Here is a 55,942-nt window from a genome sequence, read left to right on the forward strand (position 1 = left end):
GAAGCCATTTCTTGGACGATTTGTAGGAGCAATGCTCGTTCCACATGGCCGAGAAAATCCCGAGCTCTGTGAAAGTGGGCTCGCGTCCGATCAGATCAAGAATGCGCTGATACTCGTCCGGCTTAAGACCATGCGCTTCGATCAATTCCGGCGTGATGTCTCGCGTATTGGAAATAGTCATGGAAATGGGGAACCCCGTCGCAGGCTGCGGCACCCGAAAACCCTCTGCCGAAGGCTGGATACCTAAGGTTTCAAGGCGCCTCTTTAACCTAAGTTTCCATGAAGTGCGACAGGAAAATACCGCTTTCCCGGCCTCAATCATACATCAGTAACGATAAAAAGAGACCCAAACCCTCAGACGCTTCCTTCATATCCCGCCTGTTCGTTTTCGAGCAGGCGGCGGAGCGTCAGAAAACTGTTTTCGACGACACTGCGATCGGAAGGGGAAGAGAAGGCGACGCGCACCCTGTGATAAGTCTGGTCAACGCGCCCGGCCTTGAACTCATCCTCGTCATCGATCAGGATTCCGCTTTCGTAGGCCGCCGCCTTGAAGGTTCCCGAGAGCCACGGCTCGGGCAGCGCCATCCACAGAAACGGAATGGATGGTTTCGATACGAAATCGAACCCGTCGAAGATCCTGCGGGCCATTTCCGCGCGAATGACCGTTTCCTCGCGGCATTTGGCGTGAATGGCGTCCGCTTCGCCGGACAAGACAAGCTGCGCGCCGGTTTCGGCGAGCAGGAAGGCCGCCCCGCCGGTGACCATCTTGTGCGTTACCTTCACCCGCTGGGCGCAATGCGCGGGGCAGGCGACCCAGCCGCTGCGTATGCCTGCCGCAACAGCTTTCGACAGGCCGGAAACGACGAAGGTGCGTTCGGGCGCAAAACTTGCCAAGGGTGGAATTTGGCTGTCGCACATGACGCCATAAATGTCGTCTTCGATGAGCCAGACATTGTGACGCCGCGCTATGTCGGCAATGGCGCGACGCCGTTCTTCCGGCATGACGGACAATGTGGGATTATGCAGCGTTGGCATCAGGAAGGCGAGCGTCGGATGCTGCTGGCGGCAGGCGCGTTCGAACTCTTCCGGAATAAGACCATATTCATCGAGACCCGCCTGAATGGTGCGTCGCCCGAGAAGGCGCACGGAACGGCTGATCTGGGCATAGGTCAAATTTTCGAAAAGAATGCGGTCGCCGGGACTGGTGAAGGCGGTGATAATGGCGATGCTCGCCGCCTGCGCGCCATTGGTGACCACGATACTGTCGAGTTCCGGTCGCCAGTCGGCCCGCGAAAGCCACTTCTGCCCGGCTTCCAGCCAGTGCTGCGGGAAGTAGCGCGAATAGCTCGCAATATCCTGCGGAAAATCGCGATGAATGTCGGCATTTATTCTGGCGAGAATGACATGCTGGCCGACATCCGGCGCGGCCGTCGTGTCGAAACGTATTTTTCCCGTGGGTACGTCGGCGGACTGGGTGCCAGTGATGCCGGAGGCAGACAGCGCGTTGCCTGCCTGTTCCTCGCCCAGCACATAGGTTCCGCGACCAACTTCCCCCGTTACGAGTCCGCGCTCATGGGCGAGGGCATAGGCACGCCCGATTGTGCCGATTGTTACCTTCAGGTCAAAGGCGAGATTGCGTTGCGGCGGAAGCTTGGTGCCCGCAGGCAATCCGCCATTGCCGATGGCTTCTTCGATCGCATCGGCGAGTTGCAGGTAAAACGGGCCGGACTTGCCGGAAAGATCTGGAATCCAATTTGTCATGGTGACAACTTATAAATTGTACCCATTGCCAAGTCAATTATAGAGTCAATTCGTCGCTTTTTAGAGCGCATCCCGAAAAGTGTGAAACGGTTTCAGGCGCAAAAATGCCTGATCATCTGCTTTCCAGCTCCCAACTGGCAAAGAATGGACCGAGACAATATTTTACTTCAGATCGCAGACCGAGACAATAGATACAATTCTTCCTGTGCCCGTGGCTGACAGCGCTGCGGATATGCCGAAAGGATTGCATGCGCATCTGGCAACAGCTTCGCCGTCGCAAGGCGGATATATAAGACGGATATTGGACTGGCTATCCTATCGGATGATGCTGCGGCGCAGCCGCATTGCATTGGGCGAACTGACGGACGAGCAGTTGCGAGACATTGGACTTCAGCGCAGTGAAGCCCAGCGCGAGGCGCGGAAGGTGCGTTTTCACTTTCGTTGAAATCTGTCGCGGAAAGCCGGTTCCGGCATTTCCGCGACAGATCTTGCTCTTACTGGCAGCCGCTCTGGCCCGACGCCCAGCGGTTGACATCGGCGGCGATGCGTCCACCATGGCTTTCTCCCATCATGGGGCCGAAGGTTTCTACGCGAGCCGGATTTCCCTGCGCCTGCACGACAAGCAGCGGACGCGATGCCGGGTTGCGGGCCGGCACGACCAGAATGCGCGGGCGTCCGGTAAAGGAGTTCAGTTCCGGCGCAAGCGAATAACCGCGGAAATCCTTGTCCTTGGATTTGAACCAGCAGCTATTGGCTGCCAGCGCGATGCGCTCCATGGTCGGCAGCGCCGCCTTGCTGGCGTCGACGGCGACAGGCCCCGTGGGCTTGCTGGAGGTGCAGGCTGCAAGCAATGCAATGGCCGGAAGGGCCAGAAGAGCGAAAGTCTTGGTCTTCAAGGAGGGGCTCCGATAGTGCGTGCCTTCAAAAAGGCACGCATGAGATGTGGGCGTGGGATAAATAAAGTCAGGCGAGTTGCGGCATGAAAGCTTTCAGTCCGTCGCTCATCTCGTTCCAGATGCGCTCAAAGACCGGATGCTGTTTTGCCTTGGCTGCATATGCATCCAATTTCGGGAATTCGTCCAGCAAATCCGCTTTGCCGGAAAGCTTCTTCAACGGTTCCATGAGGAAGCGCACCGGCAACAGCCAGCAGTCGGCAAGGGTCGGCTCGCCTCCGGCGGCGAAAGCCTTGTCCGAAAGGCGGCTTTCGACCACTTTCAGGCCGGTATGCATCTTGTCGAACAGGCGCTCGATGCTTGCATCGTCGCGTTCCGGTTTGCTTAGCAGGATGAAGAGCTTCATCGCTGGTCCAAGCACTTCGAGTTCCGTCACGCGTGCCAGTAGCCGGATGAGGGCGCGTTCGCGCGGGGTGCCGGGCAGCACGGATGTCTCGGGAAAATGGTCTTCCAGATACTCCGCGATGACCGCGGCTTCAAACAGCGTTTCCCCCGAACTGGTAATCAGCACCGGAATGCGGCGAAGCGGCGTTACATTGCCGAAATCGGCCGGAAATGGATAAGGCAGGTTCATTGGCTTGAAGGGCAGATCCTTCAGATAAAGCACGCCGCGCACGAAAGATGAGTAGGGGGAGAGAGGCCTGGAATAGAGCTGCATGAGTGAATTCCCCTGATTCTTATCGCTAAAATCTGTGAGGCATTTCCAGCAAAAATGTGGACGTTTTGTGCCGGGAAAAATGCTTGAAACAAATATGGTCGCTCCCGACGCTTGCATTCCTCCCGCAGCCAAGCTGCCACGAAAACAGATGCTTTGCCAGTGCAGTTTTGAGGCGCGGCAGACGCAATAAAAAAGGCGGCCCGATGGGAGCCGCCTTTTCCGTTCATATGTCTGCGAGCTTACGCCGCGACGCCGAGTGCGCCGGCAAAAAGCGCCCGGCCATCATCGCCGCCATGGGCCGCTTCGATCAGGTTTTCCGGGTGCGGCATCATGCCGAGCACATTGCCGCGCGCATTGACGATGCCCGCAATATCGTTGACCGATCCGTTCGGGTTAGTGCCTTCGGCATAGCGGAACACGACCTGGCCTTCGCCTTCGATGCGCTTCAGCGTTTCGGCATCGGCGAAATAATTGCCGTCATGATGCGCGACCGGGCAGCGGATGATCTGGCCCGGCTGGTAGCCGCGCGTGAACGACGTGTTGGCGTTGGTCACTTCGAGCTTCACTTCGCGACAGACGAATTTCAGCGAGGCGTTGCGCATCAGCGCGCCCGGCAGAAGCCCGGCTTCGACGAGGATCTGGAAGCCGTTGCAGACGCCCATGACCATGACGCCCTTGTTGGCCTTCTCGCGAACGGCCTGCATGACGGGCATCCGGGCTGCGATGGCGCCGCAACGCAGATAGTCGCCATAGGAGAAGCCGCCGGGAATGAGGATCAGGTCCACATCGTCGGGAATGCTGGTGTCAGTCTGCCAGACGGTCACCGGAGCCTGTCCGGTGATCTTGGTCAGCGCCGCGATCATGTCGCGATCGCGATTGAGACCGGGAAGGAGAATGACTGCGGATTTCATGGCGGCTGCTTCCTTGTTGGGCTCAGGCGATGGCGATGGAATAATCTTCAATCACGGTGTTGGCGAGCAGCTTCTCGCACATGGCTTTCAGCTCTGCTTCGGCCTTGGCCTTGTCCGAGCCTTCCAGTTCCAGATCGAACACCTTGCCCTGACGGGCCGAATTGACGCCGTCGAAACCGAGGCTGCCGAGCGCGCCGACGATGGCCTTGCCCTGCGGGTCGAGAACGCCGTTTTTCAGTGTAACGGTGACGCGTGCCTTGATCACTCTCTAGTTCCTGCAATTTTTAAGAACGAATGAAACAGCCCGGAAAACACATTCCCGGGCTGGGCGGATGATTACTTCACTAGCGTCGGGCCGGATGGGCGCGGCGTGTCGTTCTCGTTCATGATGCCGAGACGGCGCGCAACTTCCTGATAGGCCTCGACCAGACCGCCCATATCGCGGCGGAAACGGTCCTTGTCGAGCTTGTCATTGGTGGTGATATCCCAAAGACGAGCTGAATCCGGCGAAATTTCGTCGGCGACGACGATGCGCATCATGTCGCCTTCCCACAGGCGACCGCATTCCATCTTGAAGTCGACGAGCTGGATGCCGATGCCGAGGAAGAGGCCGGTGAGGAAGTCGTTGACGCGAATGGCGAGCGCCATGATGTCGTCGATTTCCTGCGGACTGGCCCAGCCGAAAGCCGTGATATGCTCTTCGGTGACCATCGGGTCGTCGAGCGCATCGGCCTTGTAGTAGAACTCGATGATCGAACGCGGCAGGATGGTGCCTTCTTCGAGGCCAAGGCGCTTGGCAAGCGAACCGGCTGCGACGTTGCGCACCACCACTTCAAGCGGAATGATTTCCACTTCCTTGATCAGCTGCTCACGCATGTTGAGGCGGCGGATGAAGTGCGTCGGAATGCCGATGCGGTTGAGCTGGGTGAAAATATGTTCGGAAATGCGGTTGTTCAGCACGCCTTTCCCGTCGATGACTTCGTGCTTCTTCGCATTGAAGGCAGTTGCGTCATCTTTGAAGAATTGGACTAGCGTACCGGGTTCAGGGCCTTCGTAAAGAATCTTGGCCTTGCCCTCGTAAATACGGCGGCGACGGTTCATGGCTTTTCTCGGATTTCCATATTTATGGTGATCGGCTCTCAGCCGCTATTCTCGCGGGCTACCTATAGCAATTGTGGGCTTTTAACAATCCTGCTTTGTGCCCGTTCCCCCGTTTTCGGCGTTTCTGACGCAAGTTTACGTATGAGTCGCAAGAAATTGGTCTTTAAGCCCTTGTATAATCTTGCGCCCCTTGCCAGCTTTAGGCAAGAGAACGGATGACGATCTCTTCTAACTTGTAAGTCTGGGAGCTTTATGAATGACCACTGGCATGGATGATCGCCGCGACGCTTTTGAAAAGAAATTCGCGCTTGATGCGGAACTGCGCTTCAAGGCGGAGGCACGCCGCAACAAGCTTCTGGGACTCTGGGCCGCAGACCAGCTTGGCAAGAAGGATGCGGAGGCGGAAGCCTATGCCAAGGAAGTCGTGGCCGCCGACTTCGAGGAAGCCGGTGACGAGGACGTTTTCCGCAAGATCCGCGCCGACTTCGACGCTGCCAATGTCAGCGTAGCCGATGAGGCGATCCGCGAGAAGATGTTCGCTTTCCTTGAGGAAGCCATTCGCCAGGTGAAGCAGGATTGATAAATAATTCAGGGCGGATGTGCCGGTGGCATTTCCGCCCTGAGCTCATGAAATGAAGGAAATTAGAATGTCGTTGTCGTCGCGCCTTCGCGCCGGGGAAACGGTGCTTTCCGCATGGTCCTCCCTTCCTGAACCCCTGACGGTCGAAATTCTCGCCCATAGCGCTTTCGACGCCGTAACGCTCGACATGCAGCATGGCGGCCACGACGAGGCGAGCGTGCTTCGCTCGCTGGGCCTTATCCTGAACGCCGGCAAGCCGCCCGTCGTGCGCGTTCCCGTCGGACGTTTCGACATGGCAAGCCGTGCGCTTGATTTCGGCGCGCAGGCGGTCATCGCCCCGATGATCAATTCCGTCGAGGATGCCCGCCGGTTTGCTGCCGCCATGAAATATCCGCCGGTAGGCGAGCGCTCATGGGGCGTATTCCGGGCCAATACGGATTACGGCACGCCGGGTTCCAATGATTATCTGACGACCGCAAATCACGACACACTTGCTTTCGCGATGATCGAAACGCGAGACGCCTATGATGCGCTCGATGCCATCCTCGACGTTCGCGGCATCGACGGCGTTTTCGTGGGACCGGCGGATTTCTCCATCGCCTGGAGCAATGGACGCGAGGCCAACCCGAATTCCGATGCGATCGTGGAGCCGATCGGCAATATTGCGCGCAAGGCAATTGCGGCTGGCAAGATTGCGGGCATCTATTCGCCGACCGCAGAATTTGCGCGCCGCTACATTCCGCTTGGCTTCCGCTTCCTGACGCTCAGCAATGATGGCGGTTATATCCGGCTGGCAGCCGAAACGCTGACGAAAGCGGTTCGCGATTAAACTCGTCGTAATAGACAAGAAAGAAAAGGCGGGCTGCTGACCCGCCTTTTTCATGCAATTTGCATGAATATCAATGATGCTTGGGCGCCTGTAGCTGCGTCATGAACTCGGCAAATACCATCGAGCCTTCCGGCCACGGGCCATGCCCGGATTCCGAATTGATATGCCCGGATTCACCAGCATCGATCAGCATCGCGCCCCAATCCTTCACCACGTCCTCTGCAGCCTCAAAACTGGAGAAAGGATCATTGCGGCTCACGACTGTAATCGTCGGAAATGGCAGGCGTTCACGCGGGTAAGGACCGAACGTCATCAGGTGTTTCGGCCTGATCCTGTCGTTGGCAACATCCGGCGGCGCGACAAAAAACGCGCCCGCCACCTTGTGCTGGATATGCGGCACGGCATGGACGGCGGTTGCAACGCCGAGCGAGTGCGCGACCAGAACGATCGGCTTCGTTGCCGCATTGGCGGCCTTGACGACTTCGCCAATCCAGTCTTCGCGAACGGGCTTGCTCCATTCGGCCTGCTGTACGCGCCGCGCCGTGGAAAGTTTGCTTTCCCAGCGGGTCTGCCAGTGATCGGGACCGGAATTGGTATAGCCGGGGATGATGAGGATATCTGCGTCTTTGACTTTCATGCCTCCCATTTAGAGGGGCTTTGTGGCTTCTTCAAGCGGTGCGTGGTCGCGTGCAATGCATAGAAGGCATGTGAATGATGAACAGCCTGTTCGCTGATCGCGATCTTGTGAAACACGCTCCAAATAGCGATGTTTAGGCAGATTTGAAACGCGACGGAGATAATGGCATGACAATCAGCAGACGTACGATGCTCCGCGCTGCCGGGACTGCTGTCATGGCCAACATTCTTCCTGTTCGTGCAGAAATGCCATCGAAGGAGGGCGACATGACACAGCATTTGAAAGCGGCGACAGCCGAAACCGGGCGTCCGGTCGCTCCGCTTCCTTTCGCAATGACCACGCCGATGCGCGTGGCGCGCGTCGGCCTCAAGGCGCGCGATGCCGAAACGCTGGCTGAATATTATCGCGATGTGGTGGGCTTGCGCGAGATGGCGCGCCGCGGCGCATCGATCGTTCTTGGCGCGGGCGACCGCGAACTGATGGAAATCGAGCAGTTTTCAGCAGCCCGTCCTGACGACCCGCGCAGCGCCGGCCTCTATCACACCGCGTTTTTGCTACCCACGCGAGGAGACCTTGCGCGCTGGTCGCGCCGCGCCATCGATAAGCAACTGCCGGTCAGCGGCGCGTCGGACCACAAGGTGAGCGAAGCCATCTATCTGACCGATCCCGAGGGCAATGGCATCGAAATCTATACCGACCGTCCGCATGACCAATGGCAGTGGAATGGTGATCGCGTGGCCATGAGCACCGATCCGCTTGATGTCGGCAATTTGCTCGATGTCATCAAGCAGGAAGGCGGAGAATGGACTTTTGCCCCGCAGAATACGGTCGTGGGCCATGTGCATCTGCGCGTAGGCAATGCGCAGGAGGCCGAAACCTTCTGGCACAATGAACTCGGCCTCGAAACCGTCCAGACCTACGGAGACCGGGCGGTTTTCATGTCTACCGGACGCTACCACCACCACATCGCGGCCAATGCCTGGCAGAGCGCCGGTGCTGGCAAGCGCGACGAGGATCGCACGGGTCTCGCGTGGGTCGAGCTTGAGGATACGCGCGGCGGCGACAACAGCACTTTTGTCGATCCGTGGGGCAATGTGGTCAACACGATCAAGACCAAGGCGTAGCCAGACGATCTTCAGAATGTAGAAAAGCCCCATGTTTTCATAAACATGGGGCTTTTTCTTGTCTCCGAGCTCCCACCCTCATCCTGAGGTGCGAAGCCAAGCCTCGAAGGACGAGGGCATGCGGAGTGTTTCCCTCAGCCCTTCGAGACGCCGTTTTCAACGGCTCCTCAGGGTGAGGGAGGGGTGGGCAGAGCCACCTCAACCGAAGACGCGCTTGAAAATGGTATCCACATGCTTGGTGTGGTAGCCGAGATCGAATTTTTCGCGGATCTGTTCTTCGGAAAGCGCTGCGCGCACTTCCGTGTCGGCCAGCAGTTCTTCGAGGAAGTCGGCGCCCTGTTCCCAGACCTTCATGGCGTTGCGCTGCACGAGACGATAGGCATCCTCGCGCGATACGCCTGCCTGCGTCAGTGCCAGAAGCACGCGCTGCGAATGCACCAGGCCACGGAACTTGTTCATGTTTTTCAGCATGTTGTCCGGGTAGATAACCAGCTTTTCGATGACGCCGGCCAGACGATTGAGCGCGAAGTCGAGCGTAATGGTGGTGTCCGGGCCAATGGCGCGTTCGACGCTCGAATGGGAGATATCGCGTTCGTGCCAGAGGGCCACGTTTTCCATGGCAGGCGTTACCGACATGCGCACCAGACGGGCAAGGCCGGTCAGGTTTTCGGTCAGCACCGGATTGCGCTTGTGCGGCATGGCCGACGAACCCTTCTGGCCCGGCGAGAAGAATTCTTCCGCTTCCAGAACTTCCGTGCGCTGCATGTGGCGGATTTCGATGGCGATGTTTTCCATCGAGGAGGCGATGACGCCAAGCGTTGCGAAGAACATGGCGTGACGGTCACGTGGGATCACCTGCGTCGAAACCGGCTCTGCCTCAAGGCCGAGCTTGGCGCAGACATATTCTTCCACACGCGGGTCGATATTGGCGAAAGTGCCGACAGCGCCGGAAATGGCGCCCGTTGCGATTTCCGCACGCGCCGCAACGAGGCGGGCGCGGCCACGCGCCATTTCGGCATAAAAACGCGCGAAAGTCAGGCCCATCGTCGTCGGTTCGGCATGGATGCCATGGCTGCGGCCAATGCGTACCGTGTCCTTGTGCTCGAAGGCGCGCTTCTTCAGGGCTTCCAGCACGCGGTCCATGTCGGCGAGCAGCAGGTCGGCAGCGCGCACCAGCTGGACATTGAGCGTGGTGTCGAGCACGTCCGATGAGGTCATGCCCTGATGCACGAAACGGCTATCCGGGCCGATGAATTCGGCCAGATGCGTCAGGAAGGCGATGACGTCATGCTTGGTGACAGCCTCGATCTCATCGATGCGGGCAACGTCGAACTTTGCCACGCTGCCCTTTTCCCAGATGGTCTTTGCCGCGTCCTTTGGAATGACGCCCAGTTGCGCCAGCGCCTCGCAGGCATAGGCTTCGATCTCGAACCAGATGCGAAATTTCGTTTCTGGCGACCAGATGGCGACCATTTCAGGCCGGGAATAGCGCGGGATCATGGGCGTATCCTGTAGACGTGGGAGTTTAACGATTGCGCGCAGCTTCGGCTGCGGCACGAATGGCATCGATATTGGCGCGGTAGCTCTCGACCGAATTGCCCTTGTAGACAGCCGAACCGGCCACAAGAATATTGGCGCCAGCGGCAACAACCGAGCCCGCGGTTTCCGGCGTGATGCCGCCATCGACTTCAATGTCGATAGGGCGATCGCCAACCATTTCGCGGACGCGCTTGATCTTGTCGAGCATCGGGGCGATGAATTTCTGCCCGCCAAAGCCCGGATTGACCGTCATGACGAGGACGAGATCGACATCTTCGATGACGTTGGCCAGTGCTTCGGCAGGCGTTGCGGGGTTCAAAGCCAGACCGGCCTTTTTGCCCAGCGCACGGATCGATTGCAGCGAGCGGTGCGTGTGCGGACCGGCTTCCACATGAATTGTGATGAGATCGCAACCGGCATCGGCAAACGGCGCCAGATAGGGATCGCAAGGCGCAATCATCAGATGCGCATCGAAGAATGCCTTGGTGCGCGGACGGATCGCCTTCACCACTTGCGGGCCGAAAGTGATGTTCGGCACGAAATGCCCGTCCATGACGTCGATATGCACCCAGTCGGCACCGGCTTCCAGCACGGCGTCGACTTCTTCACCCAGGCGGGCGAAATCGGCGGAAAGGATGGACGGGGCGATGGCGATGGGGCGCATATGTGATCTCCGTAACTTTGGCCAGCCCCTAGCACATGAGGGGCAAGAATCCTATCCCCAGCGCTTATGGAACCACATCCACTGGCCGGGATATTCGCGCACCCATGTTTCCACGGTATCGTTCAGAAGCTGCGCGGTTGCAGCGACATCGATCTCGCCCTTGTCATCACGCGGCAATTCCATGCGCTCGTAGAGTTCGAGGCGATAACGCCCGCCGGGAAGGCGGATGCAGCGCGCCGGATAGACGTCGCAATCATATTGCCGCGCAAGCTTGGCCAATAGCGGATTGGTCTTCACCGGACGATTGAAGAAAGTGGAAGGTACGCCGCGACGGAATTTCTGGTCCACCAGCATGCCGACATTGCCGCCTTCATCGAGGATATGCGCAAGCGACCATGCCGCACCGGCTTTCGACGGCACCAGATGGCCCATATTGGTGCGGCGCGCCTTCAGCACCTTGTCGGCGATATAGGGATTGTTCGGCGGACGAAAGAGGGCTGTGACATTGAGGCCAAAGGTGGCGGCACAGATCGGCAGAAGCTCGAAATTGCCGGTATGGGCGGTGAAGAAGATATGCGGCTTCTTCTCGTCGCGCAGGCGCTCGAAAATCGGAATGCCTTCCACTTCGACCAGTCCCGGCGTCGCGGCATGGGGATCGAAATCGAAGACCGCATCGAGGAAGATATATTCCGCAAAGAGGCGCGCCATCGAATCCCACATTTCGCGGGCGATATCCTCGATTTCGGCGTTGCTTTTCTCTGGATAGGCCTGACGCAGATTATCGGTCGCCACCTTGTGGCGCGGCGTCAGCGGCCCGACCAGACGGGCCACCTTTGCCGAAAAGCTGATCGCTGCCTTCGCCGGGAACAGGCGCAGCAGGCCAAGCAGCAGAAATACGGCCTGTGCCCAGAGCCAGTAGTTGAACTGCTTCAGCTTGCGGGTCCAGCGGAAGAGCAGAAGTTTCAGCTTGAACATCATGGAATTGCGGCTCAGTCGATCTCAAGAATGATCTTGCCGAAGACGTCGCGGCCTTCCATGCGCTTCAGCGCCGTGTCGATATCGTTGAAGCCGACCACAGTGTCGATGACCGGATGCACGATGCCGCGCGCCATTTTCTGCATGGCGTCGGCCATGTTTTCCATGCGGCAGCCGAAGGAACCGAAAATCTTGAGCTGCTGCTGGAAGAGTTGCATCAGGTTCATGTTGGTGGAAACGCCGGAGGTCGACCCGCAGGTGACGAGACGCGCGCCGCGCTTCATGCACAGCATCGAACCCGCCCAGGTGTCCGCGCCCACATGCTCGAACACCACGTCCACGCCCTTTTTCTTGGTGAGCTTGCGCACCACACCCTCGAAGCGGTCCTCGCGATAATTGATGACGTGATCGGCACCAAGCGCCTTGGCTTTCTCGATCTTGTCATCGGAGCCGACCGTGGTGATGACCGTGCAGCCCATCTTCTTGGCAAGCTGGATCGCCGCCGTGCCGATGCCGGAGCCGCCAGCCTGAACGAGCACGGTTTCGCCGGGCTCAAGCTTGGCATTGTCGAACAGCATATGCTCGACCGTGCCGAAGGTGACAGGCGCGACAGCAGCGCCGATAGCGTCCACGCCGGGAGGGGCGGGGACGAGCAGGCGGGCAGGCAGGTTCACCGCTTCGCAGGCAAAGCCGTCGAGATGGAAACCATGCACGCCGCCGACATGCTCGCACAGATTGTCACGGCCTTCGCGGCAGGCGCGGCAAAGGCCGCAGGTGCGCGCGCCATAGATCGACACAAGCTGGCCGGGCAGGAGGTTGGAAACGCCGGGGCCGACAGCATCAACCACGCCGGAAGCTTCCGCACCGATCACCAGAGGCATCTTGCGCTTGGCAAATGCCATGCCGCGCCAGCCCCACACGTCGATGTGGTTGAGCGCGACGGCCTTGATGCGTACCGTCACCTCGCCGATGCCGGGGGCGGGCGGCGGTGTGATATCGGTGATTTCAAGGCGGCGATCATCGAGAAGCTGCAAGGCGCGCATGAAGTAATCCTTTTCAAGACATAATCCCGGAAACGGCGAACCGTCCGGGATCATGGGAAAATTCGTATTTGCCGGACCGATTAATTCGGATTTGCCGCCAAAACAAGGCTCGTATTCTGTCCGCCGAAACCGAACGAGTTGGAAAGCACGGCAGAAACCTCCGCCTGACGCTTCACATTCGGCACGACATCAAGTGGAATAGCGGGGTCCGGATTGTCGTAATTGATGGTCGGCGGCAGCGTGCCTGTCTGGATCGTCAGAAGCGAGAAGACGGCTTCGATGGCGCCCGCTGCGGTCAGCGTATGGCCGATCATCGACTTGTTGGAGGAAACCGGAATGGAGGCCAGCTTGTCGCCGAATAGGGACGAAAGCGCCAGATATTCCATCTTGTCGTTTTCTGGCGTCGAGGTGCCGTGAGCATTGATGTAGGAAATCTGGTCTTCGGTGAGACCAGCATCGGCCAATGCGGCGCGCACCGTGCCGATGGCGGGTGACGCATCAGGCTTGGAGCGGGTGCGATGGAAATCATCGGCCTTTTCGCCGCAACCGGCAAGAATGCCCAGAACCTTGGCGCCACGCGCAACCGCGCTTTCCAGCGATTCCATCACCAGAGCGCCAGAACCCTCCGACATGGCAAAGCCGTCGCGGTCCTTGGAGAAGGGTTTTGAAGCCTTTTCCGGCTTGTCGTTCTGGGTGGAAAGGGCCGACAGCAGCGAGAAGCGGATCAGCGCTTCTGCCGAGACCGAGCCGTCGGTTCCGATGGAAAGAACACGGTCGCTTTCGCCACGGCGGATGGCTTCCACGCCGAGCTGGATCGCGGTTGCGCCCGAAGCACACGCCGTCGACAGCGTGATCGGCAGGCCGCGCGTGCCGAAAGCTTCCGACAGCCGTTCCGCGATATAGCCGAACTGCGTCGTGTTGAAGAGGTCGTCCTGACGCGCGCGACGGCAGGCTTCCAGCAGAAGCTGATAGCTGGCCGGGCCTTCATTCTTCACGGTTGCATCAAGCGCAAAGCGGCTTTTCCAGTCGAGTTCGACCGGGGGAGCTGCCAGAAACAGCGGACCGCCGAAATCGGTCGATGAAAGGCCGGATTGGGCGAGAGCTTCCTCGCCAGCGAGCCGGGCCAGCGCTTCGGAAAGCGCCGATGCGCCCACATCGCTTTCAGGCAGGAAATCGACCGTGCCGGAAAAGCGCGTGTTGAGATTGTCGGTCGGAAAGCGGGTAATGGTGTGAATGCCCGATTTCCCGCTGGTCAATGCAGCCCAGTTGTCTTCCTTGCCCTGACCGAGCGAGGAAACCACGCCAGCGCCGGTGATGGCGACAATGGGACGGCCGAGATGGTCTGTATATTTCGTCATCTTATATTCTCACCAGCTTTGCTGCGCCTTCGGCACGTGTGGCGCCGACGATGGTGACAATTGCTTCGCTGATTGGGCCACCGGCGTCCTTTTCGGAGGCATCGAGCGGCGCGAAAGCCTCACCCTTCCAGACGGAAATGGCTGCAAGCGCCAATGCCAGCGGGAACTGCGCCTCGCGCATGTGGCCGGTCAAGCCGGAAATGCCGCGATAGGCTGACGACAGGGCGTCCAGTGCGGTTTTCTCCGCGCCGGTCGCGTCATGCGCGCCAGAAGCGCCGGAAACAACGTAGGACGGTTCCTTGCCGTCATTGGCAGCAAGCACGAGTTCGCGGATCGTGTTGGCAAGGTCGGCATTGTCGCGGCGAATCTGCGCGCTTTCAATCCCGGCCACTTCCGCATAGGCGCGCGCGCCACGCTTTGCGGCATGATCGGCGCTTTCCAGAACGAGGAACACGCCGCCGGAACCGGAAACCATGCCGCCGCCTGCCGACCCGTCGCGGCTCCACAGCGGAGCCCATCCGTCATGCTTGAGCAGTCCGCCAAGCTCGTGACCGAGAATCATGTCGAAATGTTCGGCATTGTAGGAGCCGCCAACCAGCGCATGGGTGCTCTGGCCGGTGCGGATGCGTGCGGCTGCGGTCTCGATGGCCGAAAGGCCGGAACCTTCTTCGCCCATGAAGGTGCGCGAGGAACCCGTGACCTTGTGCACGATGGAAATATTGCCTGCGAGCAGGTTGGAAAGCTGCGCCAGAAACAGGGTTGGGCGCAGTTCGGTCGAGAGTTTCTCGTTCAGCATGACGCCGCGGTCGTTGCCCCGGTCTGCAAACCGGCGGCCTTCATCCAGAATCTGCATGTCGACGGTAATGTCGCGTTCGCCACCACCAGCGCCCACAACCATATCCATGGTCGCGCAGAGCGCTTCATCGTCCTTCATGCCTGCGTCCTGAAGCGCCAGCCCTGCGGCATAGGTGCCGAGGCGCTGCCAGGTTTCCATCTGGCGCTGGTCGCCGCGCTTCGGAATTTGCAGGCTCCAATCCACTTCGCCGAGCGGGTGAACCGTATGGGGCGCAAAGGTTTCCTTATCGAGACGCGGTTCAGTGCCAGCCTTCGAGAAAGCGTTCCAATGCACGTCTACCCCTTCGCCGAGCGAAGAAAGAATGCCGATGCCTGTGATGACGACTTTATTGTTCTGCATGAGTTGCGTTCTGCCCGTGCTGCTGAAACTGCTCCAGAAACGGAATCAGGGCGAACATTTCTGCCCACCCTTGAATACCGTCATATTATGCTCTGGCTCAGGCCTTCTTGGCTGCAACCAGCTCGTCGATTTTTGCGCAGAGGTTCTTGAGAACGAAATATTCCTCAGTCGGAACCTTGCCTTCGTTCACTTCCTGGGTCCACTGCTCAAGCGGAATCTTGATGCCGAAAGCCTTGTCGATGGCGAAGACGATGTCGAGGAAGTCGAGGCTGTCGATGCCCAGATCGTCGATGGTGTGGCTATCTGGCGTGATGGTGTCACGGTCGATTTCACTGGTTTCGGCGATGATGTCGGCGACTTTGTCAAAAGTAGAGGACAAGTTTCGATTCCTTTATTCATGGCGGTGCCACAGATGGCACGCATCTGACTGTTTGCGCGTGTCTAGCGTTTTTCCGGTGACAGGGAAAGTCATATTACCTTCATAAGCACCGGGGCTGTCGAAAGCGCATATAAGGCGCGCAACATGCGAAGCGCAACATAAAGCCAAACTCTTGTTTTGGAAATAATCTCAAAACCGGGTTATTGCGATGCCGTTAGGGTTCGTTTCTGACCCGCCTGATAAAGTACCATAGACCCACGGCAGCGCAGGCGATCATGATGATCCCAAGCGCATATTGCACCGGGCCGTTTCCCGATGCAATTGCCGCGAGGCCCGATGCGGCGCTGCCCATCGTACCCAAGGCTTCCGGGTGCATCAAAGCGGATGTGAAGGCCGTATCGGCCTGACGGGCTTTTGTGCCCGAGGCTTCCGGAGGAATCGAAGCAGATTTGGAGGCCGTATCGCCTTGAGGGCCCTTGGAAGCGATAGCTCGCGGTTGGGTTGCTGGCGGGGCAAGCGGTGACGCGGCGGCGAGGGCGAACGCACGGTTCCGCACCCGCTCCACACGCGCGAGCCAGCCTTTTCCGAAGGTTGATGCGGTCGACAGGCTTTTCAGCCAGGATGCGCGGGCGTCGCACAAGGCATTGATGATCTCGCCCGCGGGCCGCATGTTTGCAGCCGCAACCGTCTTCGCGCCGATCACGCCATCCTCCGGCACGCCCAGAACGCCTTGCAGCATCTTTGCCGCGCGTCCCGGACCCGAATTGACTGCAAAGTCGAACACTGCGTAGTCGATGCCGGGAGGCAGGTCGTTACCGTCGATCTTGTTCCAGAATTGCGCCTGATAGATTTCCGTGGCGGTGGCCCGTGTCAGGTTCTGCACATCCTCAGGCGATACGCGACGGCCCTTCCAAGCAGACAGGGTTGCGATGGTAATGCCCATATTGGTTGCGCCTCCGGGATCGGCGGGGTTGTCTACATAACCGCCTTCTTCACTGAAAATATAAGGCATGACTTTCTGGAAATTCGACTTCATTTGAAAAGCCTCTAAATTAGTATTTATCCATAATAATCAATAATTTACACGCTATCATAACACCAGTTTCAAGCGGGAAAACAGTCCTAAATTCATCGGTTGTTTCGGCTGGTCAAGTTTTGTTCAAAATCATTATTTGATCATCTTGCATCTTGCGCCCCGCGCAGGGATGCGGATTCATGGGCACCTCAACGCTGCATCATTTACAGGCGGGCAAACGTGGATTCGGAAATCTTTGGGTATGCACCGGACGGGCAGGCGGTTCACCGGCTCACTATCTCCAACGGCCCGCTGACGGCCAAAATCATAAGCTGGGGCGCTGCCGTCCAGGATTTGCGCATGGAAGGCCACGCAGCGCCGCTTGTGATCGGTTATCGCGACTTTGCCGATTATCCGGCGCATTCGCCGCACCTCGGCGCAATTGCAGGCCGCTCGGCCAACCGTATCCGCGATGCCCGGTTTGAACTGGACGGAGTGACCTATGAGGTGGAGCCGAATTTTCAGGGCCGTCATAACCTGCATGGCGGCAGCAAGGGATTAGGCAATCGTGTCTGGAAAATAACCGGGACCGGGCCGGATTTCGTAACGCTTGCGACGGTGGCCGCGGATGGCGAAATGGGCTTTCCCGGTAACCTGAATGTAAGCTGCACCTACATGCTCAACGCGGACGGAACGCTCATCGTGCGGCTGGAGGCCGTGACCGACAAGCCGACTGTCTGCAACCTGCTGCATCACAGCTATTTCAATCTCGACGACGGCGGTGAGGGCGATATTCTCGATCACCAGCTTAAAATCGAGGCCGACGCCTATATGCCGGTCGATGAAGCTCTCATTCCGGACGGGCGCGTTCTGCCGGTCAAGGGGACGCCATATGATTTCAGGGAGTTTCGCCCGATTCGCTTCGAGGAGAACGGCCATCAGGTCCAATATGACAGCAATTTCTGCCTCGCGGCGGCGCGGGGGCCATTGCGTCCATGTGCGTCAGTGAAGGGCGCGCGTTCCGGCATTCGCCTCGATATTTCGACGACAGAGCCGGGCGTTCAGTTCTATGCGGGCAACACGATGGCCAATGATTGCATCGGCCTCACGGGCAAGCCTTATGGCAAGCACGCGGGTTTCTGCCTGGAGCCGCAGATATGGCCCGGATCGCTGGAATATCCCTATTTCCCGCAGGCAATATTGCGTCCGGGCGAGATTTACGCCCAGACCAGCCATTTCAGCTTTTCGCGCGAAAGATAATCAGTCTGCGAAGGCGGCGCGTGCAGTTTCCATTGGAGCGAGCGCGCCGCGTATCTCGACGACGCGGGCTGCAACCAGATGCGCCTTGCGGGCTGCGTCCACCGGAGAAAGTCCGTTCAGGCGTGCGGCGAGATAGGCACCGTTAAAACTGTCGCCCGCGCCCGTCGTGTCGACGGCCTGTGCTGCGACGGACGGCACCAGCACTCTTTCACCGCCGGCGACAAGCAGGGCAGGTTCCGTGCCGTCCTTGACGACGATCTCTTTCACGCCCAGCGCTGCAAGGCGGTCAGCGCAGGCGCTGGCGTCCTTGTCGCCAAAGAGCGCCTGTTCATCGGGAAAGGTGGGCAGGGCAATATCGGCAATGCGCATTGCTTCGCTGATGATGTCCTGTGCGACCTTGCGGTCCGGCCATAGCTGGTGGCGGAAATTCGGGTCGAAGGCAATGCGCGAACCCGCGGCGCGGCATTGCCGCAGGACGTCGAAGAACGTGTCGCGATGCTCGGGCAGGATGATGGCGACCGAAATACCGGAAAAATAGATGATGTCGCGACCGTGCAGGCTCTTTTCCAGCGCTTCGCGATCACTGGCGAGACGCCTTGCGGCTGCGTCGCTACGCCAATAGGTGAAGGAGCGCTCGGCGCCGTTGAGCGTGATGGCGTAAAGGCCGGGATGCAGCCCATCGATGATCGGGCTATGGGCTATACCAATACCGTTGGAGGTCAGGAACACGCGCTGCTTCTGGGAAAAACTGTCCTGGCCGAACGCGGTCACATATTCCACAGGATAGGATTTTTCCGTCAGCGCCCGCATGTACCACGCAGTGTTGAGCGTATCGCCTGCAAAACCCATGCGCCACTGGTCGCCTTCATTGCCAGAAAGCTCGATCATGCATTCGCCGATAGACGCAAAGCCGCCCATTTCAGTCTCCTCACTTCCAATGGGGCTAACGCCTATACTAATTTGCCGTCATGTAAAATTGGTTTGTCGGCAATTCGCTTCTGTCATCTGGCCTTTATCGACTTGCCACATTCATTGTGTAAGCATCCGCCGACCGCATCGCCCGCAAAACGGAACAGTTTTCCGCAAGTGCGATGCATCATCTGACATTTTGAAGTTCCGCTGACGTCGTGTCGCGAACCTCGCCTGGAGCGGTTCCTGTTTTAACGGAATCGTTGGAACCGCTCTAACTGTTTGTTTTTGCCGCATTTCCGAACGCAAAACCGTTTCACACTTTTGCTGGAAATGTTCTAAGGATTTGACATGCGCTATGCGATCTATTTCACGCCGCCATCCAACGATGCGCTTTTGAAGGTTGCCGCAAACTGGCTCGGGCGCAACGCGTTCAGCGGTGAGCCGGTAAAGATGCCTGCGATTCGCTCGCTTGCGACCGATGAAATCGCCCGGCTGACCGAAGAGCCGCGCCGCTATGGTTTTCATGCGACGATGAAGGCACCGTTCCGTCTGGACGAAAAACACACCGAAAACGACCTGCTTTCGGCCTTGATGCATTTCGCATCGTCGGCGTCGCCCGTCATCATCCCTCGTCTGAAGCTTCACGCTATCGGGCCGTTCTTCGCGCTTGTGCCGGAAGAACCGGTTGCGGAATTGAATCAGCTCGCCAATGATGTCGTCGTTGCTTTCGACCGGTTTCGCGCCCCGCTCAACGAGGCGGAAATCGCGAAGCGACGGCCCGAACGTCTGAGCGAGACGCAACGGCACAATATCGAGCGCTGGGGCTATCCTTATGTTTTTGAAGAGTTCCGCTTTCATATGACGCTGACAGGCCCGGTGGAGGAGAAAGATCGAGCCCGCGTGGAGCGGACGCTGGATGAATTTTTCACGCCGCTGTTGGATGATGCCGTGGAGGTTGCGAACCTCGCCTTGTTCGTGGAACCTGAGAAAGGGGCTCCTTTCGAGATTCATTCGCTGCATCCTCTGACCGGCGGCAAGGCCGCTTCGGCCCGGGCGCCGCGAGCGGTTGGGAGGCCGTGAGCAATGGGAAATGAAACGGTTCTGCGCAACGCCCGCATCGTGCTCGCCGACGATGTTGTCCTCGGTTCCCTGAAGCTGGTGGATGGCAAGATTGCCGATATTTCTATTGGCGCATCAAGCATCGGCGAGGATATGGAAGGCGACTTCCTGACGCCCGGTCTGGTTGAGCTGCATACGGATCATCTCGAAGGGCACTATGCGCCGCGTCCGAAAGTGCGCTGGAACCCGATCGCCGCCGTGCAGGCGCACGACGCCCAGATTGCCGCCTCCGGCATCACCACGGTTTTCGACGCGCTACGCATCGGCTTCGATGACGATGCCGAGACGGGTATTGACGATATGCGCAAGCTTTCTTCGGCCATTGCCGAGGGCCGCGCGGCTGGGCGCTTGCGCGCCGACCATTTTCTGCATTTGCGCTGCGAGGTTTCGGCCCCCGATTGCCTTCCGGCCTTCGAAAGGTTCGGCAACCAGCCGCTGGTCAGGCTCGTATCCCTGATGGACCATGCGCCGGGACAGCGCCAGTTTACGGATATTGAGAGCTACAAGATCTATTTCACGCGCAAGCTGAAATTCTCGGAAGAAGAGTTCCGGCTCTATTGCGAGCGACGTATCGGCCAGTCGCAGCAATATTCAGCGCCGACGCGCAAGGCGATTGCTGACCTCTGCCATCAGCGCGGGGTTATTCTGGCAAGCCATGATGACGCGACGGTGGACCATGTGGCGGAAGCGCAGGCGCAGGGAATAAGGGTTGCGGAATTTCCAACCACACACACGGCCGCGAAGGCGTCAAAGGAGTCCGGAATGTCCGTGCTCATGGGCGCGCCGAATGTCGTGCGCGGCGGCTCGCATTCGGGAAATGTCTCCGCGCGCGAACTGGCCGAAGCCGGAAATCTCGACATTATTTCGTCGGACTATATCCCGGCCAGCATGATGCAATCGGCGTTTTTCCTCGCGGATGTGGTCGATGACATTTCGCTGCCGCAGGCTATCCGGTTCGTTTCGGCTAACCCTGCGCGAGCTGTCGGGCTGGAGGATCGCGGCGAGATCGTTGCGGGCAAGCGGGCCGATCTGGTTCGGGTGCAGGTCGCCGACCACGTTCCGATCATCCGCACCGTCTGGCGGGAAGGGCGGCGGGTGATCTAGCCCACCGGAGCGGGTGCCGTCGGTTCCAGCCCCAGCCTGCCGTCGTTCAGAATATCGAGTTGCAGATAGCGATAGCTCTGGATGCTGAGATGGGATGTCTTGGGGGAATGCGGGTGCGTTGCCGTCACCACGACGACGCTCGCACCAGCCGTTTCTCCGGCAACGATACCGGCCGGCGCATCCTCGAACACAAGGCAATTGCGCGGATCGAAGCCAAGACGTTTCGCACCGAGCTGGAAACATTCAGGGCTTGGCTTGCCGCGCTCCACATCTTCGGCGGAAACAATGGTCTTCGGCATCGGCAATCCCGCCGCTGCAACGCGGCGGCGCGCCAGTTCAAGCGGTGCCGAGGTGACAATAGCCCAGCGATCTTCTGGCAGCGCGCTCAGAAATTCATGGGCGCCGTCGATGGGCGCGATGCCTTCGAGATCCGCCATTTCGGCTTGAAGCAATATCTCCGCCTCGCGGATCGGGTCGACACCGGGCAGGGCAAGGCGGCGGACGGTTTCCACTGCCCGAACACCGTGGATGGTCGGCAGGAACGTAACCGGATCGATGCCGTGGCGTATCGCCCATTCGGCCCAAACCCGTTCGGTTGCTTCGATGGAACTCAATATCGTGCCGTCCATGTCGAACAGAAACGCATCGAATGATTTGCCGAAAGGGGAAAAGGAGGTCACGCTGAAATTCCTTGAACTGGAGCATGTCTCCCGAAAGTGGGAACCGGTTTCGGGACAAAGACATGTGTAAAACAGAAAGATAGAGCATTTCCAGCGATTCAATCAAAACAGGAAATGTTCGCGCAGATGAGAATCGGGAATGCTTCTGCACTCAATCATAGTGCGTCTTGGACGAGAAGACAGTCTCGGAACCGCAGACTTATCGCAACGGGTATGAAAATTCTCGTTCGTTCACTATATTGAGCGCTGGCGACCGCAATATTGGCGAAACTTGATCATTTCGATCAATTGTGGCTTTTGGCACCCTTCCGAATTGAAATAAATGCCGAAAGCGCCGACTGCGACTGAATCGCATTCTCAGGATTGTTGTATAAATGACTGAAATAAAATCAAAAAACCGCAACTATCCCGATGTGCGCTTTGCCGTTGCTCCCATGATTGACTGGTCGGACCGGCATTGCCGTTATTTTCACAGGCTCTTTTCCAGACGCGCATTGCTCTATACCGAAATGGTCGTGGCGGACGCCATCATTCATGGCCCGCGTGACCGGCTGCTCGGCTTCGACAAAGCCGAACATCCTGTGGCGCTGCAACTCGGCGGTTCCGACCCGGACAAGCTGAAAGAGGCGGCCAAGATCGGTGCCGATTACGGCTATGATGAAATCAATCTCAATGTCGGTTGCCCGTCGGACCGCGTACAGTCAGGCACATTCGGAGCGTGCCTCATGCAGACCCCGGACGTGGTGGCGCGCTGCGTTTCAGCCATGAAAGAGGCGGTTTCCGTACCCGTTACCGTCAAATGCCGTATCGGCGTTGACGATCAGGACGTGGAGGTTGCGCTCGATACTCTGGCCGATCTGACGCTTGCCGCGGGAGCGGACGCGCTTTGGGTCCATGCTCGCAAGGCCTGGCTCAAAGGGCTGTCGCCCAAGGAGAACCGCGAGATTCCACCGCTTGATTATGATCGCGTCTACCGCCTCAAGGAACGCCTCGGTGAAGTTTTCGTCGGCATAAACGGCGGCATCAATACGCTGGATGAAGCCGAAGTGCATTTGCAGAAAATAGATGCAGTGATGCTGGGCCGCGCTGCTTATCATAATCCCGAGCTTCTCGCAGAGGTGGATGCGCGTCTGTACGGGGTTGAGAAGGCGCAAATTGCCATGGCGGACATCATCGATGATATGTGCGTCTATATTGATCGCCACATCGCAGCGGGCGGCAGGCTGTCGCATGTGAGCCGCCATATGGTCGGGCTTTTCACCGGACAGCCGGGTGCGCGGCGCTGGCGGCAAATCCTTTCGACGGATGCCACCAAGCCAGGGGCGACCAGCGATGTGCTGCGTCAGGCCTATGCGGTGGTGACTGAAGCGGCAGCAGAAGCAGCTTAATCAATTAGAATAAGCTGGTCCCCGCGGACGGTAAAACCGCCGAGCGTCTGCAAAAAATTCATGCCGAGCAGGCTGCCGGTCATCAGACCTTCCTTGGTCACCATGGCGCGCACATTCTGACGTTCGATATCGCCAATCTGCAAGGTGGCAATGTTGATGACTGCCGCGCTTGCCTGGCCATTGGCCGTCATGATCGGAACGGAATAGTTGAGCGAGGCGGTGTCTATGCCTGCGCGTTCCGCATCCTGCTGGGACAGCACGACCGAGGATGCGCCGGTGTCGACGAGAAAATGAACGCGGGCGCCGTTCACGCGGCCATTGACCTCGAAATGGCCATTCGCCGCCTTGGCAAGCGTGACGGTCATGGTGCCATCGGCATTGCGGCCCGAAATTGGGCTTCCGGGGATCAATCCCGCCGTGATCCGGCTTGCGACGTCCTGCAATTCATATCGGTACTGGTAGCCCGCAACGAGGCCGAGAATGATCACGGCCCACATCGCCATGTTGCGTGCAAAGTCGGTCAGCTTGATGCCGGAGCCGAGCAGTCCCGCGGCGAGCACCACGCCCCATATGCCCAGATAAGCTGCGCGGGCAAATACGTCATTGTCCATGCCCAGCGTTGAGCCGCTGTCATTGTTGGACATCAGCAGCAGGACAACAATCGCGACCGCCGCAATAATGAGCCAGAAAAAGCGCCCCATCAGCCAATTCTCTTTTCTACAATAATCTCGTGCCTGTCGGCGAGAAGCGACAGGACGGCCGTTCGCTCTTCCGCGCTCATGCTGGACCAGCGTGCGATCTCGTCCAGCGTCCGGGCGCAGCCGAGGCAGAAGCCGGTTGCGGTGTCGATCGTGCAGACCAATATGCACGGGGATTCGATGGTCGTCATGTCCATGGATGCAATGTGGTTGCGTCAAAGCGCCATGACAAGCCCGGCGAGAACGGCAATCGAACCGATCTGCTGCGCCGCACCCAAAGTATCGCCGGTCTGTCCGCCTATTTTTGCCTTGCAAAGCCGGGCAAAGCCGAAAAGCAGGACGGTCACCAACACCAGCGCATTGATGAGCGAGAGGAAGCCGCCAGAAGGCATGAGTGTAAAGACAAGAACGGCCAGCCCGATTCCCGAAGCGCAAACCACGGTCTCCCATTGCGGCTGGCCAACGCTGTCGGAAAGCCCGCCGGGACGTGCCGAGGGCAGGGCGTGCCAGAATGCCAGCATACCTGCGCGGCTTGCCGCTTCGCCGCCAATCAGCGCAAGCACTGCATATCCCGCGCCCGCACGGTCGATGATCGCCATCAGGAGAGACGCTTTCACACCGACAAAGATAATCAGGGTGAGCGCGGCGAAAGTCCCGATGCGGGAATCCTTCATGATGTCCAACCGGCGATCAGCGGAAGAGGCTCCGAAAAAGCCATCGGCTGTATCGCCAAGACCGTCTTCATGAAGCGCGCCGGTCATCGCCGCCAAAGCGCCAATTGCAAGCAGTGCGCAGGCAAGGGGCGGGAGGTTCATTTTATGAGCCGCATAAAGCACGATGCCCGCCAGCAGGCCCAGCACTGCTCCGGCGAGCGGAAAGGCACGGGCATTGCGCGGCAACGAATCATCACCGTTCTCGAACCAGCTTCGCGGAAGCGGCAGGCGGCTCAGGAAGCCGAGGCTGCGGATCGTGTCGCCAATGAGACTGTTTCGCTGCAAGTCACTGTTCCACTTTGTTTCCGAAACGGATTTTCGCGATAATTCGCCTCAATGTTGCTTCAACTCAAAGAGGTGATTTGAAAATTCGCGTCAGTGCTTATAGGACGAGCCCAACGATTTTACACCTCCCATCATTGATTGGACTGAACCTATGAGCGCCAGTGGCCTACCTTTTGACGATTTCCGGGAACTGATCCGCAATCTGCCGGGGCCCGACCTCGGGGCGGAAAGGGCCGTTCGCGAGCGCGAGGTGACATTGACGAAGCCTGCTGGTTCGCTTGGACGCATGGAAGAGATCGTGGCATGGCTTGCCACATGGACCGGCAAGCGCACGCCGCAGATCAATCGCCCGCTGGTCGCGGTGTTTGCTGGCAATCATGGCGTGACGGCCAAGAACATCACGCCGTTTCCGCCAAGCGTCACGGCGCAGATGGTCGAGAATTTTGCCGCCGGTGGCGCTGCCATCAACCAGATCTGCATCGCCAACGATCTGGGGCTGAAGGTTTTCGATCTGGCGCTGGAGCACCCAACAGGCGACATAACGGAAGAACCCGCCATGGATGAGCGCACCTGCGCTGCGACCATGGCCTTTGGTATGGAAGCAATTGCTGGTGGGACCGATCTCCTGTGTATCGGTGAAATGGGCATCGGCAATACCACGATTGCGGCGGCAATCGCGCTGGCGCTTTTTGGCGGTGCGGCGGAAGACTGGGTTGGGCCGGGAACGGGCTCGACGGGCGAACTGCTTGAGCGCAAGCTTGCCGCCGTGCGCAAGGCGGTTGCGCTCCATCAGCCGCATCTCGGCGATCCGCTGGAGGTGCTGAGCCGTCTCGGTGGCCGCGAGGTCGCGGCCATGGCAGGCGCAATTCTCGCGGCGCGCATGGAAAAAATTCCGGTCATCGTCGACGGCTTTGTGGCAAGCGCTGCTGCTGCGGTTCTCTATGCCGCCAATCCGGAGGCCATCGATCACTGCCTGTTCGGTCACGTTTCCGCCGAGCCGGGCCATCGCAAGCTTCTGGAAAAGATGGGCAAGGAGCCGCTTCTCGATATGGGAATGCGCCTCGGAGAAGGAACCGGAGCCGCGCTCGCAGCCGGTATCGTCAAGGCGGCGGCGCTCTGCCATAGCGGCATGGCGACTTTCGAGCAGGCCGGAATATCCGGCGCGAAGTAACGCTCTCCATTTCATCAAAAAAGCCCGCCATCGAGCGGGCTTTTCTTTTAAATCAAACGCTTAACAGCGTTAGTTGTTATCCTTGTCGAGCACCATGTAATCGAGCGGCAGTTCGGTCGTGTACTTGATTTGCTCCATCGCAAAAGACGATGACACGTCGCGGATTTCGATCTTGCTGATCAGGCGCTTGTAGAAGGCGTCATAGGCGGCGATATCCGGCACAGCCACGCGCAGCAGGTAATCGACGTCGCCGCTCATGCGGTAGAATTCGATGACTTCCGGAAATTCCTGCACAACTTCAGAGAAGCGCTTCAGCCACTCATGACTGTGGGAGCTGGTGCGTACCGACACGAACACCGTCACTCGCGCATTGACGCGAACCGGATCGAGAATGGCGACGCGGCGCTTGATGACGCCATCTTCTTCCAGCTTCTGGATACGGCGCCAGCACGGCGTCGTGGAAAGGCCAACTTTCTTGGCAACGTCTGCCACCGCAAGTGTCGCATCTTCCTGCAATAAGCGCAGTATCTTCCTGTCGAGCCTGTCCATGCGTTTCCGTTCCCGGTTTTAGAAATCGTTTCCCGAACTTTGCGAATAGGTGAAACGTCATACCTTATGGTTCGCATTGACCCGAAGTTACAGGAAAAATATTCTGATGAAAACGAATGGAGTAAAAATTATTTATCGTCCCGGATGAGGTGTCGCACTTTTGCCTGAAGAACAGGCACGACTTCAGCGTCGAACCACGGATTTCGCTTGAGCCAGCCGCTGTTGCGCCAGGAGGGGTGAGGCAGGGGCAGGGCGATTCGTCCGGCCTGATTGGGCGTTTCCATGAAGTGCCGCCAGTTCTTCACGGTTTCGGTCAGATTGCGGCCTCGATAGTCGGGCAGGTGGTAAGCGAGAGCATATTGCCCGACCACCAGAATGAATTCCAGCTGTGGCATGGCTGCAAAAATGCGGTCATGCCACGTCTGGCGGCATTCGCGGCGCGGCGGAAGGTCGCCGCCATGTTTGTCATAGCCGGGGAAGCAGAAGCCCATCGGCACGATGGCGAAGCGCGACGGATCATAAAACTCGTCGCGCGACACGCCGAGCCATTGCCGGAGGCGATCACCGGACGGGTCGTTGAACGGCAGGGATGTGTTATGGACGCGAATGCCGGGGGCCTGGCTGCAAATGGCAATTCTTGCCGTATCCGAGACGATACAGACGGGGTTGGGCTCATGCGGCAGGGGCGGCGGAAACCGAGGTATGTCGCGACAGATACGGCAGGCCCGGATCGAGTGTTTGAGCTCGTCCAGTTTTTCCATGAATTCCATCAGCTCCGGGGATAAATCATTTCAATGAGGGTGCGAATGTGTTCCTTTATATAGGTAAAAGCATCGCGAATTACAGCCAGGGGCGGTTTGTGTTCGACTGGTCGTTCAAGGCTCGGGTTGTGATGCTCCTTGCGCCACAGGGAAGGCTGCTCGAATTTCCCGGCCCATATGCCGCGCTGGCTGCGGCGGGCATCTCGTTCCTCACGCTGATAATCGCCGTAGGAAACGGCCCATCCCTGCTCGACCATCCAGCCATTAAGATCGGTTTCTGCGAGATAGCAGCGCGCCAGTTCACGGCCATACTGATCCCGTCCTTCCTTCTCGCAGCGAATCGAGGATTTGCCGATTCTCGCTCGCAATATGTTGCGAGCCTCCCTGCCGCAATCGTAAAGGGTGCCTGCCCGCACGCATTGCTGCTGGATCTCCGGCGCGTCGATACCCTTGAGGCGTATATGAATCTTGCCAAGGATTACCGTGTCGCCGTCGATAACATAGACCGGGCCGGTCAATGCCTCTCTGGGTGCCTGCCGGATCGGCAGATAGGTGATCAACAGCGCTAAAAAAGAAAAAAGCAATATAGTCAATAAGATACTGCGAAAACTTATGCCATTGCTTTTGCGGCTCTGACGATAGGGACGTCTGTAAGGGCGGCGATATCTGCTCATGGGTGCGCTTGCCTGCTCCCTTATATCCTTGGTTTGCGTCAGTTTCGGGCCCGTTCCGATGGCGTTCACAAGAGCAGATTTTTGGTCGCAACAACAGACGGTTTGTTGTCAATTAGCAACAGTCTTTACCGTTGCTTTAGGCTAGAAAGAGCTAAGGTATTTTTTGCCCATTTCCCGCCACAAACAGGCGTCACCGATCAATGGAAAGGCAGAAGCCACCAAAAATTGGGAGCCGCGAGCTCCGGCAGGACAGGCAGGAATGACCAAGGGCGCGTTGTTGCACGGCAAACAGATTGGAAACAGGATCAACCCTGTTCGCGCACCTTTTTTTCTTTCCAATGATGGCAAGGCTTTTTTCGGCCAAGATCGGGTCGCAGTCTTGACGAAAACAGCGTGCATTCTGTCCACCATGAATGTTTCCTCCACTGAGTGTGAAAGACCAGCGTTGTGATGCGTATCCGCAGTTTTTCATATAGCGCCCTTGCCATGGCTCTCGGCTTCGCCATTGCCTGTAACAGCGCCTTTGCTTTCGACCTCAATGACGATTCAGAAAAGTCGAGAAGCCCGTTTGAACTCTTCAAGTTCGGCTTCTCCGCATATAAGAACGGTCATAAGGATGAGGCGATCAAGGCGCTGCGCTACGCTGCGGATCGCGGTCATCAGGGCGCAAAGTGGAAACTGGCTCGCATGTATGCCGATGGTGACGGCGTGCCGGAGAATGACTACGAAGCCTACAAGATTTTTGAAAAGATCGTTCGCGAAGGTTCGGAGCCGGGTTCGGAAAACGATTCCTATGTGGCTGATGCTCTCGTGGCGCTTGCAGGCTATGTAAAACGCGGCATTCCGGGTTCGCCGGTTCGTGCCAATCCGAGCATGGCGCGCGAGCTTTATGTGCAGGCCGCATCGAATTTCGGTGATTCCGCGGCCCAGTTCGAGCTTGGCAAGATGCTGCTCGACGGCGACGGCGGGGAACGCAACTCCGTTCAGGCGGCCCGCTGGTTCCAGCTCGCAGCCAAGAAAGGCAATGCGGGTGCACAGGCCATGCTTGGAAACATGCTGTTTCAGGCCGGCAAGACTGTTCGCGGCCTTGCCATGATGACGGCGGCTTTCGAACGCTGCCCAGCCGAAGATTGCCCGTGGATACGCGATATGCAGGAGCAGGCATTTTCGATTGCCGGGGAAGCGGACCGCCGCAACGCGATTGCTCTTTCCAGCGACTACAAAGGCGATTTCTGATTGTCCTGATTTAAGTCTGTTTTCAGACCGCAAGCCTTATCGTAACCGGCACATGGTCGGATGGCTTTTCCCATGCACGGACGTGCTTTTCCACGTCACTCGATACGAAGCGATTGGCAGCTTCCGGCGACAGCATCAGATGATCGATGCGGATACCGTTGTTCTTCTGCCATGCTCCCGCCTGATAATCCCAGAACGAGTAAATCCCGCCATCATCCGTTGATGCACGGATTGCGTCCGTGAACCCCATATTTTCCAGCCTGCGGAATGCCTGGCGCGATTGCGGCTGGAAGAGCGCATCGCCAACCCACTGGCCGGGATTTTTGGCGTCGGCCGGTTCAGGAATGACGTTATAGTCACCGGCAAGCACGAGCGGCTCTTCAAGGGCGAGTCGGTCTCTGGCCCAAAGCTCCAGCCGCTGCATCCAGGAAAGCTTGTAGGGAAACTTTTCCGTGTCCACCGGATTGCCGTTCGGAAGATAAAGCGAAACGACACGGACAACGCCCTTTTCGGTCGAATAGACGCCCTCGATAAAGCGCGCCTGTTCATCGTTATCGTCGCCGGGAAGGCCGCGATTGACCTCATCGGGCGATTTTTTCGACAGAAGTGCTACGCCGTTGAAGCCCTTCTGCCCGTGTGTTTCCACATGATAGCCGAGCGCTTCGATCTCCAGCCGTGGAAACTGCTCATCGACCGATTTGATTTCCTGCAGGCAGACAATATCGGGCGAGGACTCCTTCAGCCAATGCTGGAGGTTGTCGATGCGGGCTTTGACGCCGTTGATGTTCCAGGTCGCGATTTTCATGCAGCTATGATTATGCGCTTGGGGAGGTGAGGGCAAGCAGCGCGCAATCGCGCGTCACAGCTTTTCATCTTCTGCAATTTCAATATTCGCTCATATTTCGGCGCTGGACCCTTTGTATTGGCGGTTTTGCATTCCTATTTGCTCTGGACAGGAGCCAAACAGGAGAAATTCGAATGTTCGACGCCAAGAAACTTCTCGAACAGTTTCTGGGATCACAAATACCCGGTACGTCGGGAAGCGTCCGCGACAAGGCCGGGCAGGTGACCGATCTGGCAAAGAAGAACCCGCTCGCGACCGGTGCCATTGCCGCAGCCATTCTTGGCACGAAGACCGGGCGCAAGCTCGCGGGCAATGTGGCGACCGTGGGCGGTATCGCCGCCATCGCCGGATTGGGATATCTCGCCTACAAGAACTACAAATCCGGTCAGGCGCCGCAAACGGCGGAACAGCCGGTTGCGAAGCAGCCTGAACTTCTTCCGCCGCCTCCAGTCGATTCTCCCTTCCATCCGCAATCGCCGGCAATGAGCAACAGTTTCGCGCTGACGCTGGTGCAGGCGATGATTGCGGCTGCGAAAGCCGACGGCCATATCGATGACGCCGAACGCGCCCGCATCATGGAGAAGGTGAAGATTTCCGGCCTCGATGATGAAGCGGAAGCATTTCTTGAGAAAGAGCTGGCCGAACCCGTCGATATCGATGTGCTGGTTTCCGCCGCACAGACCGAAGAGCAGAAGGTGGAGCTTTATACGGCCTCCCGCCTTGCGATCGACCCAGACAACCGGGCTGAGCGCGGATATCTGGATATGCTGGCCGGTCGTCTCGGACTGCCGGATGCCCTGGTGGATCACATCGAGGCGACTGTCGCTTCGGTCAAGGTTTGAGCTGGTTGGCAGTCATGAAAAAACCGGCTGTCGCTTGGCAGCCGGTTTTTGATTTCTCTCTTAAGCCCGGATCAGATGGCGAAGCTGGTTCCACAGCCGCAGGACGAGGTGGCGTTCGGATTGCGGATCTGGAACGACTGTCCCATCAAATCATCGACGAAATCGATTTCCGAACCGTCCATATAGGGAACCGAAATCGAATCGATCAGCACCTTGGCGCCGAGCTTTTCGATAACGATGTCGTCGTCAGTCTGCTCATCGACCAGATCGTACTTATAGGAGAAGCCGGAACACCCGCCGCCTTCGACTGAAACGCGAAGGGCAGTCTTGCCCGGTTCCGATCCGAGAATCTTGGCGATCCGCTTTGCCGCGGAATCTGAAACGGTAATGCCTGTCATCTGCCTTGTTCCGTTTGCAAATGCGAATATCGTACCGGACGATTTCTCCAGATTTCCGATAGCCGCGTACTTGCCTTCATGATTAGCTGATAGCTATGAACGCGAATAGCGGAAGTCAATGTCTGTACCGGTTCCGCACCGGTTTGTGTAATCATATTACAGTGAGGGATGCATCGCAATGTCGCTGGAAGGAATAGGCTTCGGTTATCGCGAACGCGCGCCCTATGCCTGTGATCCGGCGCGCACCCGGGGCCGTTTGGTGCCGGAACCGGAAAGCCCGACCCGCACGCCATTCCAGCGGGACCGCGATCGTATCATTCATTCCACCGCGTTTCGCCGCTTGAAGCACAAGACACAGGTTTTCATCGCGCATGAGGGCGATCATTACCGCACGCGGCTAACTCATACGATAGAAGTTGCTCAGATCGCCCGTGCGTTGGCTCGCGCATTGCGGCTCGACGAAGATCTGGCCGAAGCAGTGGCGCTTGTCCACGATTTCGGCCACACGCCCTTCGGTCATACGGGCGAGGAAGCGCTCAACGAACGTATGAAAGCCTTCGGCGGCTTCGATCACAATGCGCAGTCGCTCCGAATCGTGACCAAGCTTGAGCATCGCTATGCCGATTTCGATGGCCTTAATCTTTCATGGGAAACCCTTGAAGGGCTGGTCAAGCACAATGGCCCTCTGCTGGGCGCTCATGCGACGCATCCGGACATCCCGGTTCCGTTGCCGATTCTCGATTTCAACGAACGCTATGATCTGGAATTGACGCGCTTTGCCAGTCTGGAAGCGCAATGCGCGGCCATTGCCGACGATATCGCCTATAACGCCCATGATATCGATGACGGTCTGCGGGCAGGGCTTTTGAGCCTTGATGCGCTGGATGAGGTGCCGTTGACAAAACGCCTGCTCGATCTGGTGCGGACGCGCTATCCCGATCTTGATCCTGTTCGCACCGGGCATGAACTCGTGCGCAGGCAAATCACGATCATGGTGGAAGACGTGATCGAAGAAGCCCAGCGCCGTCTGACTGCGGCTAAGCCGCAAAGCGTGGAAGACGTGCATGGCCAGTCGCACGCGCTTGTGGCTTTTTCCGACGCCATGCGCGCCGATGAGAAGGCGCTGAAGCGGTTCCTGTTCAAGAACCTCTATTTCCACGACAGCGTCGTGGTGCGCAGGCACGCCGCCGACAAGATCGTGCAGGACCTTTTCGACGCCTGTTTTGCAGACTTTTCGATCATGCCTCCAGAATGGCAGATGGGCTGCGAGACACTCGACGAAGCGGCGCGGGCGCGGCGGGTTGCCGACTATCTTGCCGGGATGACTGACAATTATGCCGTGCGAGAACACCGACGATTGTTTGACCGCACACCCGATTTAGCTTAATCGGGGCCAAACGAAGCGGCGTTTCCGGCAGACTGGCCGGGTTCCGCAGGAAATTTTGAGCATTTCCAGCAAAAGTGCGAAGCGGTTTTGCGTGGGATAATGCGACGAAACAAAGCATTTCCAGCAAAAGTGCGAAGCGGTTTTGCGTTGGACAATGCGATGAAACAAAGCATTTTCGAGCTAAAAGTGCGAAGCGGTTTTGCATCGGACAATGCGATAAACAAAGCCCGGCGTAAGCCTGACAGGACAGACCATGAATATCTTTGCAGATTTCGATGCACGTATCAAAAAGACGTTGCAAGATATTGATCTGAAACCGAAAGACGGTAGCGAACTGGATCTCTCGCGCATCGGCGTGGAGCCGCCGCGAGATGCTTCCCATGGCGATATTGCCACCAATGCCGCAATGGTGCTCTCCAAGGCTGTCGGTCAGAACCCGCGCGAACTTGCCAGCCGTATAGCCGAAGCTCTTGCCTCGGATGAGGATGTGGAAACCGTCGATGTTGCCGGTCCGGGCTTCATCAATCTGCGTCTCAAGGCCAGCTACTGGCAGCGCGAACTCGCGGCGATGTTGAACGAAGGGACGGATTTCGGTCGTTCCAAGCTCGGCTCCGGAACGAAGGTCAATGTCGAATATGTTTCGGCCAACCCCACTGGCCCGATGCATGTCGGCCATTGCCGTGGCGCGGTCGTGGGCGACGTTCTGGCCAATCTGCTGAAATTCGCGGGCTATGATGTGGTCAAGGAATACTACATCAACGATGCGGGTGCGCAGATCGATGTGCTGGCAAGGTCCGTCATGGTGCGTTACCGCGAAGCGCTGGGCGAAAATATCGGCGAAATTCCGTCAGGTCTCTATCCGGGCGACTATCTCGTTCCGGTCGGCCAGGAACTTGCAAAGGAATTCGGCACGAAGCTTCTGGAAATGCCGGAAGCCGAAGCGCTCGCTCTGGTGAAGGATCGCACGATCGACGCCATGATGGCGATGATCCGCGCCGATCTCGATGCGCTCAACGTGCATCATGACGTGTTCTTCTCGGAGCGGAAGCTGCATGTCGACCACGCCCGGGCGATTCGCAATGCGATCAACGACCTGACGCTCAAGGGGCATGTCTACAAGGGCAAGCTGCCGCCGCCGAAGGGCCAGCTTCCCGAGGATTGGGAAGATCGCGAGCAGACTCTGTTCCGCTCGACCGAAGTGGGCGACGATATCGACCGTCCGCTGATGAAGTCCGATGGCGCTTTCACTTATTTTGCCGGCGACGTTGCCTATTTCAAGGACAAGTATGACCGCGGCTTCAACGAGATGATCTATGTGCTGGGCGCCGATCACGGTGGCTACGTCAAGCGTCTGGAGGCGGTCGCAAGGGCTGTTTCCGACGGCAAGGCGAAGCTGACGGTGCTGCTCTGCCAGCTGGTCAAGCTTTTCCGCGACGGCGAGCCTGTGCGCATGTCGAAGCGGGCAGGCGAGTTCATCACGCTGCGCGACGTGGTTGATGAAGTGGGCCGCGATCCGGTCCGTTTCATGATGCTTTACCGGAAGAACGACGCGCCGCTGGACTTCGATTTTGCCAAGGTGACGGAACAGTCGAAGGACAATCCGGTCTTTTACGTGCAATATGCTTCCGCGCGTTGCCATTCGGTTTTCCGGCAGGCAGCCGATCAGCTCGGCCTGTCCGAGCTCGACCGGATCGGCATGGCCGCTCATTTCGACAAGCTGACCGATGAAAGCGAAATCGCGCTCGTTCGCAAGCTCGCAGAATATCCGCGTCTGATCGAGGCGGCGGCGATTCATCAGGAGCCGCACCGGCTTGCTTTCTACCTCTATGATCTCGCCAGCGCGTTCCATTCGCAATGGAATAGAGGCACAGAGAACCCGGACTTACGTTTTATTAAGGTTAACGATCCAGACTTGTCGCTAGCCAGGCTAGGGCTGGTACAGGTTGTTTCCGATGTGCTGACTTCCGGATTGACGATAATCGGTGCGGATGCTCCAACGGAAATGCGCTAGAGTATAGTTTGAAAGGTGAAGACCTTTTGGGACGGATTATACTCGAAAAATGGTCTCCGCAGTCCGCAGGCCGGAATAGGCGGCTCGAGATGATTTCGGAGATCAGGCGACTGTCATGAAGCTTTTGAGGTCGAAAGACTGATTGAAGGCAAAGGTTGGCAAGTCGAACGGGTGGAAGGCTACAATGAACGCAAGTCATTGGTCTTCCTTCTGGCGCAGGAAACTTCCGTCAACTTTTGCCCACATTGCCTCGCTAAATAAGCAATGTATGGAGACGTCTTGCGGCGTCCAGGGTTTGAGTTAGGAACACGCCATGACGGACAGCAGTGCAAATCCCCGTAATTACGGCGAGCGTCCGTTGCACGAAGACGACCCGCTGATGGAACTTTCGCGCATCATGGACTTCGGCACGCCTGCTGATGCCAACGTCGCTTGGAATGAGCGCCAATCCACTCAGTTCGGGAATACGCATTTTGAGGACCGGACCAATCCCGGCTTCGATCCTTCCCTGGATCTGGAGCGCGAGCTGCTCGGCGACTTCAGCGATTATTCCCAGCCTGCGGAACAGTCGCAGTTCGCCGCGCCGGCGCATGATGATTCCTATCTGGCGGATGCCCCGCTTATTCACGAAGAAGAACTTGCTTCCGCTCTGGAAGACGAGCTCGATCTTCAGATGGATCAGGAGGAGCGGGCCCCGCAACCGGAAGCACCCTCATTCGAAACGCTTGAATTTGAAGAGGCCGATCGCACCGAGCCGGTGCCGCAATTCGACTATAACGACTACTCGGCTGCTCGTGATTCGCATGAAGATACCTTCGCCGCGTCTTCTCCGGCCTATGGCCGCAGGGAAACGATCGAGCCGCTTCAAATCGATCAGGACGACTACGATCCAACCATCTACCAGCCAGCGATAGAGCCTCACGAGGAGGTTTATCAAGCGGCGCGTCTCCCGGACTGGAACGTTCAGGCTGTCGAGCCCGAGCAGCCTTCATATGCTGCTGTTTCCACGCCGGTTTCGCTTGAAGATGAACTGGAAAACCTCCTGTTCGGCGACGAGCCCAAGCCGGTCTCTCATGACGAGACTTACTTCTCGCATGTTGCGCCGACGGAAACGCCAAATGCCCATCACGATGCGGTTCCAGTGCAGAATTCCGGTTATCAGGATGAGCCGGAACTGAACGATTTGCATTTCGATGAACCCGCTTACAGTGAGCCTCAGGCTGCCGCTCCCGTCACACAGGCGCAGGCTTACGCGCCCCAGGCCATTCCTGCCGGATATCCCTACTATACGCGGAGCAATTTCTCTTCCGGCGTTCCGGGGCAGGACACGCTAGCGACCACGCCGCAGGCTGATTATCCGTCCGCAACCCCTTCTCTGGATGACGAAGACAATTTCTCCTTCGATGATGATTTTTCGTTCGATGTCGAGGAAGCTGCAACGGCGGCGGCTGGCGAAGGTACGGAGGATGATCTTTCGGAACTCGATGAGATCAGTCTCTCCGAGGACGATTTCGGCTTTGAGCCATCTGGCGATGTTTCAAACGTTCAGGACGAAAATGCTTTCAACGAAGATGATTTCTTCACCGAAGATGACCTCGATCTGAATGTGGAGCCTGAAGAAGAACCAACCGCTTATGCGCATGCCGTGCGTTCGGACGATGAATATCGGTCTTCCCCGGCTTCGTTCTCGCCGTTCGGAACTGCAAACAGGGCCGCGATCAGCGCGCCCGCGCCGGAAGTCGAAACCCTGAGCGTGGCGGAAGAAAAGGTCGAGCAGACACATTCTCTCGATCTGCCGGAAATCAATTACGGCGAAGAAGAAACCAATGCCGGCTTGACCGATCTTGAAGCGGAATTCGCTGAGGTCTTCAACACGGTCGGCGTCGACGAAACGGCAAAATCCGATGCCCAGAGCGAAGCTGACAGGGCTTTTGAGGATATTTTCCGCGAAAGCGCGTCAAGCTATCTGCCGAACTCTGGCGCAAGTCTCGGTGCCGCTGTTGGCGCTGCGGCGATGGGCGTTGGTGCTGCCGCTGCTGCGGGGGCATATGGCCGCTCGCAGGCGACGGCTCAGGCTCCGGTGCAGTTCAATCCGTCCAGCCAGCTTGGCAATGAAGACGACTTCTACAACCATTGGGCCGCCCAGGGCGCACAGCCGCTCGAAGCTGGCGATTATGGTGAACGGGCCGCGATGCAGCCGGAAGACGATCTTGGCAGCGCCGCCGAAGCCTATCGCAATCGCCCGGTTCGTGGCCGTCGCGGCCTTATCCTGGCAAGCGTGGCCGGCGTAGCCGTGCTGCTGGGCGGGATCGGCTATCACTTTCTCGGCGGCGCCGGTTCCGGTGAACCGGTCGTGATTCGCGCCGACAACCAGCCGATCAAGATGCAGCCGGAAAATCCCGGCGGCGCGACAGTGCCGAACCAGGACAAGGCGGTATATGACCGTGTTGCCGGTACGCTGCCGAACAATCCGGAACAAAAGTCGCTGATCACATCCGGCGAAGAGCCGGTGGATATTTCCGGCACGGATGACAGCGAGAACATGGTGGACAACACCCCCGAGGAGCCGCAGGTGGCGAATAATGCACCGGCCGTGAATCAGGACAACCGCAATGCGCCGCTGGTCCAGCCGCGCGAAGTGGAAACCATGATCGTGCGGCCGGATGGCTCGATCATTCAGCCTTCTCCGGCACCGGAAGAAACCGCTTCGCAAATGCCTCCGGCAAACAGCACGCAGCCCGCTGCACCGGCTGGTGGCGACGAAATCGCCGCGCTCGCGGCTGGCAACGCGCCGGCAGAACCTGCCGCACAGGTGTCGCCGCAGCCTCAGCAAGCTGCTGAAACGCCGCGTCTTCCCGTCCGCGCGCCGGTGGTGCCGTCGCGCCCGGCTGAACAGCCGGTCAATATCGTCGGCAACGTGCCGCAGCGTACGCAGGCCCCGGCTGCATCCAACCCGGCTCCCGCACCGGCTGCGCCGCAGATTGCATCGGCAGCAGGTGCAGGCGGCTACTTCATCCAGATCGCTTCGCAGCCATCGGCTGAACTGGCCCAGAAGTCCTATGCGAACATGGCCCAGAAGTACGGCAGCGTGATCGGCGGCCGCAGTGTGGACATCAAGCGCGCCGACATTCCGGGCAAGGGCACCTACTATCGTGTCCGCGTTCAGGGCGGCTCCAAGGACGACGCCTCCGCACTGTGCGCTCGTCTCAAGTCCGCTGGCGGCAGCTGCTTCGTCACGCAGTGATAGACGACACACTGAGTATCGAAAGGGCGGCTTCGGTCGCCCTTTTTCATGGTCCACTACCAAGCTCTGATTTTTTCGGTTAAACCGGGGCGGGCTTGTTTGAGTACAGCATTTCCGGACATTATTGGGGAAAAGCGCATGATAGACTGCAAGGCATGGATTGCCGGTGTGTCGGGAACGAAACTGACGGAAGACGAAATCGCGTTTTTCCGCGACGAAAGGCCCTGGGGCTTTATTCTTTTCGCGCGCAATGTTGAAAGCCTTGAACAGGTTTCTGATCTCACGGCGCATATGCGTGACCTGACGGGGCGGGACCAGACCCCTGTTTTCATCGATCAGGAAGGTGGCCGCGTGCAGCGCCTTCGCCCGCCGCTCGTGCCAAATTATCCTTCTGCCTCGGAAGTAGGCGCGATTTACGCGCGCGATCGCGAGGCGGGACTGCGCGCTGCATGGCTTCACGCTCGTCTTCATGCATTCGATTTGTTGAAGGTCGGCGTCAATGTGGACTGCCTGCCGGTGCTGGACGTACCTGTGGAGGGCGCGCATGACGTCATCGGCGCACGAGCCTATTCCAAGAATCCGCATGCGGTTGCCGCAATGGGACGAGCCGCTGCCGAGGGCTTGCTGGCCGGTGGTTTGTTGCCCGTAGTCAAGCATATGCCGGGGCATGGCCGTGCCTTTGCCGACACGCACAAGGAGCTGGCGCGCGTTACCGTTCCACTGAATGAACTGGTCGCGCATGACTTCGTGCCGTTCAAGGCGCTCAACGATCTGCCGATGGCAATGACGGCTCACGTCGTTTTCGATTGCATCGACCCACAGCGCCCATCAACATTGTCGCCGACCGTCATCAACACCATCATTCGCGATGTCATCCAGTTCGATGGACTTGTGATGAGCGACGACATTTCCATGAAAGCGCTCTCGGGCAGCCTTGGCGACATTGCGGACGGCATCGTTGGCGCGGGCTGCGATATGGTTCTCTATTGCGCAGGCGTGATGGAGGAATTGAAGGAAGTTGCAGCGCGTGTGCCCGTGCTCGAAGGCAAGGCAAAGCGCCGCGCCGAACTGGCTGAAGTCTATGCGGGCGACCCCGATCTTTCCAATGAGGAAGAACTGCGTGCAGAATTCGGCGCCATGTTCGAACTGATAGCGTAATCGTCAAAACTTGGTAAACTGAGATCGTCGGCGGACCGGCCGCCGATGAAATCTTATCAGCAGGGAAACGGGCTTGGCAGCATCGGGTGCAGACACAGACGGCAAGGACGGCACGCTCGTGCCGATGGATGCGCTGTGGCAGGGCGAGACAGAACGCAGCGAAAGCGAACCGTCGCTCCTCATCGATGTGCAGGGATTTGAAGGGCCGTTAGATCTGCTGCTCCATCTCGCACGCAGCCAGCGCGTCGATCTTGCCCGCATCTCCGTGCTGGCGCTTGCGGAGCAATATCTGCAATTTGTGGAGCAGGCGCGCGCCTTGCGCCTTGAACTTGCCGCCGACTATCTGGTGATGGCGGCATGGCTTGCCTATCTCAAGTCGAAACTGCTGATCCCGAAGCAGCAGGGCGACGATGGCGCGACTGGTGAAGAACTGGCGGCTTCGCTGCATTATCGCTTGAAGCGGCTTGAAGCCATGCGTGACGCCGCTGCGAAGCTCGTCAACCGCAACCGGCTGGGAAGGGATGTCTTTGCGCGGGGCATGCCGGAAATGGTCATGGTGGACAGGACCAGCCAGTTTTCCGCTACACTATATGACCTTCTGACAGCCTATGCTTCACAGCGGCAGCGCGAGGCGGTTTCTCAGGTGCAGATTGCCAAGCGGGCTGTCTGGTCGCTGAAAGAAGCGCGCGTGGCGCTTGTGCGCCTGATGGGATCGGTCGGCGACTGGATATCGCTCGATCGCTTCCTGATCGATTATGCGCTTTCGCCGCGGGAGAGGGCTTCGGCGCTTGCAAGTTCCTTCGCCGCCAGCCTTGAGCTTGTGCGGGAAGGCAAGCTGGAAGTGAAGCAAAACGCTCCTTTCGAGCCGATCTATATCAGGGCGACGAGCGACCTGAGCGAATGGGATGAGGATGAGGATGTCTGAGGCGGAACGTCGAAATCTGGCTGCGATCGATAGCGACGACGATCAGATCGAAACAGAGGCTCCTGTCTCGACGCAGGGGCTGGCCGAGCTTGCGCGCATTGTCGAGGCGATTGTCTTTGCGTCAGCCGAACCCGTTTCCGAACGCGCACTGGCGGAACGTTTGCCCGCCAATGTCGACGTTGCGCCGGTTTTGAGGCATTTGCAGAAAATATATGAAACGCGCGGCGTGCATCTTGTTCAGGTTGGCAGCGCATGGGCGTTTCGTACCGCCCCCGATCTCGCCTTTCTCATGAGCCGTGAAGCCGTGCAGCAGCGCAAGCTCTCACGCGCTGCGATGGAAGTGCTGGCCATCATTGCCTATCATCAACCGGTCACGCGCGCCGAACTGGAAGATATTCGCGGTGTCGAAACTTCAAAGGGCACGCTTGATGTTCTGATGGAGACCGGCTGGATCAAATTGCGCGGGCGTCGCCGCACGCCCGGTCGCCCGGTCACCTATGGAACGACAGATGCGTTTCTCGACCATTTTGGCCTTCCGGAGATCCGTGATCTGCCCGGATTGGAAGAATTGCGGGGGGCAGGGCTTCTTTCTGCGCGGATGCCATCGAGTTTTGCCGTCCCCGTCCCGAACGTCGACCCGGATGAACTGACGGAAGACGAAGAGCCGCTCGAAGATATCGATCTGGAAAGCCTTGGCTTGCTCGCTCCACGCGGTGAATAATCCCGGTCTGGGCTTTGCAGCCAATTTTATTTGTCGCAAAGCCGTTCACCGTCACACTTCTGTTTGAAAGATTTGTTGAAAGCGCTTAAATCGTAATTGGCATTGCAGGAACATGCCGCGCTTGCGGCAATGAGAGGAATAAAATGGGTAGCTTTTCCATCTGGCACTGGCTGATCGTCCTGGCGGTTGTGCTTCTTCTGTTTGGCCGCGGCAAGATTCCCGAGCTGATGGGTGACGTTGCCAAGGGCATCAAGAACTTCAAGCAGGGCATGAACGACGACGATGCGAAGGACGATGCGCGCACGATCGACGCCAAGGCTGACGAGACGGTCAACGACGTCAAGAAAACCACCAAGTCCTGATCTAGAGCATGTTTCCCGAAAGCAGGAACCGGTTTCGGGATAAAGACATGCGTAAAAACAAAAAGTTACAGCGTTTCCAATGATTCAGACAAACAGGAAGCGCTTTAACGGATAAAGCATGCTGCGTGCGGGACAGCGCGCAGCATATTTTGCCATTTACAAGTGCGGTTTTCCGCCGAAAGACGGGACGCGCGCGCGAATTGCGCGGGGTATCAAGAATATGTTCGACATCGGTTGGTCTGAACTTCTGATTATTGCGATCGTGATGATCGTGGTGGTCGGTCCCAAGGATTTGCCGAAGATGCTGCGTGCATTCGGTAAAGCGACCGCGCGCATGCGCGCGACCGCCAACGAGTTCAAGCAGCAGTTCGACGAAGCCTTGAAAGAGGCTGAGCTTGACGATGTAAAGACCATCATCGACGAGACCCGCAAGCTCGACCCGCGTTCAAAGATCACGCAGGTGTTCGATCCGATTCGAAGCGCGGGCGAGGATTTGCGCGCTGGCCTCCAATCCACATCGTCCATGTCTCCGGCGACGCCTGAAAAAATAGCCGAAGTGACCACGCCGGTTGATGCTGGCGGCGCTCCGGTGCCGCCTGCTGTGGAGCCTGCCGCAGAACAGGCTCCAGCGCCCAAAAAGCCTGCTCGCAAGGCTGCGCCGAAGGCAGGGAATAAAGCCAAAGAAGCCAAGGCAGCGCCGGTTGCAAAGCCAGCTTCCCGGAAGTCGGCGTCAACGAAATCGGAAACTGCAAAGGCTGCTGCCGCAGCACCTGCCAAAAAGACCACGAAGAAGACAGGAACCAAAGCGTGACACGCGACGAGGACGAAATCGAACAGAGCGCAGCGCCTCTGCTTGAACACCTGATCGAACTGCGCCGCCGCCTGATCTGGGCGATTCTGGCATTTTTCGTGGCATTTGTTTTCTGTTTCGCTTTCGCCAAACAGCTGTTCAACCTGCTTGTCGTACCATATCAGTGGGCGCTCGACTGGGCGGGCATGGATCGCTCGAAGGCAGAACTGATCTATACTGCGCCGCAGGAATTCTTCTTCACGCAGGTGAAGGTGGCCATGTTCGGCGGCATCGTGCTGGCATTTCCGATCATTGCTGCGCAGATTTACAAATTCGTGGCGCCCGGCCTCTACAAGCACGAACGCATGGCGTTCCTGCCATTCCTGATCGCTTCGCCGATCCTGTTTTTGATGGGCGGCGCGCTCGTCTATTTCTTCTTCACGCCGATGGTGATGTGGTTCTTCCTCGCCATGCAGCAGACCGGCGGCAGCGGTGAAGTGCAGATTTCCCTCCTGCCCAAAGTATCGGAATATTTGAGCCTCATCATGACGCTCATCTTTGCGTTTGGCCTGGTCTTCCAGCTGCCGGTGGTCACGAGCCTGATGGCGCGTGTCGGGCTGGTGACGTCGGCGGGCCTCAAGGACAAGCGCAAATACGCCATCGTCATCGCTTTCATCGTGGCTGCCGTGCTGACGCCGCCTGATCCGGCGAGCCAGATCGGCCTTGCCTTGCCGACGATCCTTCTCTACGAGATTTCAATCATCGTGGCTCGCATGATCGAGAAGAAGCGGGATGAGGCGCAGGCAAACACCGACGCTGAAAATAACGCTTCATCCTCCTGATTTGTCACGTTAATTCCGTAAGGTCGCAGGTTGTGCGGCCTTGCTTCTGTTCAATTTCACGAAACGGCTTTTCCCATGCTCGACATCAAATGGATACGCGAAAACCCTGAAACCCTCGATAAAGCGCTCGCCAAGCGTGGGGCTCAGTCGCTGTCGTCCGAACTGATGGCGCTGGACGAGAAACGCCGCGAATATGTTGGCAAGGTTCAGGCCGCGCAGGAGCGCCGCAACGCTGCCTCGAAGGAAATCGGCAAGGCCATGGCTGCGAAGGATGCAGCAACGGCTGACAGGCTGAAGGCGGAAGTTGCCGAGTTGAAGGATTTTCTTGCTCAGGCCGAAGACGAAGAACGCCGTCTGACCAAGGAACTGAACGACGCGCTGTCGTCCATCCCCAATATTCCGCTCGAAGACGTGCCGCTCGGCAAGGATGAAAGCGACAATGTCGAAATCCGCCGCGTCGGCAACCAGCGCAACTTCGCTTTCCAGCCGAAGGAACATTTCGAGCTGGGCGAGGCGCTCGGCTACATGGATTTCGAGCGTGCGGCAAAGCTCGCAGGTTCGCGCTTTACCGTGCTGAAGGGGCCGCTCGCGCGTCTCGAACGGGCGCTCGGTCAGTTCATGCTCGATCTCCATACGACAGAGCACGGCTACACCGAAACAATGCCGCCGCTGATGGTGCGCGACGAAGCTGTCTATGGAACCGGTCAGCTGCCGAAATTCTCGGAAGACCTTTTCCGCACCACGGATGGCCGCTGGCTCATTCCGACCGCCGAAGTGCCGCTGACCAATCTCGTCGCCGACGAAATCGTCGACGCGAAGTCGCTTCCCCAGCGTTATACGGCACTGACGCCGTGCTTCCGCTCGGAAGCGGGCTCCGCCGGTCGCGACACACGCGGTATGCTGCGCCAGCACCAGTTCCTGAAAGTGGAAATGGTGTCGATTACCGATGCCGACAGCGCCATTGAAGAACATGAGCGTATGACCGCCTGCGCCGAGGAAGTGCTGAAGCGCCTCGGTCTGCCGTTCCGCACGGTCGTGCTCTGTACCGGCGACATGGGCTTCGGCGCGCAGAAGACTTACGACATCGAAGTGTGGCTGCCGGGCCAGAACACCTATCGCGAAATTTCCAGTTGCTCGGTCTGCGGTGATTTCCAGGGCCGTCGCATGAATGCCCGCTATCGTCCGGAAGGCGAAAAGTCGACCCGTTTCGTGCACACGCTGAACGGTTCGGGTGTCGCCGTCGGCCGTGCCCTTATCGCCGTGATGGAAAATTATCAGGAAGAAGACGGCAGCATTCATATTCCTGAAGCATTGCAGCCATACATGGGCGGCCTCACGCGGATCGAGAAAGCTGCGTGAATCAGAATCATTGATAGATGAAGGAGTGATGACGTGCGAATTCTGCTGACGAACGATGATGGTATCCACGCTGAAGGCCTCGCAGTTCTGGAGCGGATCGCACGCAAACTCTCCGACGATGTCTGGGTGGTCGCTCCCGAAACCGATCAGAGCGGCCTCGCGCATTCGCTGACGCTGTCAGAACCGCTTCGCCTTCGCCAGATCGACGAACGCCATTTTGCATTGCGCGGCACGCCGACCGATTGCGTCATCATGGGCGTGCGTCACGTGCTGCCCGGCGCGCCCGATCTGGTTCTCTCCGGCGTCAATTCCGGTGCCAACATGGCCGATGACGTGACCTATTCGGGCACCGTTGCCGGTGCAATGGAAGGGACCTTGCTGGGTGTACGGGCGATCGCGCTGTCGCAGGAATATGAATATGAAGGCGACCGCCGCATCGTGCCGTGGGAAACGGCGGAAGCCCACGCGCCGGACCTTATCAAAAAGCTGATGGAGGCTGGCTGGCCGGAAGGGGTTCTACTGAACCTGAATTTCCCGAACTGCGGCCCGGAGGAAGTGCAGGGCGTGCGTGTCACGGCACAGGGCAAGCTTAGCCACGATGCGCGCCTCGACGAGCGCCGGGACGGACGCGGCTTTCCTTATTTCTGGCTGCACTTCGGTCGCGGCAAGGCGCCTGTCGCAGATGACAGCGACATTGCGGCCATTCGTTCCGACTGCATTTCGGTCACCCCGTTGCACCTTGATCTGACCGCGCATAAGGTTCGGGCAGAATTGAGCGCAGCACTTGGGGTTGAAGCATGAGGCAGGCAGCGTCTGAGCGCCCACGGCTTTCGGACAGGGAAGGATTTGCATCCTTCGTTATGCGGATGCGCGGATACGGTATTGACGATCCGCGTCTCTTCGCAGCCATTGAGGCCACGCCTCGCCAGAGTTTTCTCGCATCCGCATGGTCTCATCTCGCCTATAGCCCCCGCACTGCGCCGCTTGACTGCGGCGAGTATATGGAAGGCATCGACGAACAGGCCCGCGCCATCGCTGCGCTGAAGTTGGAACCCGGTCATCGGGTTCTGGAAATCGGAACGGGCTCCGGTTTTACGGCGGCGGTGATGTCGACTCTTGCCGGTCGCGTCACGACTGTCGAGCGCTATCGCAAGCTTTGCGACCACGCCTTGCAGCAATTCGTGTCGCTGAAGCGCGAGAACATCATGGTCAAGCATGCCGATGGTCGCCATGGAATGCCGGGCGGCCCATTCGACCGCATCCTGATCTGGCTCGCCTTCGACGAAGTGCCGCGTCATTTCGTCGATCTTCTGGCGACGCATGGCGTGTTGATCGCCCCCATCGGTCCGGGCGATGGCCCGCAGGTCATGACGCGCATCGCCAAGGTTGGCAGCCGCTTCGAGCAGGAGGACCTGATGGCGGTTCGCTATCAGCCTTTCATCGAAGGCGTCTCGTCCGTTCTTTGACCGGCAGATATTGATTCGTCAAAAAGATGGCTGACTGGTTCTTTCCGGCATCGCCGGAGAGGGCTTTCGGCAGCTTTGTGCGCTTATGGTATTTAATTGGTGAATCTTTTTTCGAAGATTTGCCCTTCTTAACCAGAGAGTAACATTAACGCGTTTTAATCACCTTACTGAGTTTCGAGTATGGGCGAGTTGAACATGCGTTTACAAATTTTGCAGCACACGTCTGAACGTCTCCTGCGGAATGTCGCGATCGTTCTGATTGCCGGTTTTGGTGCCGGGTGCAGTGCCGATACGATGCGCTTCACTGATGGTATCAGTACGGGCTCTACGTCCAGTCAGCGTGTCGCACAGCAGCCGGCTGGCGATCTTTATGCATCCGCGGCTCCTGTGGCTCCCGCTTCCAGCGGCTCTGTTCAGCGCAATTCGCTGCCGCCGGTGTCCTCGGCGCCGATGGCGGCACCTGTTGCCGCAGCGCGCCAGTCTGTGCAGGCTCCGGTCGCAGCCGCATCCAATCACATCCAGAATCAGGTCGGTCAGGCGCAGGATATGGCCGCAAACCGTGTGAACAACACGGTCAATGCAGCCGAAACCAAGGTTGCCAGTGCCGCCACCGCTACGCGCAATACCGTGAACGGCGCGCAGGAAAAGGTTCTCGGACAGCTTCCGGCTGCTCCGTCCGCGCCAAGGCCAACGGATAACAATATCGCGGTCGTACCGCAGGCGCCTGCCGTCAACGGCAAGAAGCCTTCGGCAAACGATATGGCGTCAGCGGGCGCAAACGCAACGACGCCGCCAGCGTCGAACGGCACCTATACGGTAAAGAGCGGCGATTCACTCTTCTCCATCGCCCAGAAGCACAATGTGCCCGTCGAGCAGTTGAAGAAGGCCAACGGACTGTCGAACGGCGCTATCCGCGTCGGACAGGCGCTTGTCATCCCGTCCGCCGCAGCTGGCAATGCAACGCAGGTTGCCGCAGTTTCGCAGCCGCCGGAAAACCCGGCCAAGACAGCTTCCGCCCCAGCCGCCAACGCCGATGTGAAGCCTTACACGCCGCCGCAGGCGAGCAACAAGGTGATCGAGGATGCCGAAAAGGATCAGGCGGCAGCGCCTTCCTCCACCGGCATTTCGCAGATGCGCTGGCCGGTGCGTGGCCGCATTCTCGCAAGCTTCGGCCAGCGTGACGGCACTTCGGTAAGCGACGGCATCGACATCATGGTTCCGGAAGGCACCTCGGTGAAGGCGGCTGAAAATGGCGTTGTCATCTATGCCGGTGACGGCCTCAAGGAGTTCGGCCAGACGGTTCTGATCCGCCACGACAACGGCCTCGTTACCGTTTACGGCCACAACAGCCAGATATTGGTTCAGCGTGGACAGAAAGTCCGTCGCGGCGAAGAAGTTGCAAAATCTGGCATGAGCGGCAACGCGAAATCTCCGAAACTGCACTTTGAGGTGCGCAAAAATTCCGCGCCGGTCAATCCTTCCAAATATCTGGAATCCTGATCGGAACGTGACTCAACAAGAAAGGCGGACCCAAAAGTCCGCCTTTCTCTTTTATGCGTTGTTCCATCGTTTTACATGGCAATGCCGAGGCGACCCGCCAGATCCTGTATATATTGCCACGCAACACGACCGGAGCGGTTTCCACGCGTTGTGGACCATTCCAGTGCTTCTGCATGCATCTTGGCAGGATCGTATGCCAGCTTGAAATAGGCCGCATAGCCGTCAACCATTGCGAGATAATCGTCCTGGCTACATTTATGGAAACCGAGCCAGAGACCGAAACGGTCTGACAGCGAAACCTTTTCCTCAATGGCTTCCGAAGGATTGATCGCCGTCGAGCGCTCATTGTCGATCATGTCGCGCGGCATGAGATGGCGCCGGTTCGACGTTGCATAGAAAATCACATTGCCGGGACGCCCCTCCACACCGCCTTCGAGCGCCGCCTTGAGCGATTTATAGGACGTATCGTCGTGATCGAAGGAAAGGTCATCGCAGAACAGGATGAAGCGATAGTCCGTATCCTTGATGAGATTCATCAATGTCGGAAGGCTATCAATATCCTCACGGTGGATTTCGATCAGCTTGAGCGGGGTATGGTCCGGCATTTCCGCATTGACGCTTGCCTGCGCAGCCTTGACGAGCGAGGATTTGCCCATGCCGCGCGCCCCCCAGAGCAGCACATTATTGGCCGGAAATCCTTTTGCGAAGCGCCGGGTATTGTCCACAAGCTGGTCACGTACCAAATCTACGCCACGGATCAGCGCGATATCCACTCGGTTGACACGCTTGACCGGATCAAGGGTCAGTCGTTCGGGAGCCCAGACGAAGCAGTCTGCGGCATTGAGATCGGGTGTTCTGGCTTCCGGCGGCGCAATGCGTTCCAGAGCGGCGATCAAGCGGTCCAGTTTTTGGCTGAGTATGTCTTCGGTCGTCATTTCATGCCCCTGATGATAGGAGTATGGACTTAACATGCCACAGCGGAGGCGAAAAGTGTGCGACCTTGGCACAGGCGGGGTCATCGCCAGTTGCATTTGGCGCGCTAACCATTGTAATGCCGTTAATAATTTGTCTTCGAGACTTCAGAGGAGTTCCTAATGTTCGTAACACCGGCTTTCGCTCAGGCATCCGGCGGCGCTGCTGGGCCAGACATGCTCATGAGCATTCTGCCGTTCATCCTGATCTTCGTGATCATGTACTTCCTCATCATCCGCCCACAGCGGACCCAGATGAAGAAGCGTCAGGAAATGCTGTCGCAGGTTCGTCGCGGCGATACCGTCGTCACTGGCGGCGGCATTGTCGGCAAGGTTCAGAAGGTCGTTGATGACAACGAACTCGAAGTCGAAATTGCTGAAGGCGTTCGCATCCGCGTCATGCGCAGCACCCTGATGGATGTTCGCGTGAAGGGCGAACCTGTCGCCGACAACAAGAACAAGTAATTCTTTTACAACATGCAGGCCCCGGTAAGATTTCCATAACCGGGGCCTGTGCATTATTCGGCAAGCGCCAGAACGTGCGCGCCACGACGCCGGAGAGCGGTTCGCAATAGGTGAACTCCGGCCTGCTCTATCCAAGCTGATACGGAATTGCTGCTCCATGCTCTATTTTTCACGCTGGAAATCTGCCCTGATCTGGCTCGCGGTTCTCGTGAGCTTCGTCATCGCTTCCCCTAATTTTTTCTCGCGTGAAACGCTGGCAAAGCTGCCAAATTTCCTGCCGAAACAGCAGATCTCCCTTGGACTCGATCTCTCCGGCGGCTCGCGCCTGGTCCTGCAAGTGCAGAATCCGGGACGAGGGGGTCTTGAGCGCACAGCGGACATCATGCGCCAGCGCCTTGAGGAGCTGGGATATGGCAAGCCTCTCGTCGAAGTGGAAAACCGCAATCAGATTCGGGTCGAAGTTCCAGGCGTTTATGACGCGCAGCTCCTGAAAGACATTCTCAGTGTTCGCGGCAATTTTTCTTTCCGCGCCGTTGACAGCACCATGGGGCCGGACGACGCCATTCGTGGAACGCCGCCCGCCGATAGTGAAGTTATCTACTCTTATGACGACCCGCCGGTCGGTTACCTGGTCAAGAAGCAGCCGATCCTGACTGGCGCGAATGTGACCGACGCAAAGGCAACGCTTTCGGACGACGACAGCGAACCCATCATCACGCTCACGCTGGACGATGCGGGCCGCAAGAACCTTGCCGAGGCAACATCGCATCTGGTTGGCGGGAGTTTTGCTATCGTCGTTGATAATCAGATCGTTTCCGCACCTGCCGTCGACGAGAAGCTCGACACGAACGAATTGCAGATTTCGGGTGCGTTCGATCTTCAGGCGGCCAACAATATGGCGGTGGTGCTGCGTTCCGGCGCGCTGCCACAGAATGTTACGGTTCTGGAAGAACGCACGATAGCATCGGCTCTGGGCGAGGACTACGCCAGCGCCGCTGCGCTGGCAGCTTTGCTGGCTGCGCTGCTGGTCGGCCTGTTCATGATCTTGTCCTACGGCATATTGGGTGTGATCGCGATGATCGCGCTCGCCGTCAATATCATCATCCTCACAGCCATACTCTCGCTGATTGGCGCTTCGATCAGCCTTGCAAGCATCGCCGGTCTGGTGCTGACAATAGGTCTGGCCGTCGACGCCCATATCCTGATTTATGAACGTGTTCGCGAAGATCGCCGCAAGGGCTATTCCGTCGTTCAGGCGATGGAATCCGGCTTTTATCGCGCTCTTTCAACCATCATTGATGCGAACCTCACCACACTGATTGCTGCGCTCGTTCTGTTCCTGCTCGGCTCGGGAACGGTGCACGGCTTCGCGCTGACGGTCGCGGTCGGTATCGGCACGACGCTCTTCACTACGCTCACTTTCACGCGACTGCTGATTGCGCAATGGGTGCGCACGGCCAAGCCGAAGGAAGTGCCGAAGCGTCGCTTGAAGCTGGTCCCGACAGTAACGCACATTCCTTTCATGCGTCTGCAATTCGTGACGCTTGGCATTTCGGTTCTCGCCTGCGCGATTGTGATCGCCTTGTTCGTCAATATCGGCTTCAACTACGGTATCGATTTCCGTGGCGGCTCGATGGTGGAGCTGCAGGCGCGCAGTGGCGACGCCAATCTCGAAGACATCACCGAGCGGCTGACCGAACTCAATATCGACAGCGCGCGCGTTCTGCCTGCAAAATCCCCGCGTTCCGCTCTCGTCATCATCGGCAGTCAGGAGGTCGGCGACGATGCGGAACAAACCGTCGCCGTAAAGCTGCGCGGCGAGTTCGAGCAGGATTATTCATTCCAGCGGGTCGAAGTCGTCGGACCGACGGTTTCGGAACAGCTTTCCCGCGCCGGTATTCTGGCGGTCATCCTGTCGCTGATCGGTATCTTTATTTATGTGTGGGTCCGGTTCCGCTGGCAGCTTGCGCTCGGCGCGGTGCTGTCTACCCTGCACGACGTCATCATTCTGGCGGGCATGTTCATTGTGTTCCGCATGGAATTCAACCTGTGGAGCGTCGCGGCGATCCTGACGATCATCGGCTATTCGCTAAACGATACGGTGGTTATTTATGACCGCGTGCGCGAGAACCTGCGTGTCTATAAACGCGCCCCGCTGCCCGCCATCATTGATGCGTCGATCAATCAGACACTGTCGCGCACCCTGCTGACGTCCTTCGTGACGTTTCTCGCGCATATTCCGCTTTATGCCTTTGGCGGCGCGGATATACGCAGTTTCGCGCTTGCACTTAGCGTCGGTATCATAGTCGCGAGTTACTCGTCGATCTTCATCGCGGCTCCGTTGCTGGTTCAGTTCGGCCTCAAGCCGCGGGGCGCGAATGAATCCAGCGATTCGATGGATGATGAACTGGCGCAATCGCTGAATTTGGAAAGCTGACAATGGCCCATGGGATAGAGATAAGAGAGGCCCATTTTCCGGGTCGTGCGCCCATCGATGCCTATGGCAATGGAGGCTTTCGCTTTGCGGAAATGTCGCATCGCGGATCGATCCTTTGTCTGCCTTCGGGAATTCACGGCTGGGAACCGGCCACGCCGCCACTGCTCGCTAAAGCCGATCTGGAAATGATCCTTGAGCAGGCATCCGATATTGAAATTCTGCTGGTGGGAACCGGCATGGATCTGCGCCGGATCCCCGAAGACGTTCGTGCCATCTTGAGGAACCATCGCATTTCTTCCGATCCTATGAGCACAGGCGCTGCGGTTCGCACCTACAATGTGCTTCTGGCCGAAGATCGCGCGGTTGCGGCGGCGCTGATTGCTGTAGATTGAACACCATGAACGAGAATGAGGCACATTGCCTGGCATTGCTTCGCGAAGCGGACCGGGACCGATATCTTTCAGTGCTCTACGCGCCGGAGGATCGTCGCGGCGGTCTGGCGGCATTATACGCATTCAATGCCGAGATCGCGCGTATCCGCGATCTTGTCCATGAACCGTTGCCGGGCGAGGTGCGCCTGCAATGGTGGCGCGATCTCATCAATGGTGAGGCGAGGGGCAGTGCGGAAGCGCATCCCGTTGCCGCAGCGCTGATCAGCACTATTGAAAAATATGAACTGCCGCGAGCAGCCTTCGACAATTATTGCGAAGCGCGCATTTTCGATCTTTATGATGACCCGATGCCGAGCCGTAATGATCTGGAAGGTTATTGCGGGGAAACCGCGTCGGCGATCATTCAGCTAGCCGGTTTTATACTCGACAGGGATGCCGCGCAGGCACAAACCGAGATAACAGGCCATGCGGGAGTAGCGCAGGCCGCGACGGGTTTGCTTCGCCTGATGCCCATTCATCGGCGGCGTGGGCAACTCTATGTTCCGGCGGATATGTTGCAGGCGGTGGGTGTGGCCCGTGAGAACTTCCTCGCCGGTGAAGACAAAGCGGCCACCGGACGCGTCACCAGCATCATGCTGGCTTTCGCGCGCGAACATCTGGCGATTTTCGAGAAGAACAGGTCGCAACTGCCGAAGAGCCTTGCTCCGGCATTCCTGCCTTTGGCGCTTGTCCCGGCCTATCTGCGAGCAATCGAGCGCCTTGGCACCGAGGCCGTGGAGAAGGTGGCAGACATTTCAGCTATTCGGAAACAATGGCTGATGTTCAGAGCCAACTTCTAAGCATTCAAAAAAGATAGGCTTCAGTCCATTCAAACTGAAGCCTATCGCAATATTACTCGCCCAATCCCAGCCATTGGCGGCAATCAGCGAGAGCACGCGCGGAAAGCGCACGCTTCTTGGCAATTGTTTTTTCCTTGCCGCGCAGGCGCTTGCCTTCGGGCTTCGGCACATCGACAGGCGGGAACAAGCCGAAATTCACATTCATCGGCTGGAACGAACGTTTGCCCGGCTCGTCATCCGCCACAATATGTCCGCCCGTGATATGCCCGAGCAGGGCACCGAATGCCGTGGTTCCCGGAGGCGGCGTCAACGTTTGCCCCAGCTTCTCGGCGGCTGTGAAACGGCCCGCGAGCAGGCCGATCGCAGACGATTCCACATAGCCTTCACAGCCTGTCACCTGACCGGCAAAGCGCAATGTCTTGCGTGATTTAAGCCGAAGCGTGCCATCAAGCAGCACGGGAGAATTCAGATAGGTGTTGCGGTGAAGACCGCCGAGACGCGCAAATTCCGCGTTCTCCAGCCCCGGAATCATCTTGAAGATGCCCGTCTGTGAGCCGTATTTGAGCTTCGTCTGGAAGCCGACCATATTGTAGAGCGTGCCGAGCGCATTGTCCTGACGAAGCTGCACGACAGCATAGGGCTTTACGGTCGGGTTGTGCGCATTGGTAAGGCCCATCGGCTTCATGGGGCCATGGCGTAAGGTTTCCGCTCCGCGTTCGGCCATAACCTCAATCGGCAGGCAGCCATCGAAATAAGGCGTGCCTTCCCACTCCTTGAAGTCGGTCTTGTCGCCTTCGACCAGTGCGGCGACGAAGGCCTCATACTGCTCCTTGTCCATGGGGCAGTTGATATAGTCTTTTCCGGTGCCGCCGGGCCCCACCTTGTCATAGCGCGATTGGAACCAGCAGACATCCATATTGATCGAATCAAAATGGATGATCGGCGCAATGGCATCGAAGAAAGCCAGCGCATCCGCGCCGGTTTGCGCCTGAATCGCCTCCGCGAGCGAAGGCGCGGTCAACGGCCCGGTGGCAACGATGGTCGTCCCCCATTCCTCCGGCGGCAGACCGGTGACCTCTTCCCGAACGATGCTAATCAGCGGATGGGCTTCAAGCTTGGCAGTGACAGCCTGCGAAAAACCTTCGCGGTCGACAGCCAGTGCGCCGCCAGCCGGAACCTGATGGGCGTCAGCGCAAGCCATGATGAGCGAACCGGCAAGACGCATTTCGGCATGAAGAACGCCGACGGCATTGGTTTCTGCATCGTCCGAGCGGAATGAGTTGGAACAGACCAACTCCGCCAGTTGCTCGGTCTTGTGCGCATCGGTGCCGCGCACCGGGCGCATTTCGTGCAATATGACGGGCACGCCCGCCTGCGCGAGCTGCCATGCCGCTTCAGAACCGGCAAGGCCGCCGCCGACGACGTGAACGGGAGAAAGATCGGGTGTTTTTGACATGGCCATTCCCTTATCGCCTTTGCTGAACGCCTTCAATGGAGAAGGCGCGCCGGGAAGGGGAATCGAGCGGCAAAAAGAAATGGCATCCGTCGCGGGAGGAGGAGCGACGGATGCCATTATGGTAAGACCGGCATTGGGAGGAGGAGAACCGGTCTTGTTATCGCAGAACCTGGGAGGAGGATGGTTCTGCGATGAACCAAGTCTGGTGGGAGGAGGAGCCAGACTTGGAGAAACCCGTATCGGGAAAATTATGAGGCTCGTTGAATTAGCGAGCCTTGGTCTGGCGAGCCACGAACGGAATGTCCGCGCGGGAGATGCCAAGATCGTTCAGCTCACGGGTGGAGAGCTGGCTGAGTTCATTGACGGTGTCGCGGTAACGGCGCCAGTTGTTGTAAGAGCGAAGCAGGTTCATCGTGCTATTCCTTCATCGTTGAGGAACTGGAGTTCTGTTTAATTCATCTCGTTTGTTGCCCATGATATAAGCTATTGTTTTCGCAGGTTGCAGACCCGACTTTGCATAGCTGCTCTGCGGGTTCTGCACGTCACTCTAAATCGATTAGACTGGCTGGGCACAAAATTGCCGCAAAGCGATTTGATCCCTCTCTTTGCCGGCTGCACGGTTTCCTATATGTTCTCAACCGCTTACGGTTGCGGCAGCAACAACTGACGGAATGAGCAGGAGCTAATTTGTCATTTTCCATTTCTGTTGAGCGCCTGATAGAGCGATGGCAGCGGGACGGCCTGATCGATGCGGAGACTGCATCGAAACTGAACGCCGACCTTGAAAAGCGGGCTTCGGTCTTCAGTCTCGGTTCCGTTCTGGCCACCCTTGGCGGGCTGCTTCTTGGCGCAGCCGTGATCATGCTCGTTGCCGCCAACTGGCAGGACATGCCGCGGCTTATGCGCATTGGCCTCATATTCGTTCTTATATGGGCAAGCTATCTCGGCGGTGCGTGGCGGCAAGCTCGGGGTGACAATCTGTTTCCGGCGGTATGCTATATCGTAGGCGCTGCATCCTTCGGAGCGGGGCTGGCGCTCGTGGGCCAAATGTATCATTTGTCCGGCGATATCCATTCCGCCGCAATCTACTGGTCTGTCGGCGTCCTGATTTCGGCCTTTCTTCTACGCGCCCCGGTGCTGGCTGCATTTGGGGCAGGCGTCGCCTGCTTCTATCTTTCGACATATGTATTCGACGCGTCATCTTATGATGACGTGACCTATCGCTGGATCGGGCCGCTGCTGTTGGCGTTCGGTGCTGCTGCGGCGTTGTTTACACGTTCCCGGCATGCAGCGCATCTGTGGGCCATGTTCTCCATCGGTTGGGCTTTGCTCATTTATGTCGAGCACGAGAGCAATACGGTGCTGGTGCTTATGCTGGTCGTGGGAATCGGGCTGATACTTGCTGACGGTTTTGCTCATGCGACGGTGCAAAGATTGACACGCTTCGCTCATCCGCTTGCGGCCTATGGCCTGCTTCTGGCGTTGTTGGCGCTCGTCACACTTCAACTCAACCAGATGTTCTCTTATTCAAGCGTTGGCGCAAGTCTGGATAGGGACATATTATATAGCATCTTCATACTGGCGCTTGCGATCGGAGCGATTGCTGTAGCCGGACGCAACAATGGCGGTCTGCGCTCCATCGCCTATGCCGCATTTTCGATTCAGGTTCTCTATCTGGCTTTTGAGACGGTCGGCACCATGATCGGAACCTCCGGCTTCTTCCTGACGGCAGGCATTCTGGTCCTGCTGCTGGCTGCGTTCGTGCGGCGCATGGAGAACCGTTTCGGAAGGAAAAGCAGCGTGGAGGTACATCCATGAGCAGTCGGCTCAGATGGCTCTATGTCGGTGCCGTCATAACCGCGTTGCTGCAAACCGGCATTCTTTATGCTGGCATTGAAAAACGCGCCTCGGTCTTGCGCTCGGGCGCGGAAGTGACGCTCCAGACGGAACCTTTCGACCCGCGCGACCTGATGCGTGGCGATTACGTCGTTCTTGGCTACGAAATATCAAGTCTGGCAAGAAAGGACATAGCAGGCATCCCTCCCACCGGCTCGCGCACTGTCTATGTGGCTTTGAAGCCTGATGCGGACGGTATAGCGCGGTTTTCACGCGCTTCATTCTTACCTATTTCAGAGCTTATAGCGGGCGAGGTGCAGATTCGCGGCGAAGCCGCCTATTCAATATCCGACGATCCGCAATCGAATGTTCGTCTCAATTTCGGCATCGAACGATATTATGTACCTGAAGGGCAGGGACGAGCG

Annotated in this window: 60 protein-coding genes (2 of these 60 running past the window's edge); 30 read left to right on the forward strand and 30 right to left on the reverse strand. The window is 58.1% G+C overall.

Annotated features, from left to right (window positions below; all coding sequences use genetic code 11):
* Both purL and F9K78_RS16220 read right to left on the reverse strand, forming a co-directional pair.
* On the reverse strand, positions 1-181 hold the 5' portion of the coding sequence (purL, locus tag F9K78_RS16215; RefSeq protein WP_121986070.1) for a phosphoribosylformylglycinamidine synthase subunit PurL. Its footprint begins 2,042 nt before the window's first position; only the first 181 of its 2,223 coding nucleotides appear in the window; it begins with the start codon at positions 179-181; its stop codon lies beyond the left edge, outside the window.
* Positions 182-354: 173 nt separating this feature from the next.
* On the reverse strand, positions 355-1,761 hold the full coding sequence (locus F9K78_RS16220; RefSeq protein WP_121982557.1) for an aminotransferase-like domain-containing protein: 1,407 nt from the start codon (positions 1,759-1,761) through the stop codon (positions 355-357).
* A 232-nt stretch (positions 1,762-1,993) separates the two neighbouring features.
* Here F9K78_RS16220 and F9K78_RS22255 point away from each other — a divergent pair, with 232 nt between their 5' ends.
* Complete coding sequence (locus F9K78_RS22255; RefSeq protein WP_162929758.1) at positions 1,994-2,206, forward strand: DUF1127 domain-containing protein; 213 nt, start codon at positions 1,994-1,996, stop codon at positions 2,204-2,206.
* Between the two features lie 49 nt (positions 2,207-2,255).
* Here F9K78_RS22255 and F9K78_RS16230 read toward each other — a convergent pair whose 3' ends face one another.
* From F9K78_RS16230 to purC, 5 genes are all read right to left on the reverse strand, one after another.
* Positions 2,256-2,657 carry a hypothetical protein gene (locus F9K78_RS16230; protein WP_114215550.1) on the reverse strand — a complete coding sequence of 134 codons (402 nt, stop codon included), beginning with the start codon at positions 2,655-2,657 and terminating at the stop codon, positions 2,256-2,258.
* 67 nt (positions 2,658-2,724) lie between these two features.
* Positions 2,725-3,372 (reverse strand): glutathione S-transferase family protein, encoded by a 648-nt coding sequence (locus tag F9K78_RS16235; RefSeq protein ID WP_121982559.1) that lies wholly within the window; start codon positions 3,370-3,372, stop codon positions 2,725-2,727.
* Positions 3,373-3,611: 239 nt separating this feature from the next.
* Positions 3,612-4,283 (reverse strand): phosphoribosylformylglycinamidine synthase subunit PurQ, encoded by a 672-nt coding sequence (gene purQ, locus F9K78_RS16240; protein ID WP_121982560.1) that lies wholly within the window; start codon positions 4,281-4,283, stop codon positions 3,612-3,614.
* A 22-nt stretch (positions 4,284-4,305) separates the two neighbouring features.
* A complete protein-coding gene (gene purS / locus F9K78_RS16245) occupies positions 4,306-4,548 on the reverse strand; it encodes a phosphoribosylformylglycinamidine synthase subunit PurS (protein ID WP_121982561.1) in 243 nt (80 codons plus the stop codon).
* A gap of 71 nt (positions 4,549-4,619) precedes the next feature.
* The gene (gene purC, locus F9K78_RS16250; protein ID WP_004688254.1) at positions 4,620-5,384 is read right to left on the reverse strand and encodes a phosphoribosylaminoimidazolesuccinocarboxamide synthase; all 765 of its coding nucleotides are present in this window, start codon (positions 5,382-5,384) and stop codon (positions 4,620-4,622) included.
* Positions 5,385-5,640: 256 nt separating this feature from the next.
* Between purC and F9K78_RS16260 the strand changes: the two genes are divergently transcribed.
* Together F9K78_RS16260 and F9K78_RS16265 are read left to right on the forward strand one after the other, a co-directional pair.
* A complete protein-coding gene (locus F9K78_RS16260; protein WP_121982563.1) occupies positions 5,641-5,964 on the forward strand; it encodes a DUF1476 domain-containing protein in 324 nt (107 codons plus the stop codon).
* A 61-nt stretch (positions 5,965-6,025) separates the two neighbouring features.
* Positions 6,026-6,793, forward strand: a complete 768-nt coding sequence (locus tag F9K78_RS16265; RefSeq protein ID WP_186443336.1) for an HpcH/HpaI aldolase family protein — start codon at positions 6,026-6,028, stop codon at positions 6,791-6,793.
* A 70-nt stretch (positions 6,794-6,863) separates the two neighbouring features.
* On the opposite strand, the gene F9K78_RS16270 is transcribed toward F9K78_RS16265, so the two are convergent.
* Positions 6,864-7,430 (reverse strand): alpha/beta hydrolase, encoded by a 567-nt coding sequence (locus F9K78_RS16270; RefSeq protein ID WP_121982646.1) that lies wholly within the window; start codon positions 7,428-7,430, stop codon positions 6,864-6,866.
* A gap of 266 nt (positions 7,431-7,696) precedes the next feature.
* On the opposite strand from F9K78_RS16270, the gene F9K78_RS16275 reads away from it, so the two are divergent.
* Positions 7,697-8,554 (forward strand): VOC family protein, encoded by an 858-nt coding sequence (locus F9K78_RS16275; RefSeq protein ID WP_235925459.1) that lies wholly within the window; start codon positions 7,697-7,699, stop codon positions 8,552-8,554.
* A 198-nt stretch (positions 8,555-8,752) separates the two neighbouring features.
* Here F9K78_RS16275 and purB read toward each other — a convergent pair whose 3' ends face one another.
* The 8 genes from purB to F9K78_RS16315 form a co-directional block, all read right to left on the reverse strand.
* Complete coding sequence (gene purB / locus F9K78_RS16280) at positions 8,753-10,054, reverse strand: adenylosuccinate lyase (protein WP_121982565.1); 1,302 nt, start codon at positions 10,052-10,054, stop codon at positions 8,753-8,755.
* 25 nt (positions 10,055-10,079) lie between these two features.
* Positions 10,080-10,757 carry a ribulose-phosphate 3-epimerase gene (gene rpe / locus F9K78_RS16285; protein ID WP_151682406.1) on the reverse strand — a complete coding sequence of 226 codons (678 nt, stop codon included), beginning with the start codon at positions 10,755-10,757 and terminating at the stop codon, positions 10,080-10,082.
* 51 nt (positions 10,758-10,808) lie between these two features.
* Positions 10,809-11,735, reverse strand: a complete 927-nt coding sequence (locus F9K78_RS16290; protein WP_121982567.1) for a lipid A biosynthesis lauroyl acyltransferase — start codon at positions 11,733-11,735, stop codon at positions 10,809-10,811.
* 11 nt (positions 11,736-11,746) lie between these two features.
* Positions 11,747-12,775 (reverse strand): zinc-binding dehydrogenase, encoded by a 1,029-nt coding sequence (locus F9K78_RS16295; RefSeq protein ID WP_121982648.1) that lies wholly within the window; start codon positions 12,773-12,775, stop codon positions 11,747-11,749.
* Between the two features lie 80 nt (positions 12,776-12,855).
* Entirely contained in the window at positions 12,856-14,133 is a 1,278-nt protein-coding gene (locus tag F9K78_RS16300; RefSeq protein ID WP_121986067.1) for a beta-ketoacyl-ACP synthase, read from the reverse strand.
* Position 14,134: 1 nt separating this feature from the next.
* Entirely contained in the window at positions 14,135-15,328 is a 1,194-nt protein-coding gene (locus F9K78_RS16305) for a beta-ketoacyl-ACP synthase (protein ID WP_151682407.1), read from the reverse strand.
* 97 nt (positions 15,329-15,425) lie between these two features.
* Entirely contained in the window at positions 15,426-15,707 is a 282-nt protein-coding gene (locus F9K78_RS16310) for an acyl carrier protein (RefSeq protein WP_121982570.1), read from the reverse strand.
* Between the two features lie 214 nt (positions 15,708-15,921).
* Positions 15,922-16,743, reverse strand: a complete 822-nt coding sequence (locus tag F9K78_RS16315; protein ID WP_121986066.1) for a glycoside hydrolase family 108 protein — start codon at positions 16,741-16,743, stop codon at positions 15,922-15,924.
* A 219-nt stretch (positions 16,744-16,962) separates the two neighbouring features.
* On the opposite strand from F9K78_RS16315, the gene F9K78_RS16320 reads away from it, so the two are divergent.
* The gene (locus F9K78_RS16320) at positions 16,963-17,982 is read left to right on the forward strand and encodes an aldose epimerase family protein (RefSeq protein ID WP_121982571.1); all 1,020 of its coding nucleotides are present in this window, start codon (positions 16,963-16,965) and stop codon (positions 17,980-17,982) included.
* Here F9K78_RS16320 and F9K78_RS16325 read toward each other — a convergent pair whose 3' ends face one another.
* Entirely contained in the window at positions 17,983-18,900 is a 918-nt protein-coding gene (locus tag F9K78_RS16325; RefSeq protein ID WP_121982572.1) for a sugar kinase, read from the reverse strand.
* 342 nt (positions 18,901-19,242) lie between these two features.
* Between F9K78_RS16325 and F9K78_RS16335 the strand changes: the two genes are divergently transcribed.
* Both F9K78_RS16335 and F9K78_RS16340 read left to right on the forward strand, forming a co-directional pair.
* A complete protein-coding gene (locus tag F9K78_RS16335) occupies positions 19,243-19,974 on the forward strand; it encodes a DUF1045 domain-containing protein (protein WP_121982573.1) in 732 nt (243 codons plus the stop codon).
* A 3-nt stretch (positions 19,975-19,977) separates the two neighbouring features.
* On the forward strand, positions 19,978-21,117 hold the full coding sequence (locus F9K78_RS16340) for an alpha-D-ribose 1-methylphosphonate 5-triphosphate diphosphatase (RefSeq protein WP_121982574.1): 1,140 nt from the start codon (positions 19,978-19,980) through the stop codon (positions 21,115-21,117).
* Here F9K78_RS16340 and F9K78_RS16345 read toward each other — a convergent pair.
* Positions 21,114-21,797: an HAD family hydrolase gene (locus F9K78_RS16345; RefSeq protein ID WP_121982575.1), complete on the reverse strand. Its 684-nt coding sequence runs from the start codon at positions 21,795-21,797 to the stop codon at positions 21,114-21,116. The two genes, F9K78_RS16340 and F9K78_RS16345, sit on opposite strands and share 4 nt — an antisense overlap.
* Before the next feature lie 374 nt (positions 21,798-22,171).
* Between F9K78_RS16345 and dusA the strand changes: the two genes are divergently transcribed.
* A complete protein-coding gene (dusA, locus tag F9K78_RS16350; RefSeq protein WP_122066411.1) occupies positions 22,172-23,185 on the forward strand; it encodes a tRNA dihydrouridine(20/20a) synthase DusA in 1,014 nt (337 codons plus the stop codon).
* Here dusA and F9K78_RS16355 read toward each other — a convergent pair.
* From F9K78_RS16355 to F9K78_RS16365, 3 genes are read right to left on the reverse strand one after another with little or no spacing between them, the layout of a single operon-like run.
* Entirely contained in the window at positions 23,182-23,886 is a 705-nt protein-coding gene (locus F9K78_RS16355) for a TIGR02281 family clan AA aspartic protease (protein WP_121982577.1), read from the reverse strand. The two genes, dusA and F9K78_RS16355, sit on opposite strands and share 4 nt — an antisense overlap.
* Positions 23,886-24,080, reverse strand: a complete 195-nt coding sequence (locus F9K78_RS16360) for a DUF1289 domain-containing protein (RefSeq protein WP_121982578.1) — start codon at positions 24,078-24,080, stop codon at positions 23,886-23,888. The genes F9K78_RS16355 and F9K78_RS16360 overlap by 1 nt, the downstream gene beginning before the upstream one ends.
* An 18-nt stretch (positions 24,081-24,098) precedes the next feature.
* The gene (locus tag F9K78_RS16365) at positions 24,099-24,881 is read right to left on the reverse strand and encodes an adenosylcobinamide-GDP ribazoletransferase (protein ID WP_121982579.1); all 783 of its coding nucleotides are present in this window, start codon (positions 24,879-24,881) and stop codon (positions 24,099-24,101) included.
* A gap of 151 nt (positions 24,882-25,032) precedes the next feature.
* Here F9K78_RS16365 and cobT point away from each other — a divergent pair, with 151 nt between their 5' ends.
* Complete coding sequence (gene cobT, locus F9K78_RS16370; protein ID WP_121982580.1) at positions 25,033-26,052, forward strand: nicotinate-nucleotide--dimethylbenzimidazole phosphoribosyltransferase; 1,020 nt, start codon at positions 25,033-25,035, stop codon at positions 26,050-26,052.
* A gap of 69 nt (positions 26,053-26,121) precedes the next feature.
* On the opposite strand, the gene F9K78_RS16375 is transcribed toward cobT, so the two are convergent.
* The 4 genes from F9K78_RS16375 to F9K78_RS16390 form a co-directional block, all read right to left on the reverse strand.
* Complete coding sequence (locus F9K78_RS16375) at positions 26,122-26,601, reverse strand: Lrp/AsnC family transcriptional regulator (protein ID WP_006466649.1); 480 nt, start codon at positions 26,599-26,601, stop codon at positions 26,122-26,124.
* 128 nt (positions 26,602-26,729) lie between these two features.
* The gene (locus tag F9K78_RS16380) at positions 26,730-27,371 is read right to left on the reverse strand and encodes a uracil-DNA glycosylase family protein (protein WP_121982581.1); all 642 of its coding nucleotides are present in this window, start codon (positions 27,369-27,371) and stop codon (positions 26,730-26,732) included.
* Positions 27,371-28,036: a thermonuclease family protein gene (locus F9K78_RS16385; protein ID WP_121982582.1), complete on the reverse strand. Its 666-nt coding sequence runs from the start codon at positions 28,034-28,036 to the stop codon at positions 27,371-27,373. The genes F9K78_RS16380 and F9K78_RS16385 overlap by 1 nt, the downstream gene beginning before the upstream one ends.
* A 141-nt stretch (positions 28,037-28,177) precedes the next feature.
* Complete coding sequence (locus F9K78_RS16390; RefSeq protein WP_151682408.1) at positions 28,178-28,447, reverse strand: hypothetical protein; 270 nt, start codon at positions 28,445-28,447, stop codon at positions 28,178-28,180.
* A 39-nt stretch (positions 28,448-28,486) separates the two neighbouring features.
* On the opposite strand from F9K78_RS16390, the gene F9K78_RS16395 reads away from it, so the two are divergent.
* A complete protein-coding gene (locus F9K78_RS16395; protein WP_121982583.1) occupies positions 28,487-29,272 on the forward strand; it encodes a tetratricopeptide repeat protein in 786 nt (261 codons plus the stop codon).
* Positions 29,273-29,294: 22 nt separating this feature from the next.
* On the opposite strand, the gene xth is transcribed toward F9K78_RS16395, so the two are convergent.
* Positions 29,295-30,077 (reverse strand): exodeoxyribonuclease III, encoded by a 783-nt coding sequence (xth, locus tag F9K78_RS16400; RefSeq protein WP_121982584.1) that lies wholly within the window; start codon positions 30,075-30,077, stop codon positions 29,295-29,297.
* A 173-nt stretch (positions 30,078-30,250) separates the two neighbouring features.
* On the opposite strand from xth, the gene F9K78_RS16405 reads away from it, so the two are divergent.
* Complete coding sequence (locus tag F9K78_RS16405) at positions 30,251-30,958, forward strand: tellurite resistance TerB family protein (protein WP_121982585.1); 708 nt, start codon at positions 30,251-30,253, stop codon at positions 30,956-30,958.
* A 71-nt stretch (positions 30,959-31,029) separates the two neighbouring features.
* On the opposite strand, the gene erpA is transcribed toward F9K78_RS16405, so the two are convergent.
* Positions 31,030-31,356 carry an iron-sulfur cluster insertion protein ErpA gene (erpA, locus tag F9K78_RS16410; RefSeq protein WP_112587952.1) on the reverse strand — a complete coding sequence of 109 codons (327 nt, stop codon included), beginning with the start codon at positions 31,354-31,356 and terminating at the stop codon, positions 31,030-31,032.
* A 178-nt stretch (positions 31,357-31,534) separates the two neighbouring features.
* Here erpA and F9K78_RS16415 point away from each other — a divergent pair, with 178 nt between their 5' ends.
* From F9K78_RS16415 to dipM, 13 genes are all read left to right on the forward strand, one after another.
* Positions 31,535-32,743: a deoxyguanosinetriphosphate triphosphohydrolase gene (locus F9K78_RS16415; protein WP_121982586.1), complete on the forward strand. Its 1,209-nt coding sequence runs from the start codon at positions 31,535-31,537 to the stop codon at positions 32,741-32,743.
* A gap of 253 nt (positions 32,744-32,996) precedes the next feature.
* Positions 32,997-34,754 (forward strand): arginine--tRNA ligase, encoded by a 1,758-nt coding sequence (argS, locus tag F9K78_RS16420; protein WP_121982587.1) that lies wholly within the window; start codon positions 32,997-32,999, stop codon positions 34,752-34,754.
* A 313-nt stretch (positions 34,755-35,067) separates the two neighbouring features.
* Entirely contained in the window at positions 35,068-37,998 is a 2,931-nt protein-coding gene (locus F9K78_RS16425; protein ID WP_121986064.1) for an SPOR domain-containing protein, read from the forward strand.
* Positions 37,999-38,136: 138 nt separating this feature from the next.
* The gene (nagZ, locus tag F9K78_RS16430; protein WP_121982589.1) at positions 38,137-39,156 is read left to right on the forward strand and encodes a beta-N-acetylhexosaminidase; all 1,020 of its coding nucleotides are present in this window, start codon (positions 38,137-38,139) and stop codon (positions 39,154-39,156) included.
* A 73-nt stretch (positions 39,157-39,229) separates the two neighbouring features.
* Positions 39,230-40,081 (forward strand): segregation and condensation protein A, encoded by an 852-nt coding sequence (locus tag F9K78_RS16435; RefSeq protein WP_121982590.1) that lies wholly within the window; start codon positions 39,230-39,232, stop codon positions 40,079-40,081.
* Entirely contained in the window at positions 40,074-40,802 is a 729-nt protein-coding gene (scpB, locus tag F9K78_RS16440; RefSeq protein ID WP_121982591.1) for an SMC-Scp complex subunit ScpB, read from the forward strand. The genes F9K78_RS16435 and scpB overlap by 8 nt, the downstream gene beginning before the upstream one ends.
* Before the next feature lie 143 nt (positions 40,803-40,945).
* The gene (locus tag F9K78_RS16445) at positions 40,946-41,164 is read left to right on the forward strand and encodes a twin-arginine translocase TatA/TatE family subunit (protein WP_121982592.1); all 219 of its coding nucleotides are present in this window, start codon (positions 40,946-40,948) and stop codon (positions 41,162-41,164) included.
* A 220-nt stretch (positions 41,165-41,384) separates the two neighbouring features.
* Positions 41,385-41,975 (forward strand): Sec-independent protein translocase protein TatB, encoded by a 591-nt coding sequence (tatB, locus tag F9K78_RS16450; protein ID WP_121986098.1) that lies wholly within the window; start codon positions 41,385-41,387, stop codon positions 41,973-41,975.
* On the forward strand, positions 41,972-42,796 hold the full coding sequence (tatC, locus tag F9K78_RS16455; protein WP_121982593.1) for a twin-arginine translocase subunit TatC: 825 nt from the start codon (positions 41,972-41,974) through the stop codon (positions 42,794-42,796). The genes tatB and tatC overlap by 4 nt, the downstream gene beginning before the upstream one ends.
* A gap of 75 nt (positions 42,797-42,871) precedes the next feature.
* Complete coding sequence (serS, locus tag F9K78_RS16460; RefSeq protein WP_121982594.1) at positions 42,872-44,155, forward strand: serine--tRNA ligase; 1,284 nt, start codon at positions 42,872-42,874, stop codon at positions 44,153-44,155.
* Between the two features lie 33 nt (positions 44,156-44,188).
* Positions 44,189-44,956: a 5'/3'-nucleotidase SurE gene (surE, locus tag F9K78_RS16465; protein WP_114215526.1), complete on the forward strand. Its 768-nt coding sequence runs from the start codon at positions 44,189-44,191 to the stop codon at positions 44,954-44,956.
* Positions 44,953-45,621, forward strand: coding sequence for a protein-L-isoaspartate(D-aspartate) O-methyltransferase (locus tag F9K78_RS16470; RefSeq protein ID WP_121982595.1), 669 nt, complete (start codon positions 44,953-44,955; stop codon positions 45,619-45,621). The genes surE and F9K78_RS16470 overlap by 4 nt, the downstream gene beginning before the upstream one ends.
* Before the next feature lie 180 nt (positions 45,622-45,801).
* Positions 45,802-47,121: a cell division endopeptidase DipM gene (gene dipM / locus F9K78_RS16475; RefSeq protein ID WP_121986062.1), complete on the forward strand. Its 1,320-nt coding sequence runs from the start codon at positions 45,802-45,804 to the stop codon at positions 47,119-47,121.
* 71 nt (positions 47,122-47,192) lie between these two features.
* On the opposite strand, the gene F9K78_RS16480 is transcribed toward dipM, so the two are convergent.
* Positions 47,193-48,056 carry an ATP-binding protein gene (locus F9K78_RS16480; protein WP_121982597.1) on the reverse strand — a complete coding sequence of 288 codons (864 nt, stop codon included), beginning with the start codon at positions 48,054-48,056 and terminating at the stop codon, positions 47,193-47,195.
* A gap of 159 nt (positions 48,057-48,215) precedes the next feature.
* On the opposite strand from F9K78_RS16480, the gene yajC reads away from it, so the two are divergent.
* The 4 genes from yajC to F9K78_RS16500 all read left to right on the forward strand — a co-directional run bounded on the left by yajC (position 48,216) and on the right by F9K78_RS16500 (position 52,225).
* A complete protein-coding gene (yajC, locus tag F9K78_RS16485; RefSeq protein WP_006466672.1) occupies positions 48,216-48,557 on the forward strand; it encodes a preprotein translocase subunit YajC in 342 nt (113 codons plus the stop codon).
* A gap of 157 nt (positions 48,558-48,714) precedes the next feature.
* A complete protein-coding gene (secDF, locus tag F9K78_RS16490) occupies positions 48,715-50,994 on the forward strand; it encodes a protein translocase subunit SecDF (RefSeq protein WP_235925456.1) in 2,280 nt (759 codons plus the stop codon).
* 2 nt (positions 50,995-50,996) lie between these two features.
* Positions 50,997-51,386 carry an Mth938-like domain-containing protein gene (locus tag F9K78_RS16495; RefSeq protein ID WP_121982599.1) on the forward strand — a complete coding sequence of 130 codons (390 nt, stop codon included), beginning with the start codon at positions 50,997-50,999 and terminating at the stop codon, positions 51,384-51,386.
* 5 nt (positions 51,387-51,391) lie between these two features.
* On the forward strand, positions 51,392-52,225 hold the full coding sequence (locus F9K78_RS16500) for a phytoene/squalene synthase family protein (RefSeq protein WP_121982600.1): 834 nt from the start codon (positions 51,392-51,394) through the stop codon (positions 52,223-52,225).
* 52 nt (positions 52,226-52,277) lie between these two features.
* Here the strand turns inward: F9K78_RS16500 and trmFO are convergent, their stop codons facing one another.
* Positions 52,278-53,681, reverse strand: a complete 1,404-nt coding sequence (trmFO, locus tag F9K78_RS16505) for a methylenetetrahydrofolate--tRNA-(uracil(54)-C(5))-methyltransferase (FADH(2)-oxidizing) TrmFO (RefSeq protein WP_121982601.1) — start codon at positions 53,679-53,681, stop codon at positions 52,278-52,280.
* A gap of 265 nt (positions 53,682-53,946) precedes the next feature.
* Complete coding sequence (locus F9K78_RS16515) at positions 53,947-54,093, reverse strand: DUF1127 domain-containing protein (protein WP_006466676.1); 147 nt, start codon at positions 54,091-54,093, stop codon at positions 53,947-53,949.
* 275 nt (positions 54,094-54,368) lie between these two features.
* Between F9K78_RS16515 and F9K78_RS16520 the strand changes: the two genes are divergently transcribed.
* On the forward strand, positions 54,369-55,499 hold the full coding sequence (locus F9K78_RS16520; protein ID WP_121982602.1) for a DUF2157 domain-containing protein: 1,131 nt from the start codon (positions 54,369-54,371) through the stop codon (positions 55,497-55,499).
* On the forward strand, positions 55,496-55,942 hold the 5' portion of the coding sequence (locus F9K78_RS16525; RefSeq protein WP_121982603.1) for a GDYXXLXY domain-containing protein. 123 nt of this gene lie beyond the right edge of the window; 447 of the gene's 570 nt are visible here — the first part of the coding sequence; it begins with the start codon at positions 55,496-55,498; its stop codon lies beyond the right edge, outside the window. The genes F9K78_RS16520 and F9K78_RS16525 overlap by 4 nt, the downstream gene beginning before the upstream one ends.

Origin of the sequence: Brucella pseudintermedia (genome assembly GCF_008932435.1) — a bacterium.
Classification (GTDB): domain Bacteria; phylum Pseudomonadota; class Alphaproteobacteria; order Rhizobiales; family Rhizobiaceae; genus Brucella; species Brucella pseudintermedia.

Bases quoted from the DNA above. Each gene is read 5' to 3' on its own strand.
- F9K78_RS16340 (WP_121982574.1), top strand. From the start codon at position 19,978: ATGGGAAATGAAACGGTTCTGCGCAACGCCCGCATCGTGCTCGCCGAC.
- F9K78_RS16275 (WP_235925459.1), top strand. From the start codon at position 7,697: ATGACACAGCATTTGAAAGCGGCGACAGCCGAAACCGGGCGTCCGGTC.
- F9K78_RS16480 (WP_121982597.1), bottom strand. From the start codon at position 48,056: ATGACGACCGAAGACATACTCAGCCAAAAACTGGACCGCTTGATCGCC.
- nagZ (WP_121982589.1), top strand. From the start codon at position 38,137: ATGATAGACTGCAAGGCATGGATTGCCGGTGTGTCGGGAACGAAACTG.
- F9K78_RS16360 (WP_121982578.1), bottom strand. From the start codon at position 24,080: ATGGACATGACGACCATCGAATCCCCGTGCATATTGGTCTGCACGATC.
- F9K78_RS16375 (WP_006466649.1), bottom strand. From the start codon at position 26,601: ATGGACAGGCTCGACAGGAAGATACTGCGCTTATTGCAGGAAGATGCG.
- erpA (WP_112587952.1), bottom strand. From the start codon at position 31,356: ATGACAGGCATTACCGTTTCAGATTCCGCGGCAAAGCGGATCGCCAAG.
- F9K78_RS16315 (WP_121986066.1), bottom strand. From the start codon at position 16,743: ATGAAGTCGAATTTCCAGAAAGTCATGCCTTATATTTTCAGTGAAGAA.
- rpe (WP_151682406.1), bottom strand. From the start codon at position 10,757: ATGCGCCCCATCGCCATCGCCCCGTCCATCCTTTCCGCCGATTTCGCC.
- F9K78_RS16295 (WP_121982648.1), bottom strand. From the start codon at position 12,775: ATGCGCGCCTTGCAGCTTCTCGATGATCGCCGCCTTGAAATCACCGAT.
- F9K78_RS16515 (WP_006466676.1), bottom strand. From the start codon at position 54,093: ATGAACCTGCTTCGCTCTTACAACAACTGGCGCCGTTACCGCGACACC.
- purB (WP_121982565.1), bottom strand. From the start codon at position 10,054: ATGATCCCGCGCTATTCCCGGCCTGAAATGGTCGCCATCTGGTCGCCA.
- F9K78_RS16500 (WP_121982600.1), top strand. From the start codon at position 51,392: ATGAACGAGAATGAGGCACATTGCCTGGCATTGCTTCGCGAAGCGGAC.
- serS (WP_121982594.1), top strand. From the start codon at position 42,872: ATGCTCGACATCAAATGGATACGCGAAAACCCTGAAACCCTCGATAAA.
- F9K78_RS16220 (WP_121982557.1), bottom strand. From the start codon at position 1,761: ATGACAAATTGGATTCCAGATCTTTCCGGCAAGTCCGGCCCGTTTTAC.
- trmFO (WP_121982601.1), bottom strand. From the start codon at position 53,681: ATGTCAAAAACACCCGATCTTTCTCCCGTTCACGTCGTCGGCGGCGGC.
- purQ (WP_121982560.1), bottom strand. From the start codon at position 4,283: ATGAAATCCGCAGTCATTCTCCTTCCCGGTCTCAATCGCGATCGCGAC.
- F9K78_RS16355 (WP_121982577.1), bottom strand. From the start codon at position 23,886: ATGGGGCGCTTTTTCTGGCTCATTATTGCGGCGGTCGCGATTGTTGTC.
- F9K78_RS22255 (WP_162929758.1), top strand. From the start codon at position 1,994: ATGCCGAAAGGATTGCATGCGCATCTGGCAACAGCTTCGCCGTCGCAA.
- cobT (WP_121982580.1), top strand. From the start codon at position 25,033: ATGAGCGCCAGTGGCCTACCTTTTGACGATTTCCGGGAACTGATCCGC.
- xth (WP_121982584.1), bottom strand. From the start codon at position 30,077: ATGAAAATCGCGACCTGGAACATCAACGGCGTCAAAGCCCGCATCGAC.
- argS (WP_121982587.1), top strand. From the start codon at position 32,997: ATGAATATCTTTGCAGATTTCGATGCACGTATCAAAAAGACGTTGCAA.
- dusA (WP_122066411.1), top strand. From the start codon at position 22,172: ATGACTGAAATAAAATCAAAAAACCGCAACTATCCCGATGTGCGCTTT.
- F9K78_RS16260 (WP_121982563.1), top strand. From the start codon at position 5,641: ATGACCACTGGCATGGATGATCGCCGCGACGCTTTTGAAAAGAAATTC.
- scpB (WP_121982591.1), top strand. From the start codon at position 40,074: ATGTCTGAGGCGGAACGTCGAAATCTGGCTGCGATCGATAGCGACGAC.
- F9K78_RS16470 (WP_121982595.1), top strand. From the start codon at position 44,953: ATGAGGCAGGCAGCGTCTGAGCGCCCACGGCTTTCGGACAGGGAAGGA.
- F9K78_RS16385 (WP_121982582.1), bottom strand. From the start codon at position 28,036: ATGAGCAGATATCGCCGCCCTTACAGACGTCCCTATCGTCAGAGCCGC.
- F9K78_RS16335 (WP_121982573.1), top strand. From the start codon at position 19,243: ATGCGCTATGCGATCTATTTCACGCCGCCATCCAACGATGCGCTTTTG.
- F9K78_RS16380 (WP_121982581.1), bottom strand. From the start codon at position 27,371: ATGGAATTCATGGAAAAACTGGACGAGCTCAAACACTCGATCCGGGCC.
- F9K78_RS16235 (WP_121982559.1), bottom strand. From the start codon at position 3,372: ATGCAGCTCTATTCCAGGCCTCTCTCCCCCTACTCATCTTTCGTGCGC.
- tatB (WP_121986098.1), top strand. From the start codon at position 41,385: ATGTTCGACATCGGTTGGTCTGAACTTCTGATTATTGCGATCGTGATG.
- F9K78_RS16425 (WP_121986064.1), top strand. From the start codon at position 35,068: ATGACGGACAGCAGTGCAAATCCCCGTAATTACGGCGAGCGTCCGTTG.
- F9K78_RS16445 (WP_121982592.1), top strand. From the start codon at position 40,946: ATGGGTAGCTTTTCCATCTGGCACTGGCTGATCGTCCTGGCGGTTGTG.
- secDF (WP_235925456.1), top strand. From the start codon at position 48,715: ATGCTCTATTTTTCACGCTGGAAATCTGCCCTGATCTGGCTCGCGGTT.
- F9K78_RS16415 (WP_121982586.1), top strand. From the start codon at position 31,535: ATGTCGCTGGAAGGAATAGGCTTCGGTTATCGCGAACGCGCGCCCTAT.
- F9K78_RS16270 (WP_121982646.1), bottom strand. From the start codon at position 7,430: ATGAAAGTCAAAGACGCAGATATCCTCATCATCCCCGGCTATACCAAT.
- purC (WP_004688254.1), bottom strand. From the start codon at position 5,384: ATGAACCGTCGCCGCCGTATTTACGAGGGCAAGGCCAAGATTCTTTAC.
- F9K78_RS16405 (WP_121982585.1), top strand. From the start codon at position 30,251: ATGTTCGACGCCAAGAAACTTCTCGAACAGTTTCTGGGATCACAAATA.
- F9K78_RS16300 (WP_121986067.1), bottom strand. From the start codon at position 14,133: ATGACGAAATATACAGACCATCTCGGCCGTCCCATTGTCGCCATCACC.
- dipM (WP_121986062.1), top strand. From the start codon at position 45,802: ATGGGCGAGTTGAACATGCGTTTACAAATTTTGCAGCACACGTCTGAA.
- F9K78_RS16390 (WP_151682408.1), bottom strand. From the start codon at position 28,447: ATGGTGGACAGAATGCACGCTGTTTTCGTCAAGACTGCGACCCGATCT.
- F9K78_RS16495 (WP_121982599.1), top strand. From the start codon at position 50,997: ATGGCCCATGGGATAGAGATAAGAGAGGCCCATTTTCCGGGTCGTGCG.
- F9K78_RS16305 (WP_151682407.1), bottom strand. From the start codon at position 15,328: ATGCAGAACAATAAAGTCGTCATCACAGGCATCGGCATTCTTTCTTCG.
- F9K78_RS16290 (WP_121982567.1), bottom strand. From the start codon at position 11,735: ATGATGTTCAAGCTGAAACTTCTGCTCTTCCGCTGGACCCGCAAGCTG.
- F9K78_RS16325 (WP_121982572.1), bottom strand. From the start codon at position 18,900: ATGGGCGGCTTTGCGTCTATCGGCGAATGCATGATCGAGCTTTCTGGC.
- yajC (WP_006466672.1), top strand. From the start codon at position 48,216: ATGTTCGTAACACCGGCTTTCGCTCAGGCATCCGGCGGCGCTGCTGGG.
- F9K78_RS16395 (WP_121982583.1), top strand. From the start codon at position 28,487: ATGCGTATCCGCAGTTTTTCATATAGCGCCCTTGCCATGGCTCTCGGC.